Source organism: Gordonia sp. CPCC 205515, from assembly GCF_048537925.1.
Lineage (GTDB): Bacteria > Actinomycetota > Actinomycetes > Mycobacteriales > Mycobacteriaceae > Gordonia.
On the sequence record NZ_JBCLVJ010000021.1, the window covers coordinates 1 to 55,442 of the forward strand.

A 55,442-nucleotide genomic window follows, 5' to 3' on the forward strand; every position below is an offset into this window, starting at 1 on the left:
ACCCCCACAGTGATCGCGGCCAGTGGGCTCCCTCGCGGGACGCGAGGGGGTCCCGGCGGGCGACACCCGGAGGACGCTTGCCGTGTCGGTCATCCGGTGACCACACAGAAATTTCCGCCGGGCGTGCGCAGAGACGTCATGCGCACACCCGGCGGTGGCAGAAAGGTTCAGATGTCGATCAGAACGGCAGCGGTGCGACCGGGATATCCAGTGCGGCACCAACTTCCGGGGTGAAGAGCTGACCGTCGTGGGTCGACAAGCCGGCGGCCAGGGTGGCGTCGGCGCGGCAGGCCTGCTCCCAGCCCTGGTCGGCGAGACGGAGCACGTAGGGGAGGGTGGCGCCGGTCAGTGCCATCGTCGAGGTGCGTGCCACAGTGCCCGGCATGTTCGCGACGCAGTAGAAGACGGTGTCGTGCACGGTGAAGGTCGGGTCGTCGTGGGTGGTGGCCCGCGAGTCCTCGAAGCAACCACCCTGGTCGATCGCGATGTCGACCAGCACGGCGCCCGGCTTCATCTGCGAGACAAGGTCATTGGAGACCAGGACCGGGGCTTTGGCGCCCGGCACCAGGACTGCGCCGATGACCAGGTCGGCCTCGCGGACGGCTTCGGCCAGCGCGAGCGAGGTGCTGTAGCGGGTGTGGACGCGGCCGCCGAAGCGTGCGTCGATGGCGCGGAGCTTCGTGATATCGAGGTCGAACACGGTGACCTGAGCGCCCATGCCCATCGCGATCGTCGTTGCGTTGACGCCGCTGACGCCGCCGCCGATCACGACGACGTTGGCCGGCTCGGTGCCGGGGACACCGCCCATGAGGACACCGCGGCCGCCCTCGGACTTCATCAGGTGGTACGCACCGACCTGGGGTGCGAGACGTCCGGCGACCTCGCTCATCGGGGCGAGCAGGGGCAGCGAGCCGTCGGCGGCGCGCACGGTTTCGTAGGCGATCGAGGTGGTCTTCGACTCGAGGAGGGCCTCGGTGCAGGGGCGGCTGGCCGCCAGGTGCAGGTAGGTGAACAGGGTCTGGCCTTCGCGCATCAGCGAGTACTCGGACGCGATGGGCTCCTTGACCTTGAGGATCAGGTCGGCCTGCTCCCAGACCTGCTCGGCGGTGGACAGGATCTGTGCGCCGGCTTCCTTGTAGTCGATGTCGTGGAAGGACGAACCCTCACCCGCGCCAGCCTGGATGACAACCTCGTGGCCGCGATTGTGCAGCTCAGCGACGCCGGCCGGAGTGATGGCGACGCGGTACTCGTGGTTCTTGATCTCGGTGGGGATGCCGATAAGCATGACGGGTGCTCCTGAAGTATTCGGGAATGTGGACTGCGAGGTGATCCGCAACACTGCGATAACTCAAGAGTGAAGGAACATCGAAAAGAGCACAATATCTGTGTCGATAATTCTCTAAGATGGCGCTCGTGATGACGATAATTCGAATGATGCGATCATGATGGCCCCGCAGCCGAAGGATGTTCGAGCTGCCGATCCGCTGCTCGATGAGACCGACCGCACACTCCTGCGTCTCCTGCAGACCGATGCCCGCATGCCCAACAGTGAGCTGGCCGCCCGCGCCGGAATTGCCGCCTCGACCTGCCACGGACGGATCCGCCGCCTCGGCGATCTGGGCGTGATCCGCGGCTACTTCGCCGACGTGGACCCGGCCGCGGTCGGTCGGCCGTTGCGGGCGATGGTGGCGGTGAGCCTGCAGGCCGACGCTCGCGGTCAGATCCGGCAGTTCGTCGGAGAGATCGAACGGCACGATGCGGTGATCGACGTCTTCTTCCTGGCCGGCACCGACGACTACCTGCTGCACGTCGCCACCGCCGACACCGAGGCACTCCGGCAGTTCGTCGAAATCCTCAACGCCCGACCCGAGGTGGCCGGCACCACCACCTCGCTGGTGTTCGAGCATCGGCGCGGCGGTGCGCCGATCTTCTGATCGTCGCAGCCCAATAGACTCGGTGGTCGGACAGACGCGGTACGACGAAGGGACTCGAGGAACGATGTCAGGTGAAATCCGGGTGGGCGTACTCGGCAGCAATGGCAAGGTCGGTCAAGCGATCGTCGCCGCGGTCGACTCGGCCGACGATCTGACCTTCAGCGTCGGCGTCGACAAAGGCGACACGCTGGAGAACTTCGTCTCCGCCGATACCGCTGTTGTGGTGGATTTCACCCACCCCAGTGTGGTGATGGACAACTTGAAGTTCCTGATTCACAACGGGATTCATGCCGTCGTCGGCACCACCGGCTTCACCGAGGAGCGGTTGGCTCAGGTGCGGGAGTGGCTCGCCGACAATCCGGGCGTGGGCGTACTGATCGCGCCCAACTTCGCGATCGGCGCGGTCCTCTCGATGCGGTTCGCCGCCCAGGCCGCGCGGTTCTATGACTCCGTCGAGGTCATCGAACTGCATCACCCGCACAAGGCCGACGCTCCGTCGGGCACGGCGTACCGGACGGCCAAGCTGATCGGGGAGGCGCGCGCCGAGGCCGGCGTCGGACCGAGTCCCGACGCGACCACCGAGGAACTCGAGGGTGCCCGTGGCGCGGTGGTCGACGGCGTACATGTGCACTCCGTCCGGCTCGCCGGGCTCGTCGCGCATCAGGAGGTGCTGCTCGGCACCGAGGGGGAGACCCTGACGATCCGTCACGATTCGCTCGACCGGACCTCGTTCGCTCCCGGCGTGCTGCTCGGAGTCCGCGAGATCGGTAAGCGCGCCGGACTGACCGTCGGCCTGGAAGAACTGATGGATCTGTAGGGCATGGCGAAGAAGGATCACAACAACCGCGACGCGCGCCCGATCGTCTGGGTGATCGGGTTTCTCGTCGTCGCCATGATCGTCTACTTCGCCATCCTCGGATGGCGGGGTATCTCGCTCATCTCCACCGGGACGGTCGCCGGTATCGGTATCGGCATCGGCGTCATCATCCTGCCGTTCATCGGGGCGTGGCTGATCTACGCGACCCTGCGGGCGGGCATCGAACACCAGAAGCTCGCCCGGATCATGGTCGAGGAAGGCCGGGAGCTCGACGTGACGTCGTTGCCTCGGCGCGCCTCGGGACGCATCGAACGCGACGCCGCCGACGACCTGTTCGCCCAGGTCAAGCAGGAGTGGGAAGCCGATCCGAACGACTGGCACAACACCTATCGGATCGCTCGCGCCTACGACTACGCCGGCGACCGCAGCCGCGCCCGGCAGATGATGAAACGTGCAGTGGCGCAATACAACGGGCAGGAAGCATGAGCACCCTGCTGATCATTCACCACACGCCGTCGCCGTTCTGCCAGGCGATGTTCGAGGCGGTCATCTCCGGGGCGACCGATTCGGAGATCGAGGGCGTCGAGGTCGTCCGTAAGGCGGCGCTGTCGGTGACCGCGTCGGATGTGTTGGACGCGGATGGCTACCTGCTGGGGTCGCCGGCCAATCTCGGCTACATCTCGGGCGCGCTCAAGCACGCGTTCGATCAGATTTACTACCCGTGCCTCGACTCCACCAAGGGCCGACCGTTCGGCCTCTACCTGCACGGCAACGAGGGCACCGAAGGTGCCGAGCGGGCCGTGGATGCGATCACCACCGGGCTGGGGTGGACCAAATCCGCCGAGTATGTGGTGGTGTCGGGCAAGCCCGGCAAGGACGACCTCGAGAAATGCTGGGAGTTGGGCGCGACCGTGGCCGCTGGGCTGATGGCCTGATCAGATCCCAGAATCTCTTTCTCGTTCACCGGCCCGGAGAGCGGGCAACTCGTTGTCGTTCAACCCAATTCGACGTTGCCTGACGACCCTGGCCGGCCAGGTCGGCGAGGACCGCGCGGTGCGAGTTGTCCGGTCGTTTCAGCGCCCGCGCGGTCATCCCCAGGACGGGCCCGAGGCGCGTCATGTCCGCGGGTCGGCGGGTGCGGGAGAACACGTCGGTGAAGATGTTCGCGTACGTGGGATCGGCGGCTGCCCGGCGATAGAGCTCGTATTCGATGGGGGTCGGCGGCTGCCCGGCCGCAAGGAGATTGGTCCACTGATAGATCTCCAGGCAGTCGACCTCGCGCTGGTGCGCCCACGTGCGGGTCGCTGCGTCGAGTGCGGCCAGGTCGGTGGGACCGGTGGCGCCGAGAATAGGGGCCACCGCCTCGCCGAGTAGTCGCCCGTAGCGCAGTGCATCCCGAATGCCCTGTGCGGTCACGGGATCCTTGAAATGTCCGGCGTCGCCGGCCAATGCCCACCCGGGTCCCGCCGAGGTCCGGAAATAGGATTCGATATCGGTGCAGGCGCGGACCGTGGACTTGAGTTCGGCGCCATCGAGTCGCTCGGCCAAGCCGGGGAGGGCCGCGATGCCCCGCAGATAGGCGTCTTTCGCCTTGCGGCCCTTGAACTCTGGGGCCAGTGCCACCGGCGGCTGTAACAGGGAGAGGACATCGCCCCGGTCACAGGGAAACGCGGTGCCAAGCAGGCCGCCGACGCGCCACTGGGCGGCGATGTGCCGACGTTCGGGGTGCGGATCGCTCCAATAGGCGAAGAAGCAGGCGCGGCCGCTCGGGGCAGACCGGTACGGGGTGGTGGCGCCGACCTGCGCGGCGATGACGCTCTTACGTCCATCGGCGCCGATGATCAAGGGGGCGTGGGCTTCTCGGAGCGCACCGGACTTCTCGGTGTAGCGGATGCCGGCGACGCGCCCGCGGTGATGGATCACCTCGGTGGCGCGGCAGCCTTCACGGATGTCGGCGCCGGCGGCGCGGGAGGTGGCGACGAAGGCGTCGTCGAGTGCCGTGCGCCGGACACACATCGCATAGTTGAAGCCGTCATACGGCGAGTACCCGATCTGGAAGCCGATACCTTCGAGGTCGGCCTGCGCGATCGGAAGTCGCGGGGCGCCGACGGCTTCGACCCTGCTCAACGCGCCGATCGCGTGGATTTCGGCCATGGTGGCCGGCCAGAGCAGGTGGGTGGAGAGAGTATCGGACGGAAAGGTCGCGGCGTCGAGGCCGAGCACACGCAGCCCGCGTTCGGCGAGCGCGATCGCCGCGGCGTTACCCGCGCAGCGGGTGCCGACGATGACGGCGTCAAAGGTCTCGATCTCGGCTGACATCACACTCCCCGAAGTGTGTCGGCGCTACGGTTGTCCCGACTCTAGCGGGTCGGAACCCGTCCTTTGCCCGAATCAGCCGATGACCTCGTCGTAGCCGTAGGAGATGACGCCGATCGCGTGGGGCCCGGTCGCGGTGCGCACGACCTGCAGTTCCTCGACGAGACCGGAGTGGGCGCCGTGCTTGCCGCGGAGTCGGTGGGTCCACACCTCGCGCCAAATGGCCTGCCGCGCTGCCTGCTTGTCGTTCGCGTCGGCGATGGGGACGTCGATGCGCTGGTCATTGAAGCGGACGGGATGTGTCTGCATGCTCACTCCTTGCGTGACGTACGCCACACATCGTCGCACCTGCGTCATCGGGGGTCGGGTTTATCGGCGGCGTGTCGCCGATAGGGCGAGTCGCTCAGCGCAGGGTGTCGCCGACCGACACGGCAACCTCGGGGATTCCCGAATTCAGGACGCGAGCGGCGTCCCGAGCGATATCGGCGTCGTAAAAGCCCACGATGCGGCGGTGGTCGTCGGTGGCGCGGACCTCGTAGTAGCGCGTCGACTTGCTGTCCTCGACGGCGATGACGCGGTAGGCGTCCATGCGTAGTTCGTCGAGGGCGTGGGTGCGGTGGCCGTCGATGGCGGCGCTGATGGCCGGCGTGGGCAGCTGGGCGAAGTGCGCCAGGTGAACCAGCTCGGACGCCCGTGCCGGGGCGGTTTGGCTTGCGTAGGCGATCTCGGTGATGAGAGCGGTCGCGAGTGCAGTGTCGTTCATGGGGTTACAGCTTTCCTTCGTGCGATTTGTTCAGAATGCGGACACCATTGACCGTGCCTTCACGCTACGCGCCGGGGATGAGAGATGTCTGAGATCCGGGGTACGTCACAGCCGCTTCGAAGCGGTGTCCGGCAACACATTTGGCTGTCGTGGGTGCAGTGGTGCAGAGAAGTTCGCGAAAGCGATTACGAGGCGGTCGGAATGGGTTTCGTTCGCCATCGATGATATCGAATTATGTTACTGCGCATATACTTTCAGCCGGAGATCAAAGCGGGACAAGGGTATCGCCAGCCGCCAGAGCTGGTGGGAATGAAGATCTGCGGCTGCCGGTCACTCGGCATCAGCGTGGACGTAGGCGCAACGCGCCGGGTCAGATAGATGCGGCGTCGATCACCACTGAGCCGGGATGTGAGGAATCAGCTGATGGTGCCGCTGACCGGCCTACTACACTGGTCCCCGTGAGTTCGGCCACCCACGACATTACCTCGACCGCGACCATCCCGACCCCATACGAGGACCTGCTGCGTCTGGTGCTCGAGACCGGCACGCCCAAGGCGGACCGCACCGGGACCGGTACACGGAGCCTGTTCGGACATCAACTCCGATACGACCTGTCCGCGGGGTTCCCACTGGTCACCACAAAAAAGGTGCATCTGAAGTCGATCGTGTACGAACTGCTGTGGTTCCTGCGCGGCGACTCCAATGTGCGCTGGCTGCAGGAACGCGGTGTCAGCATCTGGGATGAGTGGGCCGACGAGCAGGGTGAGCTCGGACCGGTCTACGGCGTCCAGTGGCGCAGCTGGCCGACACCGTCGGGCGACCACATCGACCAGATCTCCGCGGCGTTGGAGATGCTCAAGACCAACCCGGACTCGCGGCGCAACATCGTGTCGGCGTGGAACGTGGGGGAGATCCCACAGATGGCGCTGCCACCGTGCCACGCGTTCTTCCAGTTCTATGTCGCCGACGGCAAGCTGTCCTGCCAGCTCTATCAGCGCAGCGCCGACCTGTTCCTCGGAGTGCCGTTCAACATCGCGTCGTACGCGTTGTTGACGCACATGATGGCGCAGCAGGCGGGGCTGGACGTCGGCGAGTTCGTGTGGACCGGCGGCGACTGCCACATCTACGACAATCACGTCGAGCAGGTGCAGCGCCAGTTGTCGCGTCAACCATATCCGTACCCGAAGCTGGAACTGCGGCACCGGGATTCGATCTTCGACTACGAGTTCGACGACATCGCGGTGGTCGGCTACGAGTCCCATCCGGGCATCAAAGCGCCGGTGGCGGTCTAGGTGGGTCCGATGAGCAACCGAACAGTCATCGTGGTGTGGGCCCAGGATCGGGCGGGCGCGATCGGCCGCGACAACACCATCCCGTGGCGGGTACCCGAGGACATGGCGCGCTTTCGCGAGCTGACCACCGGGCATGCGGTGATCATGGGTCGTAAGACATGGGAGTCATTGCCGCCCAAGTTTCGTCCGCTGCCGGGTCGGCGCAATGTGGTCATCACCCGATCGTCGGGCTTCGTCGCGGAGGGTGCCGAGATCGTCGGCGGGCTGGCCGAGGCGCTCGACCTCGCCGGCGACACCGTGGTGATCATGGGTGGTGGGCAGATCTACAGTGCGGCAATGGAATCGGCCACCCACCTGCGGATCACCGAGATCGACATGCTCGTCGAGGGTGCGGACGCGTTCGCGCCGGAGGTCGACCCGTATGCCTGGGATGCCGCCGAGTCGGGGGAGTGGCTCACCTCGTCGTCGGGGGTCAGATATCGCTTCGTCGACTACGTCAGGCATGCGCTCGTGCGCGGATGAGCCGATCAGACTTGTCGGCCGCACAGGCCCGGCGAATCGCCCTGGGCGCGCAGGGATTCACCGACCGAGTGCCGACCGGGACGCCCACGCTCACACATCTGCGTCGGGTGGTCGGGCGCACCCGACTGCTGCAGATGGACTCGGTCAACATCGCCGCCCGCGCGCACTACATGCCGCTGTTCAGTCGACTCGGCCCCTACGATCCGGAACTCCTCGACCGTGCGGCGTGGCGCCCACGGCGGGGAGATCGGCTCCTCGTCGAATACTGGGCGCACGAGGCCGCGCTCATCCCGATCGATGACTGGCCGCTGTTCGGTTGGCGCCGAGACGAATTCCGTGGTGGACGGTATCGGTACACGCGAGAGGTCATGCGCCGCAACCGATCGCTCGCCACCGACGTCCAGCACGTCATCGTCGAGCACGGCGCGAGCACACCGAGGCAGATCGAAGCGCACCTCGGGATCGAACGCGAACCGGGAACCGTCGGAAGTTGGTGGCAGCGAGGCGAGGTCAAGCATGTGTGCGAGGCGATGTTCGCGGCCGGTGACTTGTCGGCGACTCGCAACGGTAACTTCGTGCGACACTACGACCTGACCGACCGCGTCGTCGGCGCAGACCGGGCCGCGATGCGCATCGACAAGGCCGCTGCCCATCGGGAACTCGCCGCACGGGCCGCATCGGCGCTCGGTGTCGGGACAGTCGCCGACATCGCCGACTACTACCGCTGCAAGACCGCCGACATGCGGCCGGCCGTCGACGATCTCGTCGAGGCCGGTGAACTCACGCCGGTCGCGGTGGCCGGGTGGAAGGATCCGGCCTACCTGCACACCTCGGCCAAGATCCCGCGTCGCATCGACCGGTCGGCGATCCTGTCGCCGTTCGACCCGCTCGTGTTCTTCCGCCCGCGGGCCGAACGGCTCTTCGACTTCCACTACCGCATCGAGATCTACGTGCCCGAACACAAACGCGTGCACGGCTATTACGTGCTGCCGTACCTGCTCGGCGACGACATCGCGGCGCGTGTCGACCTCAAGGCCGACCGCAAGGCCGGCGTCCTGCACGTGCTTGCCGCACACCTCGAACCCGGCCGCGACGCACATCGCGTGGCCGACCGGCTGGCGGCCGACCTGCGGGCGATGGCCGGCTGGCTGGGGCTCGACGGTGTGGCCGTCGCGGAGCGCGGTGATCTGGCAGTAACGCTCGAGGCGGCCGTACGCGTCACTGGTTGACGCGCACCACCATCTTTCCGGTGTTCTGCCCGCGCATCAGACCCAGGAACGCGTCGACGGCGTTGTCGATGCCGTCGACAACGGTCTCGTCATGTACCACATCGCCCTTGGCGATCCACTGCGCCATTTCGGCGGTGAACTCGGGCAGCTGATCGAAGTGGTGGCCGACGGTGAAGCCGCGTAGCGTCAGGCCGCGGGTGATGATGTTGGCCATGTTCGCCGGTCCGGGGGTGCGCTCGGTGCTGTTGTACTGGGCGATCGCACCGCACAGCGCCGCTCGGCCGCCGTCGTTGAACGAATCCAGCGCCGCCTCGAGGTGATCGCCGCCGACGTTGTCGAAGTAGACGTCGATGCCGTCCGGGGCGGCCGCCCGCAGCTGCTTACGCACCGACGGTTCGTCCTTGTAATTGAACGCCGCGTCGTAGCCGTAGCGCTCGGTCAGCAGCGCAACCTTCTCTGCCGAACCCGCCGACCCGACGACGCGCTTGGCGCCCTTGAGGCGGGCGATCTGGCCGGCGGCGGTACCGACCGCGCCCGCTGCACCGGAGATGAACACGGTGTCGCCGGGCTGCATGCCGGCGACGGTGAGCAGACCGACGTAGGCGGTGAGTCCGGTCATACCGAGCATGCCCAGATACACCGATGACGAAAAGCCCTGCGGCGGTTCGGGAAGCTTGCGGAACCCGGCTGCGTCCTCCTGCACCACATCGCGCCAGCCGTACTGATGCGACACCAAAGCGCCGACCGGCAGGTCGTCGACGGTCGATTCGACGACCCGGCCGACCGCGCCGCCGGTCATCGTCTCGTCAAGGCCGAAGGGCGGAATGTAGCTGCGGGTGTCGATCATCCGGCCACGCATATACGGGTCGACGGAGATGAACTCGTTGGCCACCCGTACCTGGCCCGGCGGCAGGTCGTCGTAGTCGACGGTGACGGTGCGGAAATCCGCGTCGGTGGGCCAGCCGACCGGGCGGTTGACGAGCTGGATCTGGGTGCTGTTGTGCGACATGGTAATACCTTTCGATCGAGGAATCAGAGGGCGGTCAGGGACAGGGCGGCCAGTGCCAGGACGGGTGCGGCCGCTTGGATCAACGCGGGTCGACCCTTGGTGCGATCGGCGGCTACCAGCACGACGGCCGCCAGCGCCATCGAGCCGCATCCGGCCACGATCAGCGTGGTGCCGACCGCGGTGTGACCGAGCAGCAGTGTCACGGCGCCGATCGCGGCCATCGCCGCGAGGAAGAGGTTGTAGAACCCCTGGTTGAAGGCCAACTGGCGGGTCGCCGCGGCCTCGGCCTCGGTGGTGCCGAAGACGGCACGGCCACGCGGGGTGGTCCACCACAGTGCTTCGAGCGCGAAGATGTAGACGTGGATCGCGGCGGCAATGCAGGCGAGCACTGCGGCTAGAACTGTCATGGGTGCGCTCCGGTTCCTTTTTGAACTGACCGTTACACAATAGGGGTAGACTGGCCGCCGGAGCAAGTGTGTGGAAAGGAAACGTGATGGGCAGAACACAGGCGTACGACACCGCCGAGGTCGTTGGTGCCGCTCGAAACCTGTTCTGGCAAAAGGGTTTCGATGCGGTATCGGTAAGTGACGTGGAACGGGCGACCGGCTTGTCGCGGTCGAGCGTCTACCACGCTTTCGGCAGCATGCGCGGTCTGTTCGACGCGGTCGCGCAGGAGTACCTGACCACCGTCGTGCGGCCACAACTCGAGCCATTGCGTGCACCCGAGGTGGCGCCGGATGCACTACAGAAACACCTCCGCAGGATGGCCGCCGCCATCGAGCGCCTATCCGACAGCGGCGACCCGACCGGCTGTCTGCTCGTCGCGACCACCGGCACCACCCTCGGCGACGACGCCGCGGTCCGCGAGGTCATCGCCGCCTATCACGCCGAACTACTCGCCGCGGTCAGTGCCGGCGTGGCGGCCCGATACCCGGACGCCGATGCGGCGACCGCCGCCGATCGCGCGACCATCATCACCGGAGCGCTGGTCGCCGCGCAGACGCTCGCGCGGATCAACCCGGCCGAGGCGACGCGACTCCTCGATGTGACCGCAGCCACGCTCGACAAACAGCTCGGCTGAGCACCGCTGCGATAGGGTCACGACGACATTTGATCAAGCGGACATTTGATCGAGCGGACATTCGCGAACGTAAAGGGACTTCGATGACGGTTTCGTACCACGGCCGGGACTACCAGCTGGTGATGTTCGACCTCGACGACACGCTGGCGCCGTCGAAGAGCCCGCTGCCCGACGCGATGGTCGACGTCCTGCAGCGGCTGCTGTCGTCGACGAAGGGCTGCGTCATCTCGGGCGGCAACTTCACGCAGTTCGAGAAGCAGGTCATCGCCCGACTGGGCGTGTTCGACGGCGAGGCCAACCTGCACCTGATGCCGACGTGCGGCACGCAATACGTGCGGTGGTCGGGCAGCGTGTGGGAGACCGTCTACGCGGAGTACCTGAGCGACGACGAGAAGCGGCGCACGCTGGCGACCCTCGAGGCCGGGGCCAAGGAGCTCGGGCTGTGGGAGGCGAAGCCGTGGGGGCAGATTCTCGAGGACCGTGGCAGCCAGATCACCTTCAGTGCGTTGGGGCAGACCGCGCCGGTCGACGCCAAGGCCGCGTGGGATCCGGACGGTGCGAAGAAGGAGCGCTTGCGCGCTTACGCCGCGGACGAACTCCCGGACCTCGAGGTGCGCAGTGGCGGGTCGACGTCGGTCGACGTCACCAAGAAGGGCATCGACAAGGCCTACGGCACCAAGAAGCTGATGGACATCCTCAGTCTCGGCATCGACGACATCCTGTTCTTCGGTGACCGGCTCGACGAGGGCGGCAATGACCGCCCGGTCAAGGACCTCGGCGTCGAGTCGGTCGCCGTCGAGGGGTGGGAGGACACCTGCGCGAAGCTGTCCGCCCTCCTCGACGGCTGACCCGAGACTCACCCGGAAGGGAAGTGCTCAGCGCAGGCCGTTGCCGCTGTCGGTGAGCAGCGACTTCTTCAGGCTCGCGATGTCGGCGTCGGTCAGGCCCAAGCCCTTGTGCACGTAGTTGTCGAAGCTGCCGTACTTCTGGTTGGCGGTGTCGAACGACGCGTTGAGCAGCGAGATGTTCACTCCGTTGAGCGGATCGTTCGGGCTCGCATGCCGATAGACATTGCTGGCCAGATAATCGGCGTTCACCGTCTTGCGATCGACACCGAGGATGGTCAGCAGGGTGGCCGCGGTCCAGCCGGTGCGGTCCTTGCCCGCAGTGCAGTGGAAAAGGGCGGTGTTGCCGGCGGCGGTGGTGTTCTTGATGTTCAGCAGCGTGTTGCGGAACGCCTGGCGGGCCTGCGGGTCGGTGATGAACGCGCGGTAGGCCGACTGCAGATCGATCAGCGTCGTCGGCGGCGTCGCGCCGAGCACGTCGAAGTGGTGCAGCGTCGCACCAGGGACCGGCTTGTCGGGCTGGAGTGAACTTTCCAGCGAGGTCCGCAGGTCGACGATCGAGGTCACCTTCAGCTTCTTCAGCGTCTGCTGGTCGGTGGGGGTGATGCGGGACAGGTTGTCGCTGCGAACCACGTTGTTACGGATCGACTTTCCGTCGGTGGTCCGGTACGCGGAGAAGGTGCGGGTGTTGTCGGTGCCCTGCAGGTCGATGAGCTGGCGGGTCGCGGTCGGCGCCGGGGCGGGAGCGGGAGCCGGGGCGGCGGCGGCGACCGCGGGCGCGACCACGGCCGGGGTCGTCACGATGGCGGCCGCGGCGAGAGCACCCGCAAGGCGTCGGCGGAGGGCTGAATTTTGGATGGTCATCTGACTGACGCTAGCCCACACGGATCGGCATCGAATCGGCCCGGCGGAAATGTTCACCGCGATGCCAGGACTCTGCAACCATTGACCGCGAATGACATAGCCGAGATGGGGGATCTCATGAGGAACGTCGTCAAACCACGCGTGATAGCTGCCGCACTGGCCCTGACCGCGCTGGTCAGCGGATCAATCACCATCGGGGTGGGTTCGGCGCAGGCAGCGCCCGGCGATGCGCTCCCGGCGTGCGCCGGCGTCGGCGCGCCGCGCGTGCTGGCCGATCAGCCGGGCAGCGTCTTCGAAGCCGCCACCTTCGACCGACGGGGGCGGCTGCTGCTCAGCGACTGGATCGGCAACCGTCTCGACGTGATCGACCGCTCCGGTGCGCGTCCACGTCTACTGTCGCCCGTGGACTCGCCCGGCGGACTCGCGCCCGAGCCGAACGGCCGGGTGCTCGTCGGATCGGGCGTCACCGGATCCACCCTCCCGGTGGGCGCCACGCCCGCCCGGCTCGTCGCGGTCGATCCCGCAACCGGGCGCACCACCGTGCGCGCCTCCGGCCTGTCCGGCGCCAACGGCGTCGCCCGCGGACCCGACGGCACCGTGTACGTGTCCAGTGCTGCGGCATCGGGGATCGACCGGATTCGTCCCGACGGACACGTCGACCACGGCTGGTACGGGGCCACCCCGGCCAACGGCCTGGCGGTATCGCCGGACGGAAAAACGTTGTACGCCAACGTCTCCCTGGGTGATACGCGGATCATCGCGATCGACACCCGAACCGCCGTCGGACATACTTACTTCCGGCCACCGGCCGGGCTGGGGTGGGTGTTCTTCGACGACCTCGACATCGATCGGGCCGGCCGTCTCTACCTGCCGACCTACCTCGGCGGGCAGGTGTGGCGGATCGACCGCAACCGCACGGCGTGCGTCCTTGCGACCGAGCTGCTGGTCCCGGCTGGGATCACGGTCGGTGCCGACGGGTCCGGGTTCTCGGCGCGCAACGTCTACGCCACCACGCACGCGGGCCGCGTCGTCGAGATCCCCGGGGCGATTCCGCGTAACTGATCGTCGGCGGCTCTGGCAACGTCGCCGGAAAGAGCGCAGAATTCGCGTCATGGCCGTGGATATGGACCGGTTCACGATGTCGCGCCTCGCGGAACTCCGATGGTGCCCGATGCGACGGCGGGTCCGGGCCAAGGTCGGCAACCGGACCATCGTCGACTCGATCGACGTCGTGCAGGTGTGGGAGCCGTATCGGGTCGTTGGCTGCTACGCGGTGCCGGTCGCCGACATCGATCCGGCGCTCGAAAACTCGACAGCGGTGTCCAAGGCGGCCGAGCACCCGCCGATCCTCACCCCGGACCACCCCTTCGGACTCCACACCGCCTCGGGCACCTCCTGGGACATCCCGGTATCCGGTCAGACCCTGACCGCGGCGGCATTCGTCCCCGACGACCCCGACCTCGCCGGATACGTCGCGTTGGACTGGGCGGCATTCGACGAATGGTGGGACGAAGAGGATCTGGCCGTGTCCCATCCGCACGATCCGTTCAAGCGGATCGACTGCCTGGCGACGTCGCGCCACGTCGTCGTCCGGATCGGTGACACCGTCCTCGCCGAATCCCACCGGCCCACCCTGCTCCTCGAGACCTACCTGCCGCCGCGGCACTACTTCCCCCGCGACGATGTGCGGATGGATCGATTGGTGCCGAGCGAGACCCGGACCGCCTGTGCGTACAAAGGACATGCGACCTACTGGTCGGCACTCGTCGACGGGGAACTCGTCGCCGACGTGGCCTGGACCTATCTCGACCCCCTGCAGGACGGCTTGCCGGTGCGCGACCTGATCTGCTTCTACGACGATCGGGTCGACCTGACGGTGCACGACGCTCGCGGGCGGTGACCCACAGGGCGCTGCGGAGCGGATCGGGTCGCTCATGGACAATCGACCCCGACCACGTCGCAACGACCGGCGGTGGTGAACGCTGCGCGGAGGAGGAGAAACGTGTCCGAGATGGTGCCGCTGAGGGTGCAGATGGTGGCCGCCACCGAGTTCACGCCGCCACCCGACATCGACTGGAGCACTGACGCCGACGGTGGGGAAGCGCTCGTCGAGTTCGCCGGTCGCGCCTGCTATCAGAGCTGGGACAAGCCGAATCCGCGGACCGCGACCAACGCCGGCTACCTGCGGCACATCCTCGAGGTCGGGCACCTGTCGTTGCTCGAACACGCGTCGGTCACCTTCTACATCACCGGCATCTCCCGCTCCTGCACCCACGAGCTGATCCGGCACCGGCACTTCTCCTACTCGCAGCTCTCGCAGCGGTTCGTCCCCGAACACGACTCCAACGTCGTCCCGCCGCCGGCCATCCTCGGCGACCCGGAACTCGAGGCGCTGTTCACCGAGGCCACCGACGCCAGCCGCAAGGCCTACACCGAGTTGCTCGACGCCCTGGAGGCGAAGTTCGCCGACGTCCCCAACGCCATCCTGCGGCGTAAGCAGGCCCGGCAGGCCGCGCGGTCGGTGCTGCCGAATGCGACCGAGACCAAGATTGTCGTCACCGGCAACTATCGGGCCTGGCGGCACTTCGTCGGGATGCGGGCCACCGAGCACGCCGACGTGGAGATCCGGCAGCTCGCGGTGGAGTGTCTGCGGCAGCTGATGCGGGTCGCGCCGACGGTGTTCGGCGACTTCGAGATCGGCACCCTGGCCGACGGCACCGAGGTCGCGACGTCGCCGTTTGTCCTCGAAGGCTGACGGAGGCGCCGACCCGGCGCGTCATCCGCGCCCACGTACGTCGACACGCTCCGCAGGCGGTAGCCTTGAGCACCATGAACGCAGGCGCGGACCAGCTCCACACGCATCCTTTCGGGACCATCGGCGTGGCCATGGTGACCCCGTTCAAGCCCGACGGTTCGATCGATCTGGATAAGGCCGCCGAACTGGCCGAACACCTCGTCGCCAAGGGCTGCGACGGGCTCGTCGTCTCCGGCACCACCGGCGAGTCGCCGACGACCACCGTGACCGAGAAACTCGACCTGCTGCGCGTCGTCCTGGACGCCGTCGGCGACCGCGCGCGCATCACCCAAGGCGCGGGCAGCTACGACACCGCGGAGAGTGTCCGATTCGCCATCGAGTCCGAAAAGGTCGGGGCGCACGGACTGCTCGTGGTCACGCCGTATTACTCGAAGCCGCCGCAGGCCGGGCTGCTCGGGCATTTCCGGGCGGTGGCCGACGCCACCGACCTGCCGGTGCTGCTCTACGACATTCCGCCGCGCTCGGTGGTGCCCATCGCCAACGAGACGATGCTGGCGCTCGCCGAGCACCCGAACATCAAGGGCGTCAAGGACGCCAAGGGCGATCTGCATTCGGCGGCCGGCATCATCGCATCGACAAATCTCGAGTACCTCTCCGGTGAAGACGCACTCAACCTGCCGTGGTTGGCGGTCGGCGCCACCGGCTTCGTCAGCGTGATCGGACACCTCGTCGCAGATCGCCTGCGAGACATGCAGATTGCGGTCGAAAAGGGTGACCTCAAGACAGCCCGCGAGCTGAACCTCTCGATGCTGCCGCTGGTCAACGCGATGGGCCGACTCGGTGGCGTCACCATGGTCAAGGCGTCGCTGCGCATCCTCGGACTCGACGTCGGCGATCCCCGGCTTCCGCAGGTGCCGGCGGACGGACCGCAGATCGAGGCACTGATCGCGGATCTCCGTGCGGCAGGGGTGCTTTCCTGATGACGGGACCGGGACGTCGGCGCCGTACCGCGAGCCGCAAGGCGGGTCCGCCGGAGCCGCCATCGGCGGACACCGGTCGGCCGGCCGAAACCGAACCACGGCACGCCGCCCCGGAGCCGGAGGCGCGGAGCAAGCAGTCCGATGGCCAAAACCGTTCGGGTAGCGGCAAACACGAGCGGCGCGGTGGCGGCAACCGCGACCGTCGGGACAACAAGCGGGACACTCGCGGCGCAGGGGCGTCGGTGACCCCCGCCGTCGACCGACTCGGCACCCCGCGCAAGGCGCCACGCAACGGACTGCGCATCGTCGCGCTCGGCGGCATCGGCGAAATCGGCCGCAACATGACGGTTTTCGAGTACAACAAGCGACTCCTCATCGTCGACTGCGGTGTCCTCTTCCCCGAGGACGCACAGCCGGGCGTCGACCTGATCCTGCCGGACTTCACCTATATCGAAGACCGTATGGATGACATCGACGCGATCGTCCTCACCCACGGTCATGAGGACCACATCGGGGCGCTGCCGTTCCTGCTGCGGCTGCGCAGCGACATCCCCGTCGTCGGCTCCAAGTTCACCCTTGCCCTCGTCGACGCCAAGTGTCGTGAACATCGGTTGCGGCCCAAGCTGATTCAGGTCACCGAAGGGGAGCGCACCCAGCACGGCCCGTTCGACTGCGAGTACTTCGCGGTCAACCACTCGATCCCGGATGCGATCGCGGTGGCCATCCGCACAGGTGCTGGGGTGGCGCTGCACACCGGTGACATCAAGCTCGACCAGCTTCCGCTCGACGGGCGGCTCACCGACCTCGCCGGTTTCAGCCGGCTCGGCGACGACGGCGTGGACCTGTTCCTCGTCGACTCCACCAACGCCGAGGTGCCCGGCTTCGTCACACCCGAACGCGAGATCGGCTCCGTCCTCGACCAGGTGATCGGCCGCGCGAAGCAGCGGGTGATCGTCGCATCGTTCGCCAGCCACGTGCACCGCATCCAGCAGATCGTCGACGTCGCGCACGCACACAACCGGCGTGTCACGTTCGTCGGACGGTCGATGGTGCGCAACATGCAGATCGCGCAGGACCTCGGCTACCTGACGATTCCGGCGGGCGTCGAGGTCGACCTGGACACCGCGGCCACCCTGCCCGACAACCGCCTTGTCCTCATCTCGACCGGCTCACAGGGCGAACCGCTCTCGGCGCTGTCGCGGATGGCGCGCGGCGAACACCGGCAGATCAACATCCGCGCCGACGACCTCGTCGTCCTCGCATCCTCACTCATCCCGGGCAACGAGAACTCGGTGTTCGCGGTGGTCAACGGACTCGCGCGGCGCGGTGCGACGGTCATCACCCAGCAGAGCGCCAAGGTGCACGTCTCCGGGCACGCGTCGGCGGGGGAGTTGCTCTACCTCTACAACGCGGTCCGGCCCACCAACGTCATGCCGGTGCACGGCGAATGGCGGCATCTGCGGGCCAACGCCAAGTTGGCGGTGGCAACCGGCGTGCCCGAGGAGCGGGTGGTGCTGGCCGAGGACGGCGTGGTGGTCGACCTGGTCGACGGTCGCGCCGAGATCGTCGGTCGAGTACCGGTCGGTTACGTCTACGTCGACGGACTGTCGGTCGGCGACGTCGGCGAGTCGACACTCTCGGAACGACTGGTGCTCGGTGAGGGCGGATTCATCGCCATCACCGTCGCGGTGGACCCGGAAACCGGGCGCGCCATCAGCACCCCGGAGATCTCCGGGCGCGGCTTCTCCGACGACCCCGACGCCCTCAAGGCGGCGGCCGACATCGTCGCCAAGGCGCTCGACGGCCTCGCCGCCGAGGGTGTCACCGACATTCACCGGATCGCGCAGACCATTCGCCGGGCGGTCGGCAAGTGGGTCGCCGACACCTACCGTCGCCGCCCGATGATCGTGCCGACGGTGCTTGCCGTCGAATCCTGACGTCGTCGGAGGACGGCGCTACTGTGTGAGTGGTGACACTCGCCCAAGATGAACGCGCCGCCCTCGTCGCCACGCTGCGGGATGTCGGTCCCGACGCACCCACGCTGTGCGACGGCTGGACCACCAAAGATCTGGTGGCCCACCTCGTGGTTCGGGAACGCCGCCCCGACACCGGTCCCGGCATCATGATCAAGCAGTTCGCCGGTCACACCGAGAAGGTGCGGGCCGACGCGGCCGACCAGCCGTGGAGCTCGTTGCTCGATCAACTCGCCTCCGGTCCACCGATCTGGTCGCCGTTCAAGTTCGTCGATCGGTTCGCGAACCTCGCGGAGATGTTCGTGCACCACGAGGATGTGCTGCGGGGCGCGGCCGCCCCGGACTCCGACTGGACCCCGCGCACGCTGCCGGACGACATGCAGCAGGCACTGCTGACACCGGCCAAGACGATGGGCAAGATGGCGCTGCGCCAGGCACCGGCGGCGACCACTTTGGAAACCGCCGACGGCCAGGTTGTCGCCTCGGGCGGCAAGGGTGCGCCGGTCACCGTCGTCGGCACACCTGGTGAGCTGGTCCTCTTCGCGTTCGGACGGGCGCCGATCAGCGTCACCTACACCGGGGCCGACGACGCGGTGGCCGCGGTCGCATCGGCGAAGCGGGGATTCTGACGTTTCCCCCGATCCCTGAGCTTGTCGAAGGGTTACGAATTCGCTACACAACCGCGTTACCCCTGTTGCCCCTGTTTCTGATGTGACGGGAGCCGACTAGGCTGTCGGGCATGGCTTCGAAATCGACCACGGGTGCGCGGAAGACATCTGCCCGGCAGACTCCCGCGCGCGCGACCGCCGGAAAGACGAAGTCGAGTAGCCGGGGGGCCAACAGCACCAGTACCAGCAAGCGCGCGTCGTCGGCGTCGCGCTCGACCTCGGGTACCCGCACCAGCTCGTCGACCCGGAAATCGGGCGCAACACGCAAATCGGGTGCCACCAACACACGGGGCACCCGCACCCAAGACGCCTCGGCCGACATCCACCGCAAATCGGTGGCCGCCTCCGGTGCCTCTGCGGTCGGACGCGGACTCGGCGCCGGCTGGGGGCTGATGGCGCGCGGCGTCGGCAGCCTCGCCCGCGCCGGCGGGGGACACCCCCGGCCCGAGAGATTCCGCGACGACGAACCACTCGACGACGGCTTCGACATCGACGGACCGCTGCTCGACGACCCACTCGGCGAGGACGACGAACCCGACGTCCGGCCTCGCGCGCGGTCGGGCACCCGTGACGTGTCTGGGCGTGACCTGTCTGGGCACACCCACCGCCGCGACGGCACCGCGCTGGCGCTGCTCGCGATCGCCCTACTCGTCGCCGCGAGCGTCTGGTTCGGCGCCGGCGGACCGGCCGGTGCGTTCATCGACGCGTTGGTCCGCGCGATCGTCGGATCGATTGCGGTGATCGTGCCGCTCGCCCTGCTGGCGTGGGCGATCATGCTGATGCGCCGCCCACCGAATCCGGAACATCGCGGCCGCTACCTCGGTGCGGGCCTGCTGGTGGTGCTGCCGATCCTCGGTCTCATCCACCTCGTGGCCGGCGCACCGATCGACTTTCCCGGCCGCTCGCACGCCGCAGGCTTCGTCGGCTTCGCCGTCGGAACGCCGCTCACCGCCGGCGTCTCCGCATGGATCTCCGTGCCGATTCTGTTGCTGTGCATCGCGTTTGGTGTCCTGATCATCAGCGGCAAGACGGTGCGCGAGGTGGCCGATCTGGTGTCGGGGTACCTCGGACTCGGTGTCGGGTCGCGTCGATCCGACGACAACGCTGCACCGTGGGACGACGAGGACGATTACTACGACGACGAGTACGACGATGCCGAGCCGCTCGACGACGAGCAGGTGACCGAGGTCATCGCCGACCGCAGCGGGTACTCGCCCGACCCGTTCGACAACTACCCGCCCGACGCTCCGCCCGCACGGCGATCCCGTCGGTCGCGCCGGCCGGTCGATCCCGATGTCGACGCCGCTGACTTCGCCGCCGCGGACACCGTGTCCTTCGACGACGAGGTCACCGAACCGCTGGGCGAGCCCGAACCCGAGGCCGCGCCGACGCCCGCCCGCGCGCGCAAGACGCCGAAGCGATCCGCTCCCGAACCCGCCGCACCCGCCGAGACGGTCGACGTCGCCGCGGCACCGCCGATGCCGTTCCCGGCCACACCGAGCGCCGAGGGTGACTACCAGTTGCCGCCGTCGTCGCTGTTGGTCGACGGCGAACCGCCCAAGCAGGGTGGACGATCCAATGACGAGATGATCGAGCGGATCGGGGAGGTCCTCGAGCAGTTCAAGATCGATGCGGCGGTCACCGGCTACACCCGCGGCCCGACCGTCACCCGCTATGAGGTCGAACTCGGTCCCGGCGTCAAGGTCGAGAAGATCACCGCGCTGCAGCGCAACATCGCCTACGCGGTGGCCACCGACAACGTGCGCCTGCTCGCGCCGATCCCCGGCAAGTCGGCGGTCGGTATCGAGGTCCCCAACAGCGATCGCGAGATGGTCCGGCTGGCCGACGTGCTCAACGCACCGAAGACCCGCAAGGACACCCATCCGCTGGTCATCGGCCTCGGTAAAGACATCGAGGGCGAGTTCGTCAGCGCCAACCTGGCCAAGATGCCGCACCTGCTGGTGGCCGGTTCGACCGGCTCGGGTAAGTCGAGCTTCGTCAACTCGATGCTGGTGTCGTTGCTGACCCGCGCGACCCCCGACGAGGTCCGGATGATCCTCATCGACCCCAAGATGGTGGAACTGACACCGTACGAGGGCATCCCGCACCTGATCACCCCGATCATCACGCAGCCGAAGAAGGCGGCCGCGGCGTTGGCGTGGCTGGTCGAGGAGATGGAACAGCGCTACCAGGACATGAAGGCGTCCCGGGTGCGGCACATCGACGACTTCAACAGCAAGGTGCGCTCGGGCGAGATCACCACCCCCCTGGGCAGCGAACGGGTCTACACGCCGTACCCGTACATCCTCGCCATCGTCGACGAGCTCGCCGACCTCATGATGACCGCGCCCCGCGACGTCGAGGACGCGATCGTGCGCATCACGCAGAAGGCGCGTGCCGCCGGGATCCACCTGGTGCTCGCCACTCAGCGGCCGTCGGTCGACGTGGTCACCGGTCTGATCAAGACCAACGTGCCGTCGCGGCTGGCGTTCGCGACGTCGTCGCTGACCGACTCGCGCGTCATCCTCGATCAGCCCGGCGCGGAGAAGCTGATCGGCATGGGCGACGGCTTGTTCCTGCCGATGGGCGCGAGCAAACCGATCCGCATGCAGGGCGCCTACATCACCGACGAGGAGATCCAGGCGGTCGTCGACTTCACCCGAGTGCAGGGCGAACCCGAGTACACCGAGGGTGTCACCGCCGCGAAGGCCGGCGACAAGAAGGAGATCGACGGCGACATCGGCAACGACCTCGACGATCTGCTGCAGGCCATCGAGCTCGTCGTGTCCAGCCAGTTCGGGTCGACGTCGATGCTGCAGCGCAAGCTGCGCGTCGGATTCGCCAAGGCCGGCCGCCTGATGGACCTGATGGAGACGCGTGGCGTCGTCGGACCCTCGGAGGGATCCAAGGCGCGTGAGGTGCTGGTCAAGCCCGACGATCTGGCCGGGGTGATCGCGTCGATCACCGGTGGCGGGGACGAGGGTGGCAGCGAATAGCGTTGCTGCTCACTGTAATCCGTGTTCTTCCAACCACAGGCGGGCGCGCCGGGCGGATGCGCGGGACAGCCACGCGTCGCTGATCACCTCGGCGAGCTCGGCATGCGAGAGCTCGCCGACCCGTGAGGTGCGGAGCAGGACGGAGAGGTGGCCGTCGAAGTGGCCGGTGGTGAAGAACGGTGAGTTCTCGTCGCCGATGAGCGCAAGTTTGTCGTCCGCCGACGGCACCCAGAAGACCACCACGTCGTCGTAGCGTTCGCCGGTGTCCGGGTCGACGGCATCCGGTCGCGGCGTGCGGAAGAACACAAACGACTTCCCGCCGACCTGGTAGATCGGCCGGGAACGGTCGTCGTTCCAGATCGTGACATGCGGCATGGCCAGCGCAAGGTCGTGAATATCGGCGACGGTGGCGGGCCGGTCTGATCTCGTCCGCCGAGTCATGGGTGCCAGAGTAGGCGTCGATAGGTTAGGCTGTCACAAGATCGAAGAGGGGAGTATCCCCACCTCGTGGTGTGTCCGTCAATACGGTCGCCCCGACCCAGCGGTGCCGATCATCGCTGGACGGCCGGCCCGGATGCACCGGTCGGTTTCGGAAATATCCACCGGAACCGGCGGGAGAGACCTCTGGCATCGCAACCTTGTGCTGCTTGCTGGAGGAACTCGTCATCATGCATGTCTCACCCACCATCTGGATCATCACCTGTCTGGTGATCCTGGGTCTCTTCGTCTTCGACTTCTTCGCCCATGTGCGGGTGCCGCACGCGCCATCGCTGAAGGAATCGGGCACCTGGTCTGCGATCTACATCAGCATCGCGGTGGTGTTCGGCCTCTTCGTCTGGTGGAAATGGGGAAACACCTACGGCGGTGAATACTTCGCCGGCTACGTCACCGAGAAAGCCCTCTCGGTGGACAACCTGTTCGTCTTCGTCATCATCATGTCGAAGTTCGCCGTGCCCAAGGAGTATCAGCAGAAGGTGCTGCTGCTGGGCATCGTGATGGCGCTGGTCCTGCGTGGTCTGTTCATCGCCGTCGGCGCCGCCGCGATCAACGCCTACAGCTGGGTGTTCTACCTGTTCGGCGCGTTCCTCATCTTCACCGCGATCAAGCTGCTGCGCGAGAGCGACGACCCCGTCGAACACGAGGAAGAGCGCGAGACGCGACTGGAACGCTTCGTCAAGAAGTACCTGCGCACCAGCGACACCTACGACGGCGACAAGCTGTTCACCAAGGCCAACGGTAAGCGACTCGCGACCCCGATGCTGATGGTGCTCATCGTCATCGGCTTCACCGATGTGCTGTTCGCGCTCGACTCCATCCCGGCGATCTACGGCTTGACCCAGGAGCCCTACCTGGTGTTCACCGCCAACGCGTTCGCGCTGATGGGCCTGCGACAGCTGTACTTCCTGCTCGGTGGCCTGCTCGACCGCCTGGTCTACCTGTCCTACGGACTCTCGTTCATCCTCGCGTTCATCGGCGTGAAGCTGGTGCTGCACGCGCTGCACGAGAACACCCTGCCGTTCATCAACGGTGGCGAGCACGTCGCGGTGCCGGAGATCTCGACGGTGGTGTCGCTGGGCGTGATCATCGGCACCTTGGTGATCACCACCGTCGCGAGCCTGATGAGTTCGAGGAAGCCGAAAACGCCGGAGATCAGCGAGAACTGACCACCGCTCGTTGAGCAGCGACGAGGTACGAGGAGCGTGTCGAAACGGTCGTTCGGCTCAGTTGCCGAACGGTCCGTACACCTCGGTCCATTCGACGATCCGCACCTGATCGACCGCCTCGTGGGCGATGAACGGGTCGTTGTTCTGGAACGCCTCGGCGCCGTCGAGGCTGTCGGCACGGATGAGGATGAGTGCCCCGGATCCGTCCGGGTAGGGGCCGGTCGCCACGACGTTGCCGGCGTTGAACTCCTCGAGCAGCCACTCGCGGTGCAGCGGTCGGTACTCATCGCGGATCGCGGCCTTGGCCGGGCCATAGCCGTAGTGCACTGCGAAGATTGCCATCGTCGGCTCCTGTTCGGGGTGGATGTCAGAGGTTGGCGAGCATGCGGGTGTTGCCGAGAGTATTGGGTTTGACGTAGCTCAGGTCGAGGAACTCGGCGACACCGGTGTCGTACGAGCGGCACATCTCCTCGAAGACCTCGCGGGTCACCGGGGTGCCCTCGATCTCGACGAATCCGTGCCGGCCGAAGAAGGCGGTCTCGAAGGTGAGGACGAAGACCCGGGACAACTGGAGCTCGCGCGCCACGTCCATCAGGCGGGCCACCAACCGGTGCCCGATCCCGCGTCCGCCGGAGTTCTTGTCCACGGCCACGGTGCGGACCTCACCGAGATCGGCCCACAGCACGTGCAGGGCGCCGCAGCCGACGACAGTCCCTTCGACGTCGGCCACCCAGAACTCCTGGACCGACTCGTACAGGGTGACGAGGTTCTTCTCCAGCAGGATGCGGCCGGCGTACTGGTCGATGAGGTCCTTGATGCGCGGGACGTCGGACGTGCGCGCCCGGCGGATCACCAGATCCGGTTGGTGCGGGTCCTCCGGAGTCGGTTCGGGCGCGTCGGTGGCCATGGGTGATCACAGTAGTCGCGCATCGAAAGCCGCCGCACGCCGGTTTCGGTGGTGCCGCGATCCGATCGCCGAACCCGGCAGATAGGCTGGGGACGTGCGTGGACAGGGGCGCCGGACCGCGGTCCGGAGTGAATGGATCGGTGTGGCATGACCGATCGTATGCGCCGCGCCGTCGAAGATCGGGGACTCGCGAACGCGGGCCGCGCGCCCGATCACATCACCGATCCGGTGCATCACGTGCCGGTGGTCAATATCGCCAACGCGCTCACCGTCTTCCGGATCGTGCTGGTTCCGGTGTTCATCGTCGTGTTGTTCGCCGCAGGTGGCCACGACACCGGCTGGCGGATCGCGGCGGCCGCAGTGTTCGCCGTCGCGGCCATCACTGATCGCTATGACGGGAAGATCGCGCGACAGCGGGGTCTGATCACCGACTTCGGCAAGATGGCCGATCCGATCGCCGACAAGGCATTGATGGGTGCCGCCCTGGTCGGGCTGTCCATTCTCGGCGACCTCTCCTGGTGGGTCACCGCGATCATCCTGGTCCGTGAGCTCGGTGTCACCGCGCTGCGGTTCTGGGTGCTGCGGCACGGGGTGATCCCGGCCAGCCGCGGCGGCAAACTCAAGACCCTGTTGCAGGCGATTGCGATCGGCCTGTATCTGCTGCCGTTGGCCGGTGCCTGGCACGTGGCGGCCGTCGTGGTCATGGCGGCGGCGGTGGTGGTCACCGTGATCACCGGGTTCGACTACATCTGGCAGGCGGTCGCGCTGCGCAGCCGTTCGACGGGTGCCGCGCCCGACTCGTCATCCGACGCCGGACGCCGCTGACCCCAGCTGTTCGAAGGTGTTCGCCCTCGGCGCAACGTGCTCGACGCGGGGTGTCCGGTGGGGCGGGCGCAACCATTGTGGACTACTGTCGTCGGCACGGGTTTTCGCACATCGACGGTCGGTGTACGCGGGTCCCGGGAACTCGTCGCGCTGCGCGTACGTTGTCCCGACGATCAAGCGTTGTGACCGACCGTCGGCACGAAGCAGTGAGGAGGACGCTCGATGGCAGTGCTACTGCGCGAGGCGCTGGGCGAGAGTCTGCGCCGGGTCCGCACCGACCAGGGCCGGACACTGCGCGAGGTGTCCACCGTTGCCCGCGTGAGTCTGGGTTACCTGTCCGAGGTCGAACGCGGACAGAAGGAGGCGTCGTCGGAGCTGCTCGCAGCGATCTGCGATGCGCTCGACGTGGAGATCGCCGATCTGCTGCTCGACATCGGGCACTCGATGCGTCCGCACGTGGACGACGACGCGGTTGTCGCCGGGGCTGCGGTCGGCGACGCCGACATGGCGGTCCTCGACACCAAGGTGGTCATTCCTGCGCCGGCTGCGCTCGCGGCCGCGTGATTCCTGCCGTCGACCGTCGGTGACACCCGCTAGATTGGTGTCACACACCGCTGGACCTACCGGATATGGGAGCTGACGAGAAGCTATGGCGAATCCGTTCGTGAAGATGTGGCGCTACCTGATGGCGCTCGGCAACGCGAAAATCGACGAGAACGCGGACCCGAAGGTTCAGATTCAGCAGGCGATCGAGGATGCCCAGCGTCAGCATCAGGCGCTGTCCCAGCAGGCGGCATCGGTCATCGGCAATCAGCGCCAGCTGGAGATGAAGCTCAACCGGCAGCTCGAGGAGATCGAGAAGCTGCAGGCCAACACGCGTCAGGCGCTGACGCTGGCCGATCAGGCATCGGCCGCCGGTGACGTCAAGAAGGCCCAGGAATACACCAACGCCGCCGAGGCCTTCGCCGCGCAGTTGGTGACCGCCGAGCAGAGCGTCGAAGACCTCAAGGCATTGCACGACCAGTCGTTGCAGGCGGCCGAGCAGGCCAAACAGGCCGTCGAGCGCAACGCGATGATGCTGCAGCAGAAGCTGGCCGAGCGGTCCAAGCTGCTCACGCAGCTCGAGCAGGCCAAGATGCAGGAGCAGGTCAGCGCGTCGCTCAATCAGATGAGCGAACTCGCGGTCCCCGGCAACACCCCGAACCTCGACCAGGTGCGCGACAAGATCGAGCGTCGCTACGCGAACGCCATCGGGCAGGCCGAGCTGGCACAGAACTCGGTGCAGGGTCGCATGCAGGAGGTCGAGCAGGCCGGTGTGCAGATGGCCGGCCACGCCCGCCTCGAGCAGATCCGCGCCAGCATGAACGGTGGGGCACTGCCCACCGGCGGCGCCACCAACACCACGCCCGCGCAGCCCTCGACCACGCCGGTGCAGCCGACCGTCGAGCCGCCGCAGACCGGGAACTGATCCATCCCACAACCATCGACCGCACGGGTCGCGCTTGTCGCGGGACCCGATGCGGGACATGCCTTTCCGGCGTTCGCGCTGGCCGAGCGGCTCGCCGCGGCGGGCCGGCCGATCGTCGTCTTCACCGGACCGCGGTGGCGTGACGCACGCGTTGTCGACGGCGTGGAGATCGCCGAACTCCCCGGACTGGCCGTCCAGCATGGCGACGACGACGGGGACGCCGGAGCGAAACTGAGCCACCGCGCCGCACGGATCGCGGTGGAGCTCGCACCGGTACTCGGGGCGCGGGGCATCGAGCTGGTCATCTCCGACGTCATCACCGTCGGCGGGGGATGGGCGGCCGAGCTGACCGGTATCCCGTGGCTCGAGCTCTCCCCACATCCGCTCTACCGGCCGTCGCGCGGTCTGCCGCCGATCGGCTCCGGGCTCGAACCCGGCGTCGGCTGGCGTGGACGGTTGCGCGACACCCTGATGCGCGCCGCGACCGCCCGTTCGGTGCGCGGTGGCGAGCGGCAGCGTTCGCATGCCCGGGCCGGAATCGGACTGCGCGGACCGGGTGGGCCGGCCGCACGCCTGATCGCAACCCTGCCGGCGCTGGAGGTCTCTCGCCCGGACTGGCCCGCCGACACCCATGTCGTCGGACCATTGCTGTGGGAGCCGACCGACGAAGTGTTCGACCGGCCGCCGGGTATCGAACCGCTGGTGCTCGTCGCGCCGTCCACCGCGGACACCGGCGTCGACCTGACCCGCACCGCACTTGCCGCATTGACCGACGATGAGCTGGGAATGCCTGTGCGCGTTGTAGTTTCGGCACTGCAGCCGCCGGAGGGGGTGTCGTCGTCTGAGCGGGTTGTGGTGGGTACCGGGCGCCAGGACGAGGTTCTCGCGCACGCCCGGGCCGTGGTGTGCGGCGGTGGCCACGGCATGCTCGCCAAGGCGCTGGCGGCCGGGGTGCCGGTGGTGACCGTGCCCGGCGGTGGCGATCAATGGGAGCTCGCGAACCGGGTGCGACGACAGGGTGGCGGACTGCTGGTGCGGCCACTGGAGGTGTCGGCGCTGGCCGACGCGGTCCGGCAGGTGCTGGTGGACCCGGTGTTCACCGAGGCCGCCGAGCGAGCCGCGGCGACCCGCAGTGATGTGCTCGACCCGGTGCCGATCGTCGAGAAGTACCTCCCGCGCTGACACCAGTACGCTGGCGGTCGTGCGTCTGACCGAATTCACCGAACTCCTCACCACCCAGTTCGGGGTGTCCTCGGCCGATTCCATGCTGCGCGATCACGTGCTGGTGGAACTCGGTGGCCGCACCGGTGCGCAGGCCATCGAGGCGGGCATCGACCCTCGCGACGTCTGGGTCGCCATCTGCCGGGACTTCGACGTCCCCCGCAATCTCTGGTGACCTGAGAGATCCGGGCGGCACGCCCGCGTGTCACACTTGCCATCGAACACATGTTCGTCCATTGTGGTGATGGAACGGAACCGCGCACGCATCGGGCGCGTCCAAGTCAGTAGAGAACACCGACGCCAGAGCCCAGCCGACGAGATTTGTCAGACCCCACCGCTAACGTCCACACCACGTCAGCAGAACACAATCCAACCGACCGGAGCACCGGCGGAGAGTTCGGAGGAGAACCCCATGGCAGCAGCGCCCCAGGATCGTGAGAAGGCTCTCGATCTCGCCCTCGCCCAGATCGACAAGAACTTCGGTAAGGGCTCGGTCATGCGTCTCGGCGAGGAGACCCGTCAGCCGATCGAGGTCATCCCGACCGGTTCGATCGCCCTCGACGTCGCCCTCGGCATCGGTGGACTCCCGCGCGGCCGGGTCGTCGAGATCTACGGCCCGGAATCATCGGGTAAGACCACCGTCGCGCTCCACGCGGTGGCCAACGCGCAGGCGCAGGGCGGCATCGCGGCGTTCATCGACGCCGAGCACGCGCTCGACCCGGACTATGCCGCCCGCCTCGGGGTGGACACCGACGCCCTGCTGGTGTCGCAGCCGGACACCGGTGAGCAGGCCCTCGAGATCGCCGACATGCTGATCCGGTCCGGCGCACTGGACATCCTGGTGATCGACTCGGTGGCCGCACTCGTGCCCAAGGCCGAGATCGAGGGCGAGATGGGCGACAGCCACGTCGGCCTGCAGGCCCGCCTGATGAGCCAGGCGCTGCGCAAGATGACCGGCGCGATGAACAACTCCAAGACCACCGCGATCTTCATCAATCAGCTGCGCGAGAAGATCGGCGTGATGTTCGGCTCCCCGGAGACCACCACCGGTGGTAAGGCGCTCAAGTTCTATTCGTCTGTGCGCCTTGATGTCCGCCGCATCGAGACCCTGAAGGACGGCACCGACGCGGTGGGTAACCGCACCCGCGTCAAGGTCGTCAAGAACAAGGTGGCGCCGCCGTTCAAGCAGGCCGAGTTCGACATCCTCTATGGCCAGGGCATCTCCAAGGAGGGCTCGCTGATCGACATGGGTGTCGCCGAGGGCTTCATCCGCAAGTCCGGGTCGTGGTTCACCTACGAGGGTGATCAGCTCGGCCAGGGCAAGGAGAACGCGCGGAAGTTCTTGCTGGAGAACACCGATATCCGCGACGAGGTCGAGAAGAAGATCAAGGAGAAGCTGGGTATCGGCGCCGTCGTCGACGCCGACGACGTGGCTCCCGCCCCGGTCGAATTCTGACGTGAGCACGACGCAGGACCCCGAGGAGCGTACCGGCCCCAGTGCTTGGGACGCCGCACTGCGACTCCTCGGGGTCCGCGCGCGTTCCCGGCACGAGATGGCGCAACGGTTGGCGGGCAAGGGTTTCGACGCCGACACCGTCGACGACGTACTGGCGCGACTGGACAAGCACAAGCTGATCGACGACACCGAGTTCGCGGGCGAGTGGGTGCGTGCGCGACAGGCGAACTCCGGGCGCGGCCGGGTTGCGCTCCGTCAGGAGCTGCGCGCCAAGGGTGTGGACACCGCCATCATCGAGTCGGCGCTCGATGAGGTCGACCCCGACGACGAGCGTGCTGTGGCGCAGCGTCTGGTGGCCAAGAAACTCACGCCGTCCCAGCTAGCGCAGCTACACGACGATCCATCCATGCGAGACAAGCTGTTCCGTCGCCTCGTCGGGATGCTGCTGAGGCGCGGGTATCCGCAGGCGATGGCCATCGACGTCGTCAACGAGGCGCTTGACCCTTCGAGGCTCGGCTAGCGCCTCGCACCTCAGGGATCGGGGGCTCGGCTAGCGCCTCGCACCTCAGGGATCGGGGGCTCGGCTAGCGTCCGGGCATGTTCTCCATCGCGGCCAGGTCGGTCTCCTCGGCGTCGGCCACCGTGGATTTGCGCCGTCCCTGCCGGAGTCGACGTTCGAGATAGGTGGCGAACCAGGAGAGTGCCAGGTTGATGATGATCATCACGATCGCGACCACCACCAGCGCGGGCAAATAGTTGCCGTAGTACGACGCCGACTGGATACCCGAACGGACCACCTCGACGTAGCCGATGGCATAACCCAGGGCGCTGTCCTTCAACGCCACCACCATCTGCGCGACGAGGGCCGGCAGCATCGCGGTCACCGCCTGCGGCAGCAGGATGGAGGTCATCATCTGGCTCTTGCCCAGGCCGAGCGCCATCGACGCCTCGGTCTGTCCCTTCGGCAGCGAATTGATGCCGGCGCGCAGGATTTCCGCGATCACCGACCCGTTGTAGAGGGTCAGACCGGTGACCACCGCGGCGAACGCCAGCTGGGAGGACGGGACGACGGCGTACTCGGCGAACAGGTAGTAGGTGAAGATCATCAGGATCAGCACCGGGATCGCGCGGAACACCTCCACCAGGAACCCGGCGATCGCCCGGACCCACCGATGGTCGGAGAGCCGGCCGATACCCAGCACGGCACCCAGGATGAGCGCGAGCACGATCGAGAGGGCGGCCGCCTTGAGCGTGCCCCACAGGCCGGGCAGCACGTAGGTGGTCCAGGTCGTCGACTTGACGAACGGATTCCACTTCTCCGAGGTCAGCTGATCATTGCCGGCCAGCACGAACAGAATCCACGCGCCGACGGCGATCAGCAGCGCGATGAACACGGCCGCGATGATCGCGTTGCGTCGTCGGGCGGTGGGGCCCGGTGCGTCGTAGAGGACAGTTGCATTGGTGCTCATCGCTTCACCGCCAGTCGCTTCGCGAGATAGCCGAAGAAGAAGCCCTCGGCCAACGTGATGATCATGAATCCGATCGCGATGATCAAGAACACCGCGACGATCTGATCGGCGTGATTCTCGATCTCCTCCTTCATCAGCAGGGAGGCCTCGGCCACGCCGATGACCGACGCGATCGTCGTGTTCTTGGTGAGCGCGATCAGCACGCTGCCCAGCGGCGCGATCACCGCCCGCAACGCCTGGGGGAGCACGATGATCCCGAAGACCTGGGTGAAACCGAGGCCCAGGGATCGGGCGGCCTCGGCCTGCCCGAGCGGCACGGTGTTGAACCCGGACCGCAGGGTTTCACAGACGAAAGTGGCCGTGTAGAGCACGAACGCCAGCACCGCGAGCCAGAAGTTGTTGTTCTTGATGAAGTTCTCGTTGTCCGGCGCGAGGGCGAGTCCCAGATTCTGATAGAGCCCGACCGAGCAGAACAAAATGATCAGCGTCAACGGGGTGTTGCGCACGATGTTGACGTAGACGTTGCCGAAGCCACGCATCACCGGCACCGGAGACACCCGCATCGCCGCCAGGATGGTGCCCCAGATCAGCGCACCGACCGCGGAGAAGAACGTCAGCTTGATGGTCATCCAGAACGCGGGCCACAACTGTGGCGCCATGTCCGACCAGAGATCACCCATGATCAGACCCCCCTCAGCTCAGTTCCGGCGGACACGGTGTCGGTTCGGAATCCAGGAACGTCAGGTTCCCGGGGTCCGGCGTGAACTTGTACTTCGAGTCCGGGGCGTCGGCCCTCGCGATCATCGAGTCGACCTCCTCATCGCCGAGTGCGTCGCGTAGCGCGGTGTCCCACGCCGATGGACCACCACCGGCCGGGGGCGCCAACATGGCCTGCAGTGCCTTGTTGACCTGTGCGACGGTGTCGGGGAACCCCTTGGCCAGGCCGATGCCGTAGTACTCGGTGGAGAACGGCGTGCCGGCCTTCTTCAACGCATCCTTCACGCACGCGTCCTTCGGGTAGCTCATGCCCACGAGTTTGAATTCGCCGGGGAAGAACGCCGAATATCCGGCCAGGATGACCTCGTCGGTGGTCAGCGCATCGACCTTGCCGCGACGCAATGCCTCCACGCACGACGAGTACGAGTCATATTCCTGCAGTTGGACTTTCGGCAGCTGGGCTTTCACGTTCTGGGCGGGGGTCGAGCCGGTCACCGAACAGAGCTTCTTGCCCTTGTCCAAGTCGGTCAGCTCGCTGATCGAGTCGTCGTTCTTGCGGACCAGCAGGCCCTGATAGTTGATGAGGTAGGGACCGGCGAAGTCGACCTTCTTGGCACGCGCCGATGTGATCGAGTAGGTGGCGGCGATCATGTCGACCTCGCCGTTGTCGATCAGCGTCTCGCGCTGCGCGGACGGCGTCTCCCGCCATTGGATCTCCGGGTGCTTGACGCCGAGTTCGTCGGCTATGTGGTTGACCACATACGTGGAGACCGACGGATCGAAACCGGTCACCGTCCTGTCCGGGTTGCGGATACCGAGGCCGGGCTGGTCGTACTTGGTGCCGAGGATGACCGAGCCACTGCGGATCGAGTCGACCAGATTACGCGGCTCGCTGTTGCCGCACGCCGACAGCAGGCCGGCGAGCAGCAGTACCGCGGCGAGCAGGACGCCGGCTGTCTTGGTGGTTCGACGCATGATCAGTGGCCCAGGATCTTGCCGAGGAAGTCGCGGGCACGCTCGGACTGCGGATTGTCGAAGAAGCTGTCCGGATCGGTGTCCTCGACGATCGCGCCGTCGGCCATGAAGATCACCCGGTCGGCGGCCTTGCGGGCGAAGCCCATCTCGTGGGTGACCACGAGCATCGTCATGCCCTCCTTGGCCAGCGAGACCATGACGTCGAGGACCTCGTTGACCATTTCCGGGTCCAGTGCCGAGGTCGGTTCGTCGAAGAGCATGATCTGCGGGTTCATCGCCAGCGAGCGGGCGATGGCCACGCGCTGTTGCTGTCCGCCGGACAACTGTGCGGGATACTTGTCCTTCTGGGCGGCGATGCCGACCCGATCGAGCAATTCCAGCGCGCGTTTGTTCGCGTCGGCCTTCTTCTGCTTGCGCACCTTGATCGGGGCGAGCGACACGTTTTCCAGGATCGTCTTGTGGGCGAACAGGTTGAACGACTGAAACACCATGCCGACGTCGGCGCGGAGCTTCGTCAGATCCTTGCCCTCGTCGGGGAGCAGAATGCCCTCAACGTAGATCTCGCCGCTGTCGATCGGCTCGAGTCGGTTGATGGTGCGGCACAGGGTGGACTTACCGGAACCGGATGGCCCGAGCACGACCACCACCTGGCCGGTCGGCACCTCCAAGTTGATGTCGCGGAGCACGTGCAGGTCACCAAAGTGTTTCTGCACGTCGCGCATGGCGATCATCGGTCCTGACCCGGCGGCGGGCCCTTCGCTCGGCGAAACGGTCATAAGCGTAAACATTAGGGGCGAACGTGACCGGCGTCGCGCTGTTTGGCCTCGCGGAATCTGCCCGGTTCCAGGCATCGGGGCGATTTGCGCTGGCCAGTACCCTGGATCCAGTGAGTATCGAGTTGTCGCAGCGGCGTGTCGCGCCGTCGGAGGTCACCGCCGAGCCGGGCATGAGTGGTCGCAGTTACCAGGTCCGCACCTACGGCTGCCAGATGAATGTGCACGATTCCGAGCGGATCGCCGGTCTGCTCGAGGACGCCGGGTACACCCGGGCCGACGACGACGCCGACCCCGATCTGGTGGTGTTCAACACCTGCGCCATCCGGGAGAACGCGGACAACAAGCTGTACGGCAACCTCTCGCACCTCGCGCCGGTCAAGTCGTCGCGGCCCGGCATGCAGATCGCCGTCGGCGGATGTCTGGCACAGAAGGACAAGGACACCGTGCTGCGCAAGGCGCCGTGGGTCGACGTCGTCTTCGGCACCCACAACATCGGTTCGCTGCCCGCGTTGCTCGACCGCGCCCGCCACAACGAGGCCGCGCAGGTCGAGATCCTCGATGCCCTCGACCGTTTCCCGTCGACGCTGCCCGCCCGCCGCGACTCCGCCTACTCCGGCTGGGTGTCGGTATCGGTCGGCTGCAACAACACGTGCACGTTCTGCATCGTGCCGTCGTTGCGTGGCAAAGAGGTCGACCGTCGACCCGGGGATGTGCTCGCCGAGGTGCAGGCGCTCGTGGACCAAGGCGTGCTCGAGGTGACCCTGCTGGGGCAGAACGTCAACGCCTACGGCATGTCCTTCGCCGATCCGGAGCAGCCGCGAAATCGCGGGGCGTTCGCCGAACTGCTGCGCGCCTGCGGGCAGATCGACGGCCTGGAGCGGGTGCGTTTCACCTCGCCGCATCCGGCCGAGTTCACCGACGACGTCATCGAGGCGATGGCGCAGACCCCGAACATCTGTCCGCAGCTGCACATGCCGCTGCAGTCGGGATCGGATCGGGTGCTGCGCGCCATGCGCCGCAGCTATCGCACCACCAAGTTCCTCGGCATCCTCGACAAGGTGCGTGCCGCCATGCCACACGCCGCGATCACCACCGACATCATCGTCGGATTCCCCGGCGAGACCGAAGAGGATTTCCAAGCGACCCTGGATGTGGTTGCCGCCGCACGCTTCTCGAGTGCCTTCACCTTCCAGTACTCGCCGCGTCCGGGGACCCCGGCCGCGACCATGGACGACCAGGTGCCGCCCGAGGTGGTCAGCGAACGCTACCAACGACTCATCGCACTGCAGGAGCAGATCTGCCTCACCGAGAACCAGGCGTTGATCGGCACCGAGGTCGAACTGCTCGTCGTCGCCGACGAGGGTCGCAAATCCGCGCACACCCAGCGTATGACCGGTCGCGCGCGGGACGGGCGACTCGTGCACTTCGCCACCGGCGACCGAGCCGGTTCCTCAGCCGAGGCGATCCGGCCCGGCGACGTGATCACCACGCGGGTCACCGAAGCCGCGCCGCATCACCTCATCGCCGATGCCGGGGTGGCCACCCACCGACGTACCCGCGCCGGTGACGCCCATGAAGCCAGCCGCATGCCGACGACCCCGCCCGTCGGGGTCGGCCTTGGTATGCCGACGATCGGTGCCGCGCCGGTCGAACCGGCCGCTGCGAATGCCTGTGCAGGAGGATGTAACTGATGACCGACGACGACCGTCCCGCCGATTCCCGCGACGACGAACTGGCCCAGGCCGCGCAACGCGCCCGGGACCGGGTGAGTGCCGGCCGATTGGCCGAATATGAGAGCGATCTGCGCAAGGCCGAACGCAAGGTGGCCGGGGAGATCGATCCCGGCATGCGTGCTCTCGTGGTGGCCGGGGCGGTACTGCTCGCGATGCTGTCGCTGGTGCTGCCGCACACCGGGGCGGCCAGCGGCATCGAGGTGCTCACGTCCGCGCCCGACGCCGACGCCGCACGCATCACCATCACCTCGAAGGTGTTCGTCTACCTGCTGCTCATCTTCGACATCGGGTTCTCGGTGCTGGCACTGCTCACCCGACGATGGACGATCGCCTGGATCGCGCTGTGCGGCAGTGCCGTATCGGTGGTGGCCGGGGTACTGGCGTGGTGGTCGCGCAATACCCCGGGCGTCGGCGGTGTGGAACCGCCGAGCGGCGTGGGTATCGGACTGATCCTCGGCCTGGTCGCCGCGGTCGTCCTCACGTTCCACTGGGCGCGGGTGGTGTGGGCGCGCAGCACCTACCACCTCGCGCTGGAGGAGGAGCGGCGCAAGGAGGCCGCGGCCCGCGAAGAACTCGCGCGGTCGTTGCAGCGGAAACCGGACTCCAACAACACCTGAGCCACCTTCCCGCCGACAGCAACCACTTTCCCGCCGACAGCAACTACCGACTGTTGCTGTCGGCGGAAAAGTGGTTGCTGTCGGCGTAATTCTCGCGTGCGTGAATTGGTTGGTAGTTGTGCGCGTATGGTCAAGTTCCTACTTGTCTCCCGCGTGATCCTGGTGATCGACATCACAACGTCGATCAGGAGGATCAACGATGACCGCAGTGACCGAGTCGCGCGCCGACGCGCGCTTGCCCGACGGGGCGGCGACATCGCTCTTCGTCGCCGGGGAGTGGCGAGAGGCCCAGGGCAGCAATACCTTTCGTGACCTGAATCCGGCCACCGAAGAGCTGCTCGCCACGGTGTCCGCGGCATCGGCCGCCGACGTCGACGACGCGGTCCGCGCCGCCCGAGCTCAACTCGACGGTGAATGGGCCGCCATGTCCGGCCCGGCCCGCGGGCGGGTGCTCAACGCCATCGCCGACCTCATCGACCGCGACGCGGAACTCCTCGCGACGCTCGAGGCGCTCGACGTCGGCAAACCGGTCGGGCAACCCGCGATGCTCGACGTGCCCAACGCCGCGGCCACCTTCCGGCACTTCGCCGGCTGGGCCGACAAGATCACCGGCCGATCCATTCCGACCGCAGGCTACTTCGGTCGGCCGACCCACTCCTACACGGTCCGCGAGCCCGTCGGCGTGATCGCCGCGATCGTCCCGTGGAACACACCGCTGATGATCGCCGCCTGGAAACTGGCGCCCGCGCTGGCCACCGGCAACACCGTCGTCGTCAAGCCGCCGGAGGATGCACCGCTGTCGATCCTGCATCTGGCGCGGCTCATCGAAGAGGCAGGTGTGCCCGCCGGGGTGGTCAGCGTGCTGCCCGGCCTCGGCGAGGTGACCGGCGAGGCGCTGATCACCCACGACGACGTCGACAAGATCAGCTTCACCGGCAGCCCGCGCGTCGGCAGGCACATCGGTGTGGTCGCCGCGGAACGGTTCCGTCGGGTCACCCTGGAGTTGGGTGGCAAGTCGCCGCAGATCATCCTGCCCGACGCCGACCTCGAGGCGGCCGTCAACGGCACCGCGATGGGGTTGTTCTTCAACCAGGGCGAGGTGTGCGCCGCCGGCACCCGGGTGCTGGTGCATCGGTCGCTGTACACCCAGGTCGTCGACGGCCTCGCACAGGCCGCGGCCGCACAGGTCCTCGGTGACCCGCTGGACCCGGCCACCACGATGGGTGCGCTGGTCAACGCCCGCCAGCGGGATTCGGTGCTCGGCTACATCGAGGCCGGCAAGCGGGACGGTGCCAGCGTCGCCGCCGGTGGTGCGGCCCGCGACGGTGCCGGCTATTTCGTGCAGCCGACGATCTTCGCCGACGCGACCAACGACATGACGATCGCGCGGGAGGAGATCTTCGGGCCGGTCGGTACGGTCATCGCCTACGACGACGTCGACGACGCGATCCGGATGGCCAATGACTCGGCCTACGGACTGGCGGCGAGCATCTGGACGCGCGATGTCGCGTATGCGCATTCGCTCGCCGGTCAGGTGCGCGCCGGAGCTGTCTGGGTCAACGGGTGGGCCGCCATCGATCCGGCGCTGCCGTGGGGCGGCATGAAGACCAGCGGCATCGGTCGCGAACTCGGATGGTCGGGAATCGAGGCCAATACCGAGGAAAAAGTGGTTACCGTCGTCTTGTGACGGTGATCACTCCAGTCGTACATCAACCACCCGTCACCACACTGAGGAGAAACTCGAATGAAGACGCAAGCTGCTGTCCTGTGGGAACCCAACACGCCCTGGAAGATCGAGGAACTCGAACTCGACGCGCCGAAGTACGGCGAGGTGAAGGTAGAGCTCGCCGCGTCGGGCATGTGCCATTCCGACGAACACATCCGTGACGGCAGTATCCCGGTCGCCTACCCGTTCATCGGCGGCCACGAGGGTGCCGGGGTGGTCACCGAGGTCGGTCCCGGCGTCAATGATCTCGAGGTCGGCGATCACGTCGCACTCGGATTCATCCCGGCGTGCGGCAAGTGTCCGTCGTGTGCGCGCGGTATGTCGAGCATCTGCGACCTGGGCGCCGATCTGATGGTCGGTCTGCAGATCTCCGACGGTACGTCCCGCCACCACGTCAATGGCCAGGACGCCGCCCTGATGTGTCTGCTCGGCACCTTCTCGCCGGTGACCGTCGTCAACCAGGCGTCGTGCGTGAAGCTCACCGACGACATCCCACTGGACAAGGCCGCGCTCGTCGGCTGCGGTGTCACCACCGGCTGGGGATCGGCGGTGTACGCCGCGGGTGTGCAGGCCGGCGAGACCGTCGTGGTGCTCGGCATGGGCGGTGTGGGCTGCGGTGCCGTGCAGGGTGCGGCGCTGGCCGGTGCCCGGCACGTGATCCTGGTCGACCCGTCGGAGTTCAAGCGGGAACAGGGCAAGATCTTCGGTGCCACCCATGCGGTCGCCTCGATCGAGGAAGCGCTGCCGCTGCTCAACGACCTCACCTGGGGTCGGCTGGCCGACAAGGTGCTCATCACCGTCGCCGTCGCCAGTGGCGCGCTGGTCGCGCCTGCCATGAGCCTCGTCGCCAAAGGTGGTGTCTGTGTGCAGGTTTCGGTCGGCGCCATCACCGAGACCGAGGTGTCGATGAGCCTGTTCGACCTGACCGCCCTCCGTAAGACCTTCAAGGGCGCGTGGTTCGGCAACGCCAACATCCGCTACGACATCCCGCACCTGCTCCGGCTGTACATGGAGGGTGATCTCAAGCTCGACGAGATGATCACGCGCACCTACAGTCTCGATCAGGTCAACGACGGCTACGACGCCATGCTCCGCGCGGAGAACGTGCGTGGTGTGATCATGTACTGAGTGGGAGTTCTTTCCTTGCGTGACAGGTGATCTCGATGCGCTCGGCTCCTTCGTCGCCGGGCTTACTCGATCAGCGGGGAAATGCGCTCGGCTCCTTCGTCGCCGGGCTTACTCTCTCCTTCCCGCTGATCGAGTAAGCACGCGAGCTTGCGAGCGAGCGCATCGAGATCACTTGGCTGATTGCCGGAAATCCCTGGGGGACAGACCGTATGCGGCATGGAACACCCGGGAGAAGTGCGAGCCGTCGACGAATCCGTGGGCGGCGGCGATGGCGGCGACGGATCGATGGGTGAGGAGTGGGTCGGCGAGATCACGCCGGCTGCGTTCGAGGCGGCGACGCCGGATGTACGCGGCCGGCGTTTCGTCGTTGGCGGCGAACAGCTTCTGCAGATAGCGCAGCGACACCCGTAGGTGGGCGGCGACCGACGCCGGGGAGAGGTTCGGTTCGGCCAGGTGGGCTTCGATGTGGTCGCGCGCGGCGAGGTAAACGGCGTCGCCGGAAGCCGGCGGGTCGGCAGACCCGTTGGTGCGCAACGACGCTGCGACCAGATCGAGGAATGCGGCCTCGAGCAGTGCGGCCGCCTGTGCCAGTCCGGCCATCGGCTCGGACGGATGCAGGGCCAGCATGGCTGGTCGCAGGATGCTCCCGATGCCGTCGGCGCCGGAGATGGTGCGGGCGGTGCCGTCGATGCATTCGCGGTCGCCGATCGGTAGCCGCCGGCGGTCGACGACCGCCACCAGCATGTCGAACTGGTCGGGCAGCATCAGACGGTAGGGGACGCTGGTGTCGTACACCGTGACGTCCCCCGGTGCCAGACTCGCGGTCCGATCATGTTGGTGCACAACCGAGTTGCCGGACACCGACAACGCCACCTTGAGGACGCCGGGATCGGCGCGCCGGATGGTTCGGGTGGATCTGCGGATCTCCGCGCCGGTCCCACGCACCCGGATCATCCGCAGCCCGCCGATCTCGGCGCCCTCGAGTCCGCCGCGGAAGCGTCCCACGGGCACCTGCGGCGACGCGGTGAGCGGCACGAACGCCGACGACACGGCCGCCGACCACTCGTCGAATCCGAGTGTGTCGCCGGCCGTGTCGGTCACGGTCATGGCCTCAGGCCTTGGGCCGGTTGTCCACCAGTCGCTTCGCCTTGCCGGTCGATCGTTGCAGGGTGCCGGGTTCGGCGATCATGACCTCCACCGAGACACCGATGCGGTCCTTGATCAGTTTCTGCAGATTCGCGGTCGCTGCGGTGTGCTCGTCGGACGAGACCTCGAGGCGAGGCTCGACACGCACGGTCAGCGTGTCCATCCGGCCCGGGCGGTCCAGCACGCACTGGAACTGCGGTGCGAGGGCGGGCTGGGTGAGGATGAGTTCCTCGATCTGGGTCGGGAACAGGTTGACGCCGCGCAGGATGATCATGTCGTCGGTGCGGCCGGTGACCTTCTGCATCCGTCGCATGGTGCGGGCGGTGCCGGGCAGCAGACGGGTGAGATCGCGGGTGCGGTATCGGATGATCGGCATGGCTTCCTTGGTGAGCGAGGTGAACACGAGTTCGCCCTCCTCGCCGTCGGGCAACACCTCGCCGGTCATCGGATCGATGACCTCCGGGTAGAAGTGATCCTCCCAGATATGCAGTCCGTCTTTGGTTTCCACGCATTCCTGCGCGACACCGGGGCCCATCACCTCGGAGAGTCCGTAGATGTCGACGGCATCCATGTCGAGGGTCTGCTCGAGTTCGCGGCGCATCTGCTCGGTCCACGGTTCGGCACCGAAAACGCCGGTGCGCAAGGACGTCTTGGCCGGGTCCAGACCCTTGGCGATCATCGCGTCGACGATGGTCAGCATGTAGGACGGGGTCACCATGATGGCGTCCGGCTTGAAGTCCTCGATGAGCTGGATCTGCCGTTCGGTCATTCCGCCCGACATCGGGATCACGGTGCAGCCCAGTCGTTCTGCGCCATAGTGCGCGCCGAGGCCGCCGGTGAACAGGCCGTAGCCGTAGGCGACGTGCACCTTGTCCGACGGTTTGACGCCCGCCGCGCGCAGGCTGCGGGCCACCAGATCGGCCCAGTTGTCCAGGTCGCCCGCGGTGTAGCCGACGACGGTGGGGCGGCCGGTGGTGCCCGACGACGCGTGCAGTCGGGAGATCCGGTCCTGCGGCACCGCGAACATGCCGAACGGATAGTTGTTGCGCAGATCGGCTTTCGCGGTGAACGGGAAGAGCGCGAGATCCTTCAGTTCCTTCAGGTCGGCGGGATGGACACCCTTGTCGTCGAAGGCTTGTCGATAGTGCGGCACGTTGTCGTAGGCGTGCTGCAGCGACCACTTGAGGCGATCGAGTTGCAGGGCGCCGATCTCGTCGCGGCTCGCGTGCTCGATGCCGGCGGCGGATTGCGGGGCGGGTGCGGAAGCGGTGGCGGTCATGGTGTCGGACTCCGTTTTCTCGACCGGGTTCGGGCTGGTGGGTGTGGTGGTGGGGTCATGCATCGAAGTCGACGGTCACGTCGTCGCTGACCGGAAAGGTCTGGCAGGTCAGGACGAATCCGTCGGCGACCTCGGAATCCTCGAGGGCGTAGTTGCGGCGCATGTCGACCTCGCCGCAGGTGACCTTGGCGCGGCAGGTGCCGCACACGCCGCCCTTGCAGGCGAATGGCAGGTCGGCGCGGATCTTTTCGGCGGCGTCGAGGATCGTCTCGTCCTGCGGCAGCGCCGCGGTGGTGGCGCGGCCGTCGAGGATGACGGTCACCGCGCTGGTGGCCTCGTCGGCACCGGGCGCGCCGGTCGGTCGGGGCCGCGGGGCCGGCGGCTCGTCGCCGACGAAGAACAGTTCGCGGTGTACGCGCGCGGGTTCGAGTCCGTGCTCGACGAGCGTGGTGCGCACCTGCTCGACCATCTCGAGTGGGCCGCACAGCCAGGCGTGGTCGATCGAGGTGGCGGGGATCAGGTCGTCGAGGATGGCGGCCATATGGTCGGTGTCGACGCGGCCGGTGAACATCTCGACGTCGCGGGGCTCCCGAGACAGCAGGTGCATCACCGAAAGTCGTTCGTGGTGGGCATCTTTGAGGTCCGCGATCTCCTCGGCGAACATCACCGAACCGGTGGTCCGGTTGCCGTAGACCAGCGTCACACGGGATTTCGGGTTCTCCAGGACCGACGCCGCGATGGAGAGCACCGGGGTGATGCCCGACCCGGCGGCGACCAGCAGGTGGTGGCCCGGTTCGCTGGGGTCGGCGACGAAACTGCCGGAGGGAGTGGCGACGTCGATCTCGTCGCCGGCGCCGACCTCACGGACCAGCCACTCGGAAAACAGGCCGCCGGGGACCTCGCGGACGCCGACACGGGGGGCGGCGCCGACCCGATTGCAGATGGAGTAGGAGCGGCGGTGCTCGACGCCATCGATGGTGCGGCGCAACACCAGCGACTGCCCGGCGGAGAAGGCGAAGTCCGCGATGAGCGTGTCGGGGATCGAGAAGGTGACCGCGACGGCGTCGTCGCAGAGCTGCTCGACGTCGGCGACGCGCAGGCGGTGGAACGGGGAGGCTGGGGCTTCAGAGGCCGAGGCTTCAGAGACTGGGGTGGTCACGTCAGATCTCCTTGATGTGTTCGAAGGGCTCACGGCAGTCGCGGCACTGATAGGCCGCCTTGCACAGCGTGGCGCCGAACTCGGAGATCTGGGTGATCTGTGCCGAACCGCAACGCGGGCACTGGAGTTGGCGAGGGCGGGGGATCAGGGTGAGGGGGATGGGGCCTGCCGGCATGCTCGGTGCGCTCCCCGGTGTCGAATATCCCTGCGCGGCAAGGGCGGCGCGGCCGGCATCGGAGATCCAATCGGTGGACCAGGCGGGCTGCAACCGGGTCTCGATGCGGACGTCGGCGGCACCGTGGTCGGCCAGGGTGCGTTCGATGTCGTCGCGGATGGTCTTCATCGCGGGACACCCGGCATACGTCGGTGTGATGGTGACGACGACGGACGTCCCCTCGACCGCCACGTCGCGGACCACACCGAGATCGGTGAGTGACAGGAACGGCATCTCCGGGTCCGGCACCGAGCCGACGATCCGGGTGGCCTCGGCCTGATCGATCATCGCGGCGGTCACCATGTTCCCTCCGGATGCGCGCGGGCGACCGACTGCATCTCGCCGAGGAGATGGCCGAGCGCTTCGGTGTGCACGCCGCCGCGTCCCATCTGACCGCCCAGCGCACCGGCCTGGTGGGTGTCGGGACGCTCCAGGCGCCCGGCACGGAGTACCTGGTCGAGGACCTGGTCGAACTCGGCGCGGGTCCGCGCCGGGTCGACGCCGACGCCTGCGGCCGCGAGGGCGGTGTCGGTCTCGGTGGAGACGAACAGTTCGTCGACGAATGGCCAGACGTCGGTGAGTCCGGCGATCATCCGGCGGCGCGACTCGTCGGTGCCGTCGCCGAGGGTCACCACCCAGCGTGCGGCGTAGTCGCGGTGGTAGGTCAGTTCCTTGATGCCCTTGGCCGCAACAGCCGCCAGCACCGGATCGCGGGAGGTGCGCAGGTGCGAGAAGATGGCCAGCCGCCAGGTCACGAAGATCAGCAGCCGGGCCATGGTGCGTGCGAAGTCGCCGTTCTCCAGTTCCGCCAGACGCACGTTGGTGAAGGCGCGGTCGTCGCGGAAGAAGGCGAGCGCGTCCTCCGGCGGCACCGGTGAGGTCTCCGAGATCGTCGGCGTCACCGTCGGATCCGCATCGGCGGCGCGGGCCAGGAGTAGCCGGGCCTGTCCGAGGAGATCGAGTCCGGTGTTGGCCATCGCCAACTCTTCCTCGAGTTCCGGTGCGCGCGAGTTCCATTCGGAGATCCGCTGGGCGACGACGAGGGCGTCGTCACCGAGGGCGAGGCAATAGCGGGCGAGTGCGGCGCGGTCGACGTCGTCGGGCACGGTGGTGTCGACGCCGGCCAGCGGGTCGTCGAAGCTGGTGCCGAAGGCCCACTGTCCGTGGCTGTCGTGGTCGAGCAGGCCGGTGAATGCATTGTCGTGTTCGGTGGAGTCGTGATTCATCGTGTCTGCCCTCCTCACATATGGGGAACGTTGTCGGGGATCTCGTAGAACGTCGGGTGGCGATAGACCTTGTCGCCGCTGGGCGCGAAGAACGGGTCCTTCTCCGACGGGCTCGACGCGTGGATGTCGGCCGAGGCGACAACCCAGATGCTGACGCCCTCGTTGCGGCGGGTGTACAGGTCGCGGGCGCGGTGCAGGGCCATGTCGCGGTCGGCGGCGTGCAGCGAACCGACGTGCACATGGTTCAGGCCACGCTTGCCGCGGATGAACACCTCCCACAGCGGCCAGGTGACATCGGTGGTGGGACTGGGATTGTCGGGGCTGGTCGACATCAGGCGATCTCCTCGCGGTGACGGTTGGCAAAGGCGGTGGCGGCGGCGCGGACCCAGGCGCCGTCCTCGTGGGCGGCGCGGCGGTGGGCGAGTCGGCGGGTGTTCTCCGGGCCGTTGCCGGAGACGACGGCCATGAACTCGTCCCAGTCGGGGGAGCCGAAGTCGTAGTGGCCGGTCTCGGAGTTCCATTGCAACTCGGGATCGGGGAAGGTGACGCCGAGGGCATCGGCCTGCGGGACGCTCATGTCGACGTACTTCTGTCGCAGTTCGTCATTGGTGTGCCGCTTGATCCGCCACTGCATGGACTGCTCGGTGTTGGGTGACTGGTCGTCGGGCGGGCCGAACATCATCAGCGACGGCCACCACCAGCGGTTCACGGCGTCGGCCACCATCGCACGCTGGTCGTCGGTGCCGCGCATCATCGTCATCAACAGTTCGTAGCCTTGGCGCTGATGGAACGACTCCTCCTTGCAGACCCGGATCATCGCGCGCCCGTAGGGCCCGTAGGAGCTACGGCACAGCGGCACCTGATTGCAGATGGCGGCGCCGTCGACCAGCCAGCCGATCACCCCGACGTCGGCGAAGGTCATCGTCGGATAGTTGAAGATGGACGAGTACTTCTGCCGGCCGGAGATCAGCTTCTCGGTCAGGTCCGTGCGGTCGGCGCCGAGGGTCTCGGCGGCCGAGTAGAGGTAGAGGCCGTGCCCGGCCTCGTCCTGGATCTTGGCCATCAGGATCGACTTGCGGCGCAGCGACGGGGCACGGGTGAGCCAGTTGCCCTCCGGCTGCATGCCGATGATCTCCGAGTGGGCGTGCTGGGCGATCTGACGGATGAGGCTGGCGCGATACTTCTCGGGCATCCAGTCGCGCGGTTCGATGCGCTGATCGTGGTCGATGGTGGTCTGAAAATCCGCGGCGAGTGCGGATTCGGTGGCTGGGCTGGCCATACGACTTCCTTCCATAACCGAATATTCGGTCGGTAATTGGATTATGCCCGTGTCGGCGATCACACGCAAGGGGCTACCTCGTGGTGATCACCGAACGGCTGGTGACACGGTCAGGAACCGGTGAAGACCGGCTTGGACTTGGCCAGGAACGCCTCGACGGCGGCGCTGTGGTCGCGGGTGGCACCGAGCGATTCCTGGGCTGCGCGTTCGCCCTCGAGTGCGTCGTCGAGGGTGGCGGAGGGGAGGTGGAGCAGTGCCTTGACCTCGCGGTAGGCCGCGGTCGGACCCGTGGCGAGACGGGTGGCCAGGGCGGTCGCCTGCTCCCGGAGTTCCGCGTCGGGCACCACGCGGTGGACGAGGCCCCAGGTCAGGGCGTCGGCGGCGCCGAAGCGGTCGCCGAGCATGAGCAGTCCGGCCGCGCGTGACGGGCCGACCGCTTTGGCCAGCGTGTAGGACAGGCCGCTGTCGGCGGCCAGGCCGATGCCGGTGAACGCGGTGGCGTAGGTCGACGAGTCGCCGGCCACCCGGATGTCGGCGACCAGGGCGATGCCCAGCCCCGCGCCCACGCACGCACCGTTGATGCCGGCGATCACCGGGACGCGTAGGCCGGCGAGCGCCCGAATCAGCGGGTTGTAGTCGGCGCCGACGGTGGCCATCGCGGTGGATGGGTCGGCGCGCAGTCCCTCGACGTGTTCGCCGAGATCCTGGCCGACGCAGAAGTTCTTGCCGTCGGCCACGAGCAGCACCGCGCGCACCGACTCGTCGTCGGCGACGGCCCGCACGTGGGACAGGAGTTCGTGTTTGAGGGCGCGGTCCAGCGCGTTGGCGGCCGTCGCGCGCGTCAGTGAGATGGTGGCGAGGCCGTCGGTGATCTCGAGGGTTGCTGCGGTGGGCTGATCAGTGGTCATCGGGATGCCTTTCCGTCGGTCCAAGAGTAGAAGCCCTGCCCGGTCTTGCGGCCGAGTTCGCCGCGGGCGACCTTGTCGCGCAACAGCTGGGGCGGTGTGAAGCGATCGCCGAGGGTGGCGGCGAGGTGTTCGGCGACGGCCAGCCGGATGTCGAGGCCCACCAGGTCGGTCGAGCGCAGTGGGCCCATCGGATGGCGGTAGCCGAGTTCCATGGCGCGGTCGATGGATTCGGCGTCGGCGACACCCTCCTCCAGCATCCGGATCGCCTCGAGGCCCAGATGGACGCCGAGGCGGCTGGTGGCGAAGCCGGGGGAGTCGTTGACCACGATCGCGGTCTTGCCCAGCGCGTCCACCCAGGCCGTGGCCTGCGCGATGGTGGTCTCGGCGGTCTGCTTGCCGCGGACCAACTCGACCAGACTCGACGCGGGCACCGGGTTGAAGAAGTGCATACCCAGGAACCGAGCCGGTTCCGGTGTGGCGGTCGACAATTCGCCGATGGGCAGGGAGCTGGTGTTGCTGGCGATGACTGTATCGGACTTGACCCGACCGCCGACATCGGTCAGGACCGCCAACTTGAGGGCCGTGTCCTCCGGGACGGCCTCCACGACGAGGGTGCTATCCGCCGGGATCGCGCCGGGCGCGTCCACCGTGGACACGCGGGCGGCGACGACATCGGGGTCGTCGTCGAGTTTCCCGCGTTCGGCGGCCCGCTGCAGTCCGGTGCGGACGCGATCGAGGGCGCCTACCGGATCCCGGGTCTCGGCGATCACCACCGACGACCCGAGGGCGGCAAACGACTGGGCGATACCGGCACCCATCCGTCCGCCGCCGATCACCGCGACGGACTCGGGGATGTTCGCTGCTGGATTGCTCACTTCTTCCTCTCCAAGAATGCGGTCATGCGGTCCTGTTTGTCGGATGTCTCGAACAATACGGCTTGGATGATGTCTTCGGACACGATCTGACGAGACTGACTTGCCAAGGCCGACTTGGTCATTCGCAGCGCCAAGGGCGACGAGGCGGCGATGCGGTCGAGAAGGGCATGGGCGGCCGGCAGGAGGTCGTCGGCGGCGACCACTTCGGCGACCAGGCCGTGACGGTGGGCGTCGTCGGCGGTGAGGATGCGGGCGCCGAGCAGAATCTGGCGTGCCACCGATCCGCCGACCAGATCGGGCAGGCGGTAGGTGGCGCCGGCGGCAGCGAGAATGCCGAGACCGGGCTCCGGGTTGCCGAACCGGGCCGTGGGAGTGGCGATCCGGATGTCGCAGGCATAGGCGAGTTCGGCGCCGCCGCCGAGCGCATACCCGTTGACCGCCGCCACCGTCGGCAACGGCAGTGCCGCGATCCGGTCGAACAGGGTGCGGTTGATCCCGGCCAGTGCGTCGTCGCGGCGGCGGTCACGGAGCTGGCCGATGTCGGCGCCGCCGGCGAAATGGTCACCGGCACCGTGGATGAGCAGCGGTCGCGGATCGGCCTCGATCAGCGAACACACGTCGTGGAGTTCCGCGATCATCTCGGCGGTGATGGCGTTCCGGGACGCCGGGCGATCCAGGGTGAGCACCACCCGGTCGGTGAGTTCGTTGATCGTGATCGACGACGATTTCGTCAGCATGCAGCCTCCAATTACCGAACATTCAGTCGGTAACTGTAGCCGAGTCGGGACCTTTTGCCTAGTCGGTGCGTGCCGCGATCTGACAAGATTGACCCATGACGACTGCCCGCCGTGTCCGCCGCACCGGTCAGCCCGGCCGACCGGGCTACGATCTCGACTCCCTGCTGTCGGTGGCGGTCAAGGTGTTCAACGAGCGTGGGTACGACGGCACCAGCATGGAGGTGCTCGCCGAACGCCTCGGCCTGTCCAAGAGCTCGATCTACCACCACGTCTCGGGCAAGAGTGAACTCCTCGAGCTGGCGCTCGGACGTGCCCTCAATGCGCTGTTCGCCATCACCACCGAGTCGAAGACCACCACCGGTCCTGCCATCGACCGGTTGGAGCACCTGGTCAGGCGCAGTATTGAGGTGCTGGTTGCGGAGTTGCCGTACGTCACTCTGCTACTGCGGGTGCGCGGCAACTCCAAGGTGGAGCGCGACGCGCTGGCCCGGCGGCGAGAGTTCGACGAGTTCGTCTCCGGGCTCGTCGGCGAGGCCGCCGATGAAGGTGACCTCACCCCGGGGATCGATCCGCACCTGACCGCGCGCCTGCTGTTCGGCACGGTCAACTCGATCATCGAGTGGTATCGGCCGCGTGGCGGCAACAGTGCCGAGGAACTCGCCGACGCGGTCATCGCGCTGACCTTCTCCGGCATGCGCGCCTGAGGCGTCTCCGTCTCGTCCGTTGACGGGCACCCTTGACATCCACGGAGTGTCCGGCCATCGTAATTACTGACCGAATGGTTGGTTTGGACGGAGATGATGTGAGTTCACTGTTGCAGAGCTATGTCGCGGGCCGCTGGGTCAGCGCGACCGACGATGGGACGGCGCTGCGCAGCGCCGTCGACGGAACCGAGGTGGCACGGATCTCGGCCACCGGGATCGACCGGGCCGCCATGGTCACCCACGCCCGCGAGGTCGGCGGTCCGGCGTTGGCGCAGCTGACTTTTCACGAGCGTGCGCTGGCGCTCAAGGCGTTGGCGCTGGCCCTGATGGAACACAAGGACGAGTTCTACGCGCTCTCGACCGCCACTGGTGCCACCGCGCGCGATTCGGCGATCGACATCGACGGCGGATTCGGCACCCTGCTCAGCTACGCGAGCAAGGCGCGTCGCGAATTGCCCAACGACACCGTGCATCTCGACGGCGACGTCGAGCAGTTGGGTAAGCGGGGGACCTTCGTCGCGCGACACATCCACACCAGTCGCCGCGGTGTCGCGGTGCAGATCAACGCCTTCAACTTCCCGGTGTGGGGTTTCCTGGAGAAGCTCGCCCCCGCCTTCATCGCCGGTGTGCCTTCGATCGTCAAACCTGCCAGCGCCACCGCGTACCTCACCGAGCAGGTGTTCCGGCGGATCGTCGAATCGGGCGTCTTGCCCGAGGGGTCGGTCCAATTGCTGTGCGGCAGTGCGGGAGATCTCCTCGATCAGCTCGACGGCCAGGACTCGGTGGCGTTCACCGGCTCCGCCGACACCGCGGCCCGGCTGCGCGCCCATCCGGTGGTCGTCGGTCGGTCCGTGCACTTCACCGCGGAAGCCGACTCGTTGAACGCGTCGGTCCTCGGTCCGGATGCCGCGCCCGGCACCGACGAATTCGATTTGTACGTCAAGCAATTGGTAGGCGAGATGACCGCCAAGGCGGGCCAGAAGTGCACCGCGATCCGGCGGGCACTGGTGCCGGCGGCGCTGATGGACGACGTCGTGGAGGCCGTGTCGGCGCGGTTGGCGAAGGTCGTCGTCGGCGACCCGAATGCCGACGGTGTCACCATGGGTGCGCTCGCGAGCATCGAGCAGCGCGACGAGGTGCGCCGCGCGGTGCGTGGCCTGGCCAAGTCGTCGACGATCGTGTTCGGCGACCCCGAGGCGAACCCCGGACCCGCCGACGGTGCGTTCCTCGGCCCGATCCTGCTGCGCTGCGACGACCGTGACGCCGCCGAACCGCACGAGATCGAGGCCTTCGGCCCCGTCGCGACCGTCATCGGGTACACCGACACCGCCGACGCGATCGACCTCGTCGCCCGCGGAGACGGCAGCCTGGTGGCATCGGTGGTCACCGCCGACACGGCCTTTGCCCGGGAACTGGTACTCGGCGTCGCCCCGTATCACGGACGCATCCTGGTGCTCAATCGCGACGACGCGAAAGAGTCCACCGGACACGGCTCACCGCTGCCGGTGCTCGTGCACGGCGGCCCCGGTCGCGCCGGTGGCGGGGAGGAACTCGGCGGCATCCGCGGCGTCCTGCACCACATGCAGCGCACCGCGGTACAGGGCACCCCGGAGGTGCTGTCGGTGGTCGGCAACACGTGGATCAACGGCGCCCCGCGCACCGTCGACGCGGTGCACCCGTTCCGGAAAGACCTGGGGCAGTTGCGCCTCGGCGACACCATCATCGCCGGGCCGCGGCAGGTCACCCGCGCCGACATCGCACACTTCGCCGAGTTCACCGGCGACACCTTCTACGCCCACACCGACGAAGCCGCGGCGAGCGCCAACCCGCTGTTCGGTGGCATCGTCGCGCACGGCTACCTCGTGGTTTCGCTGGCGGCAGGACTGTTCGTCGACCCGGCGCCGGGACCGGTGCTGGCCAACTTCGGTGTCGACAACCTGCGCTTCCTCACCCCGGTCAAAGCCGACGACACCCTGACGGTGACGTTGACCGCGAAACAGATCACCCCGCGCAGTTCCGCCGACTACGGTGAGGTTCGCTGGGATGCCCTCGTGGTGAACCAGGACGAGCAACCCGTCGCCACCTATGACGTGTTGACGCTCGTCGCGAAACCCGACAGTAGTGAAGAGGAGAATGCCTGATGACTACCCGAGTGATGGTCTGCTACGGACAGCCCGACGATCCTGCCGCCTTCGATAAGCACTACGAGTCGGTGCACATCCCGCTGGCCTCGAAGATCCCCGGCCTGCTCGACTACACCTGGGGCAAGTGCTCTGGCATGGGTGGCGATTCACCGTATTACGGTGTGGCGCAATTGGAATTCGAGTCGCCCGAGGCGATGGCGGCCGGCCTCGGATCGCCGGAGATGGAGGCCGCCGGCGCCGACGTCCCGAACTTCGCCAGCGGCGGTGCCACCCTGTTCATCGCCGAGCAGACCTCGGTGCTCGTCCGTGACGGCGGCTCATGAGCCCTGCGGTCGACAACGTCGCACCGGCCGGTGACTGCCGCATCGCCCGCGAGATGCTCGCGGGCGATGCGGCGGCCACCGCGCTCGGCATCGAACTACTGGAACTCGCACCCGGCCGCGCGGTGGTGGGCATGACCGTCACCGAAACGATGGTCAACGGCCACGACATCACCCACGGCGGATACGTCTTCCTGTTGGCGGACACCGCTTTTGCCGCGGCCTGCAACAGCCGCGACGACGCGGCGGTCGCGGCCCGCGCCGACATCCGGTTCATCGCAGCGACCCGACTCGGGGACCGGCTCATCGCGACCGCCTACGAACGAGAACGCTACGGCCGCAACGGCATCACCGATGTCACGGTGAGGCGCGCCGCCGACGACACGGTGATCGCGGAGTTCAGGGGTGACAGCAGGACCATCCCGCCGCGTCAGTAGGCGTCAGCGGTCGGTGATCGCCGACGCCGCGGCGTCGGCCCATTCCTTCCACTGCGCCGCCTGCTCCCGGAGCTTGGCGGCATCCTTGGCCTTGCCGCGTTCCTCGGCCTTACGGGCTTGATCCTCGAATTGCGCTGCCCGGTCTGCGAATTGGGCGGCACGAGCCTGCGCTTCGGGATCGCTGTTGCGCCACTGGGCGTCCTCGGCGTCGCGAATCCGCTTCTCCAAGGCGCGGGCCCGGCCCTCGAGTGATCCCATCTGGTCGCGCGGCACCTTACCGATCTCGTCCCACTTGTCGCGGAACGACCGGAACTCGCGGCGTGCGCCCTCGAGATCGCTTGCCGGATCGATGGATTTCTCGGCCTCGTCGAGAAGGGCGGTCTTGGCGGTCGCGTTGGCCGCGAACTCGTTGTCGCGCTCGGAACTCGCCGCGTTGCGCGCGGCGAAGAACACATCCTGGGCGGCCTTGAACCGTTGCCACAGTGCGTCATCGGCGTCGCGGGGGGCGCGGCCTGCCGCCTTCCACTCGGTGAGCAACTCGCGGAACTTCGCCGATGTGGGGCCCCAGTCGGTGGAATCGGAGAGTTCTTCGGCGCGCGTGATCAGCTCTTCCTTGCGCGCCTTCGCGCCGGCCCGTTCGCGGTCGAGTTCGGCGAAGTGCGCTCCGCGACGACGGTTGAACGCGTCGCGGGCCTTCGCATACCGCTTCCACAGCACATCGTCGGTCTTGCGGTCGACGCCCTTGATGGTCTTCCACTCGTCGAGGATGGCGCGCAGCCGATCCCCGGCGACCTTCCACTGCGTCGACTCGGTGCCGATCTGTTCGGCCTCGGTGGCGAGTTCCTCTTTGCGGGCGATGGCCGCCCGGCGGGTCTCCTCGCGTTCGGCCTTAATCGAATCGGCCACATCGTCGGCGCTGCCCACGATCACCGTCAGACGCGCCTCGAGTGCGGACACATCGCCGATGACCGCGGCGTTGGGCAGGTCGTCGAGGAGATGTTTGGCCGCCGCCTGCGCCTTACGCGGATCGCCCGAGCGAGCGGCGAGGCGCTCCTCGAGGATCTCCACCTCGGTGGCGAGGTCGTCGAACTTGCGGGCGAAGTGTTGCAGGCCGTCGTCGATCGTGCCGGCCTGCCAGGACCCGATCTGTCGTTCGCCGTCAGAGGTCTTGAGCCACACGACGCCCTCGACGTCGATGCGGCCGAACTTGTGTGGGTCGCCGTGCGGAACCAGAGTGGGAGTCGGTGCCACGTCGTCGGGACGGGGTCGGGGACCCGGCCGCGGGCCCGGTTTGGGGCCGGGGCGGGGAGCCGGACGCGGTGCCGGAGTGGCCGCGGCCGAGTCGTCGGTGGCGGCCTCGGGGGTGGCGGTCTCCGGGGTGACGGTCTCTGGGGTGGTCGGATCGATCGGATTCGTCATGTGCAGGTGCCCTCTCCCGCAGGTTCTGCCGCGCGTCACGGCTGCCGGTCACTCGGTCCCGGTGGTCACTTCCGCGTCGGTACGGCACCGGTCTCACCATTCAAGCAGGTCAGGGTCCGCCGTGGGGCCGCTGCGACGACATTGCATCTGTGCCTGCCGGTCTCGGTGTCGGACCCGTCGGCTAGCGTCGGGGTCGTGTTGGCCTCCGTGGTGTTCGTCCCGAGTGCTCCGTTGCTGGTGCCGGCGCTCTGCGGGCCGATGGCCCACGACGCCGAACCGATCCGGACGGCCACGCTCGCCGCGGCCGCGGAACTGGCGTCGGCGGCGCGCAGTTGGGTGGCGATCGGTGCAGGCGACGGGTCGGCGACGTCGTTCGATGCCGGGTCGGTGGGCACGTTTGCGGGTTACGGGGTGGATGTGCCGGTGACGCTGTCGGCGGGGTCCCCGATCCCTGCGGTGCGAGGCGCTAGCCGAGCCGCCCCGATCCCTGAGGTGCGAGGCGCTAGCCGAGCCACGAAGGGCCGCGCACCCTTACCACTCTCCATGCTCATCGCGGGGTGGCTGCGCGAGCAGGTGGCGGTGGAGTCGGTGCGCCCGATCGTGGTGAACCCCGACGCGACCGCCGAGGACTGTGCGCGCATCGGGGTGACGCTGGCGACCGAACTCGATGCCGACCCGGACCCGGTCGGGGTGCTGGTCGTCGGCGACGGGGCGATCTCGCTGACGGCGAAGTCCCCGGGCGGCGGTCTGCGGCCCACCGCGGTGGAATTGCAGGCGCGCCTGGACGCAGCGATCGGCGACGCAGATCTCGGTGCTCTCGCCGAACTGGACGTGGCCGAGTGCGCGACCGAGGGTGTCGGCGGTCGGGCGGCGTGGCAGGTGGCCGCCGCCCTGTGCGCAGGACGCGACGTGAAGTCCGAAAAGCTTTGTACCGAAGCACCTTTCGGTGTCGGCTACATCGTTGCGCGGTGGACGCCGCAGTGAGTGCGCACCCGCCGGTCGCGGTTGTCGGTCCCACTGCGAGTGGCAAATCCGATCTCGCGCTCGATCTCGCCGAGCACCTCGACGGCGACATCATCAACCTCGACGCGATGCAGCAATACCGCGGCATGGACATCGGTACCGCGAAGCTTCCCGTCGATGAGCGCCGCGGTATCCCGCACCATCAGATCGACGTCCTCGACGTCACCGAGACGGCCACCGTCGCGCGCTATCAGCAAGCCGCGAGCGGCGACGTCGAACGACTGCTCGCGGCCGGCCGCACACCGGTGCTGGTCGGCGGATCGATGATGTACATCCAGGGGTTGCTCGACGACTGGCGCTTCCCGGCCACCGATCCCGCGGTGCGGGCGCGCTATGAGGCGCTTCTCGACGAGATCGGGGTGGCCGCCCTGCACCGTCGGCTCGCCGAGGTCGACGCGGCGGCCGCGGCGTCGATCCTCGACACCGACGGTCGGCGGATCGTGCGGGCGTTGGAGGTCATCGAACTCACCGGGCAACCGTTCGCGGCGTCGGCGCCGGTCATCGGTGAACCGCGGTGGGGGACCCGCATCATCGCGCTCGACCGCGACACCACCGAACTCGATGACCGCATCCGCCGCCGCACCCGCCTGATGTTCGAGCAGGGACTTGTCGACGAGGTGCACGGGCTGATCGGGCACGGGCTGCGCGCGGGGGTCACTGCTCGGCGCGCCATCGGATATGCGCAGGTCCTCAGCGCGCTGGACGGGGAGTACGACGTCGCGCAGGCGGAGGAACTCACTTTCATCGGCACCCGCCGTTACGTCCGCAGGCAACGGTCCTGGTTCCGCCGCGACCACCGCATCGTGTGGCTCGACGCCGCCGATCGGCACCTGCTCGACGACGCCCGCCGCGTCGTCGAATCCTGAAGACCGCACCCCGTACGCTGGTCGCGTGGACAGCAGCCTGCGCTTCGTCAAGGGTCACGGGACCCAGAACGACTTCGTCATCCTCGCCGACCCGGCCGCCGAACTGGATCTGACCGAGTCGTTCGTGGCCGCGTTGTGCGATAGGCAACGCGGCGTCGGCGCCGACGGACTGCTGCGGGTGGTGCGCTCGTCGGCGCTCGTCGAACGTGGTGTCCTGGACGTGCTGCCCGACGGGGTGGCCCCCGACGACTGGTTCATGGACTACCGCAACGCCGACGGGTCGATCGCCGAGATGTGCGGCAACGGCGTCCGGGTCTTCGCGCACTACCTGCGCGCCACCGACCTCGTCGCCACCGACGAGTTCACCGTCGGCTCCCGGGCGGGGGCGCGCCCGGTGATCGTGCACTCGGCCGACGACGTGGACGCCGACGTGACCGTGCAGATGGGTCGGGTGCGCATCGACGGTGAATCGACCGTGCGCATCGGCGACGACCTCTACCGCGGACAGATGATCGACGTCGGCAACCCGCACCTGGCCTGCGTCGTCCCCGATCTCACCGCCGACGATCTGGCCGCCGTCGACTTCATGCTCGGCGTCGAGCTCGACGCCGAGGCCTTCCCGGCCGGTGCGAATGTCGAGATCGTCACCGCAGGCGGCCCGGCCGACGAGCAGGGGCGCCTACCGGCGGCGATGCGGGTATTCGAGCGCGGTGTGGGGGAGACCCGCAGCTGCGGGACCGGCCTCGTCGCGGCCGGTGCGGCGATCCTCGTGGCCACCGGCCAGCAGACCGGAACACTGCAGATCACCGTGCCCGGCGGGCAGGTGGAGGTCGGTATCACCGCCGACGGCGCGACCCTGCGCGGGCCGTCGAAGCTCGTCGCCGACGGCATCTTCCGGCCGGGCTGGGACGAGCCGGCCAAATAACCATGTGCTTTGCGGTCACCGAACGTGCCATCATGGATCACGTATGACCGAATCA

The 55,442-nt window shown here is 67.5% G+C and carries 60 protein-coding genes; 35 read left to right on the forward strand and 25 right to left on the reverse strand.

Going from position 1 to position 55,442, the window contains the following annotated elements:
- Positions 1–178 precede the first annotated feature (178 nt).
- On the reverse strand, positions 179–1,285 hold the full coding sequence (gene ald, locus AAFP30_RS26090) for an alanine dehydrogenase (RefSeq protein WP_419232964.1): 1,107 nt from the start codon (positions 1,283–1,285) through the stop codon (positions 179–181).
- Positions 1,286–1,445: 160 nt separating this feature from the next.
- Here ald and AAFP30_RS26095 point away from each other — a divergent pair, with 160 nt between their 5' ends.
- From AAFP30_RS26095 to AAFP30_RS26110, 4 genes are all read left to right on the forward strand, one after another.
- Positions 1,446–1,934, forward strand: coding sequence for an Lrp/AsnC family transcriptional regulator (locus AAFP30_RS26095; RefSeq protein ID WP_419233074.1), 489 nt, complete (start codon positions 1,446–1,448; stop codon positions 1,932–1,934).
- Between the two features lie 64 nt (positions 1,935–1,998).
- Entirely contained in the window at positions 1,999–2,751 is a 753-nt protein-coding gene (gene dapB / locus AAFP30_RS26100; protein ID WP_419232965.1) for a 4-hydroxy-tetrahydrodipicolinate reductase, read from the forward strand.
- A 3-nt stretch (positions 2,752–2,754) separates the two neighbouring features.
- On the forward strand, positions 2,755–3,237 hold the full coding sequence (locus AAFP30_RS26105) for a hypothetical protein (RefSeq protein WP_419232966.1): 483 nt from the start codon (positions 2,755–2,757) through the stop codon (positions 3,235–3,237).
- On the forward strand, positions 3,234–3,686 hold the full coding sequence (locus tag AAFP30_RS26110) for a flavodoxin family protein (RefSeq protein WP_419232967.1): 453 nt from the start codon (positions 3,234–3,236) through the stop codon (positions 3,684–3,686). Before AAFP30_RS26105 ends, AAFP30_RS26110 begins: the two co-directional genes overlap by 4 nt.
- Before the next feature lie 25 nt (positions 3,687–3,711).
- Here the strand turns inward: AAFP30_RS26110 and AAFP30_RS26115 are convergent, their stop codons facing one another.
- From AAFP30_RS26115 to AAFP30_RS26125, 3 genes are all read right to left on the reverse strand, one after another.
- Positions 3,712–5,070 (reverse strand): NAD(P)/FAD-dependent oxidoreductase, encoded by a 1,359-nt coding sequence (locus AAFP30_RS26115; RefSeq protein WP_419232968.1) that lies wholly within the window; start codon positions 5,068–5,070, stop codon positions 3,712–3,714.
- 72 nt (positions 5,071–5,142) lie between these two features.
- The gene (locus AAFP30_RS26120; protein WP_419232969.1) at positions 5,143–5,376 is read right to left on the reverse strand and encodes a hypothetical protein; all 234 of its coding nucleotides are present in this window, start codon (positions 5,374–5,376) and stop codon (positions 5,143–5,145) included.
- 94 nt (positions 5,377–5,470) lie between these two features.
- Positions 5,471–5,830 (reverse strand): hypothetical protein, encoded by a 360-nt coding sequence (locus AAFP30_RS26125; RefSeq protein ID WP_419232970.1) that lies wholly within the window; start codon positions 5,828–5,830, stop codon positions 5,471–5,473.
- A gap of 458 nt (positions 5,831–6,288) precedes the next feature.
- Between AAFP30_RS26125 and AAFP30_RS26130 the strand changes: the two genes are divergently transcribed.
- The 3 genes from AAFP30_RS26130 to AAFP30_RS26140 are packed head-to-tail and all read left to right on the forward strand — an operon-like array spanning position 6,289 to position 8,873.
- Positions 6,289–7,122, forward strand: coding sequence for a thymidylate synthase (locus tag AAFP30_RS26130; RefSeq protein ID WP_419232971.1), 834 nt, complete (start codon positions 6,289–6,291; stop codon positions 7,120–7,122).
- 9 nt (positions 7,123–7,131) lie between these two features.
- Positions 7,132–7,644 carry a dihydrofolate reductase gene (locus AAFP30_RS26135; RefSeq protein ID WP_419232972.1) on the forward strand — a complete coding sequence of 171 codons (513 nt, stop codon included), beginning with the start codon at positions 7,132–7,134 and terminating at the stop codon, positions 7,642–7,644.
- On the forward strand, positions 7,641–8,873 hold the full coding sequence (locus AAFP30_RS26140) for a winged helix-turn-helix domain-containing protein (RefSeq protein ID WP_419232973.1): 1,233 nt from the start codon (positions 7,641–7,643) through the stop codon (positions 8,871–8,873). Before AAFP30_RS26135 ends, AAFP30_RS26140 begins: the two co-directional genes overlap by 4 nt.
- On the opposite strand, the gene AAFP30_RS26145 is transcribed toward AAFP30_RS26140, so the two are convergent.
- A complete protein-coding gene (locus AAFP30_RS26145; protein WP_419232974.1) occupies positions 8,863–9,882 on the reverse strand; it encodes an NADP-dependent oxidoreductase in 1,020 nt (339 codons plus the stop codon). The two genes, AAFP30_RS26140 and AAFP30_RS26145, sit on opposite strands and share 11 nt — an antisense overlap.
- Positions 9,883–9,905: 23 nt before the next feature.
- Positions 9,906–10,289, reverse strand: coding sequence for a DUF1304 domain-containing protein (locus tag AAFP30_RS26150; RefSeq protein WP_419232975.1), 384 nt, complete (start codon positions 10,287–10,289; stop codon positions 9,906–9,908).
- An 86-nt stretch (positions 10,290–10,375) separates the two neighbouring features.
- Here AAFP30_RS26150 and AAFP30_RS26155 point away from each other — a divergent pair, with 86 nt between their 5' ends.
- On the forward strand, positions 10,376–10,963 hold the full coding sequence (locus AAFP30_RS26155) for a TetR/AcrR family transcriptional regulator (protein ID WP_419232976.1): 588 nt from the start codon (positions 10,376–10,378) through the stop codon (positions 10,961–10,963).
- A gap of 83 nt (positions 10,964–11,046) precedes the next feature.
- The gene (locus AAFP30_RS26160) at positions 11,047–11,811 is read left to right on the forward strand and encodes an HAD-IIB family hydrolase (RefSeq protein WP_419232977.1); all 765 of its coding nucleotides are present in this window, start codon (positions 11,047–11,049) and stop codon (positions 11,809–11,811) included.
- Positions 11,812–11,838: 27 nt separating this feature from the next.
- On the opposite strand, the gene AAFP30_RS26165 is transcribed toward AAFP30_RS26160, so the two are convergent.
- A complete protein-coding gene (locus AAFP30_RS26165) occupies positions 11,839–12,672 on the reverse strand; it encodes a tyrosine-protein phosphatase (RefSeq protein WP_419232978.1) in 834 nt (277 codons plus the stop codon).
- A gap of 117 nt (positions 12,673–12,789) precedes the next feature.
- Between AAFP30_RS26165 and AAFP30_RS26170 the strand changes: the two genes are divergently transcribed.
- The 7 genes from AAFP30_RS26170 (at position 12,790) to AAFP30_RS26200 (ending at position 22,044) form a co-directional block, all read left to right on the forward strand.
- Positions 12,790–13,734: an SMP-30/gluconolactonase/LRE family protein gene (locus tag AAFP30_RS26170; RefSeq protein ID WP_419232979.1), complete on the forward strand. Its 945-nt coding sequence runs from the start codon at positions 12,790–12,792 to the stop codon at positions 13,732–13,734.
- 49 nt (positions 13,735–13,783) lie between these two features.
- Complete coding sequence (locus AAFP30_RS26175; protein ID WP_419232980.1) at positions 13,784–14,572, forward strand: DUF427 domain-containing protein; 789 nt, start codon at positions 13,784–13,786, stop codon at positions 14,570–14,572.
- Positions 14,573–14,674: 102 nt separating this feature from the next.
- Positions 14,675–15,427: an FAD-dependent thymidylate synthase gene (gene thyX, locus AAFP30_RS26180; RefSeq protein WP_419232981.1), complete on the forward strand. Its 753-nt coding sequence runs from the start codon at positions 14,675–14,677 to the stop codon at positions 15,425–15,427.
- Between the two features lie 74 nt (positions 15,428–15,501).
- Entirely contained in the window at positions 15,502–16,407 is a 906-nt protein-coding gene (gene dapA / locus AAFP30_RS26185) for a 4-hydroxy-tetrahydrodipicolinate synthase (RefSeq protein WP_419232982.1), read from the forward strand.
- A complete protein-coding gene (locus tag AAFP30_RS26190) occupies positions 16,407–18,344 on the forward strand; it encodes a ribonuclease J (protein ID WP_419232983.1) in 1,938 nt (645 codons plus the stop codon). The genes dapA and AAFP30_RS26190 overlap by 1 nt, the downstream gene beginning before the upstream one ends.
- Positions 18,345–18,376: 32 nt before the next feature.
- On the forward strand, positions 18,377–19,009 hold the full coding sequence (locus tag AAFP30_RS26195) for a TIGR03085 family metal-binding protein (protein WP_419232984.1): 633 nt from the start codon (positions 18,377–18,379) through the stop codon (positions 19,007–19,009).
- A gap of 110 nt (positions 19,010–19,119) precedes the next feature.
- Positions 19,120–22,044, forward strand: coding sequence for a DNA translocase FtsK 4TM domain-containing protein (locus tag AAFP30_RS26200; protein ID WP_419232985.1), 2,925 nt, complete (start codon positions 19,120–19,122; stop codon positions 22,042–22,044).
- 9 nt (positions 22,045–22,053) lie between these two features.
- On the opposite strand, the gene AAFP30_RS26205 is transcribed toward AAFP30_RS26200, so the two are convergent.
- On the reverse strand, positions 22,054–22,485 hold the full coding sequence (locus tag AAFP30_RS26205) for an MmcQ/YjbR family DNA-binding protein (RefSeq protein WP_419232986.1): 432 nt from the start codon (positions 22,483–22,485) through the stop codon (positions 22,054–22,056).
- A 227-nt stretch (positions 22,486–22,712) separates the two neighbouring features.
- Here AAFP30_RS26205 and AAFP30_RS26210 point away from each other — a divergent pair, with 227 nt between their 5' ends.
- Entirely contained in the window at positions 22,713–23,708 is a 996-nt protein-coding gene (locus AAFP30_RS26210; RefSeq protein ID WP_419232987.1) for a TerC family protein, read from the forward strand.
- A gap of 57 nt (positions 23,709–23,765) precedes the next feature.
- Here the strand turns inward: AAFP30_RS26210 and AAFP30_RS26215 are convergent, their stop codons facing one another.
- Together AAFP30_RS26215 and AAFP30_RS26220 are read right to left on the reverse strand one after the other, a co-directional pair.
- Positions 23,766–24,050: a YciI family protein gene (locus AAFP30_RS26215; protein WP_419232988.1), complete on the reverse strand. Its 285-nt coding sequence runs from the start codon at positions 24,048–24,050 to the stop codon at positions 23,766–23,768.
- A 25-nt stretch (positions 24,051–24,075) separates the two neighbouring features.
- Positions 24,076–24,615 (reverse strand): amino-acid N-acetyltransferase, encoded by a 540-nt coding sequence (locus AAFP30_RS26220; protein WP_419232989.1) that lies wholly within the window; start codon positions 24,613–24,615, stop codon positions 24,076–24,078.
- A 147-nt stretch (positions 24,616–24,762) separates the two neighbouring features.
- Here AAFP30_RS26220 and pgsA point away from each other — a divergent pair, with 147 nt between their 5' ends.
- The 7 genes from pgsA (at position 24,763) to AAFP30_RS26255 (ending at position 30,105) form a co-directional block, all read left to right on the forward strand.
- A complete protein-coding gene (gene pgsA / locus AAFP30_RS26225; protein ID WP_419232990.1) occupies positions 24,763–25,440 on the forward strand; it encodes a CDP-diacylglycerol--glycerol-3-phosphate 3-phosphatidyltransferase in 678 nt (225 codons plus the stop codon).
- A 222-nt stretch (positions 25,441–25,662) separates the two neighbouring features.
- The gene (locus tag AAFP30_RS26230) at positions 25,663–26,004 is read left to right on the forward strand and encodes a helix-turn-helix domain-containing protein (protein WP_419232991.1); all 342 of its coding nucleotides are present in this window, start codon (positions 25,663–25,665) and stop codon (positions 26,002–26,004) included.
- Between the two features lie 85 nt (positions 26,005–26,089).
- Positions 26,090–26,908, forward strand: coding sequence for a PspA/IM30 family protein (locus AAFP30_RS26235; RefSeq protein ID WP_419232992.1), 819 nt, complete (start codon positions 26,090–26,092; stop codon positions 26,906–26,908).
- A 3-nt stretch (positions 26,909–26,911) separates the two neighbouring features.
- Positions 26,912–28,090, forward strand: a complete 1,179-nt coding sequence (locus AAFP30_RS26240; RefSeq protein WP_419233076.1) for a glycosyltransferase — start codon at positions 26,912–26,914, stop codon at positions 28,088–28,090.
- A 19-nt stretch (positions 28,091–28,109) separates the two neighbouring features.
- The gene (locus AAFP30_RS26245) at positions 28,110–28,304 is read left to right on the forward strand and encodes a DUF3046 domain-containing protein (RefSeq protein ID WP_419232993.1); all 195 of its coding nucleotides are present in this window, start codon (positions 28,110–28,112) and stop codon (positions 28,302–28,304) included.
- Positions 28,305–28,541: 237 nt separating this feature from the next.
- Positions 28,542–29,585 (forward strand): recombinase RecA, encoded by a 1,044-nt coding sequence (gene recA / locus AAFP30_RS26250; RefSeq protein WP_419232994.1) that lies wholly within the window; start codon positions 28,542–28,544, stop codon positions 29,583–29,585.
- Position 29,586: 1 nt separating this feature from the next.
- Positions 29,587–30,105: a regulatory protein RecX gene (locus AAFP30_RS26255; protein WP_419232995.1), complete on the forward strand. Its 519-nt coding sequence runs from the start codon at positions 29,587–29,589 to the stop codon at positions 30,103–30,105.
- A 64-nt stretch (positions 30,106–30,169) separates the two neighbouring features.
- Here the strand turns inward: AAFP30_RS26255 and AAFP30_RS26260 are convergent, their stop codons facing one another.
- From AAFP30_RS26260 to AAFP30_RS26275, 4 genes are read right to left on the reverse strand one after another with little or no spacing between them, the layout of a single operon-like run.
- Complete coding sequence (locus AAFP30_RS26260) at positions 30,170–31,054, reverse strand: amino acid ABC transporter permease (RefSeq protein ID WP_419232996.1); 885 nt, start codon at positions 31,052–31,054, stop codon at positions 30,170–30,172.
- Positions 31,051–31,734: an amino acid ABC transporter permease gene (locus AAFP30_RS26265; RefSeq protein ID WP_419232997.1), complete on the reverse strand. Its 684-nt coding sequence runs from the start codon at positions 31,732–31,734 to the stop codon at positions 31,051–31,053. Before AAFP30_RS26265 ends, AAFP30_RS26260 begins: the two co-directional genes overlap by 4 nt.
- Positions 31,735–31,747: 13 nt before the next feature.
- Positions 31,748–32,746, reverse strand: a complete 999-nt coding sequence (locus AAFP30_RS26270) for a glutamate ABC transporter substrate-binding protein (protein ID WP_419232998.1) — start codon at positions 32,744–32,746, stop codon at positions 31,748–31,750.
- Positions 32,747–32,748: 2 nt separating this feature from the next.
- Complete coding sequence (locus tag AAFP30_RS26275; RefSeq protein WP_419233077.1) at positions 32,749–33,477, reverse strand: amino acid ABC transporter ATP-binding protein; 729 nt, start codon at positions 33,475–33,477, stop codon at positions 32,749–32,751.
- A 215-nt stretch (positions 33,478–33,692) separates the two neighbouring features.
- Between AAFP30_RS26275 and miaB the strand changes: the two genes are divergently transcribed.
- From miaB to AAFP30_RS26295, 4 genes are all read left to right on the forward strand, one after another.
- Positions 33,693–35,213: a tRNA (N6-isopentenyl adenosine(37)-C2)-methylthiotransferase MiaB gene (gene miaB, locus AAFP30_RS26280; protein WP_419233078.1), complete on the forward strand. Its 1,521-nt coding sequence runs from the start codon at positions 33,693–33,695 to the stop codon at positions 35,211–35,213.
- Positions 35,213–35,872: a hypothetical protein gene (locus AAFP30_RS26285; RefSeq protein WP_419232999.1), complete on the forward strand. Its 660-nt coding sequence runs from the start codon at positions 35,213–35,215 to the stop codon at positions 35,870–35,872. Before miaB ends, AAFP30_RS26285 begins: the two co-directional genes overlap by 1 nt.
- A 199-nt stretch (positions 35,873–36,071) precedes the next feature.
- Positions 36,072–37,559, forward strand: a complete 1,488-nt coding sequence (gene styD / locus AAFP30_RS26290; RefSeq protein WP_419233000.1) for a phenylacetaldehyde dehydrogenase StyD — start codon at positions 36,072–36,074, stop codon at positions 37,557–37,559.
- A gap of 57 nt (positions 37,560–37,616) precedes the next feature.
- A complete protein-coding gene (locus tag AAFP30_RS26295) occupies positions 37,617–38,726 on the forward strand; it encodes an NDMA-dependent alcohol dehydrogenase (protein ID WP_419233002.1) in 1,110 nt (369 codons plus the stop codon).
- 168 nt (positions 38,727–38,894) lie between these two features.
- Here the strand turns inward: AAFP30_RS26295 and AAFP30_RS26300 are convergent, their stop codons facing one another.
- From AAFP30_RS26300 to AAFP30_RS26345, 10 genes are all read right to left on the reverse strand, one after another.
- Entirely contained in the window at positions 38,895–39,833 is a 939-nt protein-coding gene (locus AAFP30_RS26300) for a helix-turn-helix domain-containing protein (protein ID WP_419233003.1), read from the reverse strand.
- A gap of 4 nt (positions 39,834–39,837) precedes the next feature.
- Complete coding sequence (gene paaK / locus AAFP30_RS26305; RefSeq protein ID WP_419233079.1) at positions 39,838–41,151, reverse strand: phenylacetate--CoA ligase PaaK; 1,314 nt, start codon at positions 41,149–41,151, stop codon at positions 39,838–39,840.
- Between the two features lie 55 nt (positions 41,152–41,206).
- A complete protein-coding gene (gene paaE / locus AAFP30_RS26310) occupies positions 41,207–42,310 on the reverse strand; it encodes a 1,2-phenylacetyl-CoA epoxidase subunit PaaE (protein WP_419233004.1) in 1,104 nt (367 codons plus the stop codon).
- A gap of 1 nt (position 42,311) precedes the next feature.
- Entirely contained in the window at positions 42,312–42,827 is a 516-nt protein-coding gene (paaD, locus tag AAFP30_RS26315; RefSeq protein ID WP_419233005.1) for a 1,2-phenylacetyl-CoA epoxidase subunit PaaD, read from the reverse strand.
- Positions 42,821–43,750 (reverse strand): 1,2-phenylacetyl-CoA epoxidase subunit PaaC, encoded by a 930-nt coding sequence (paaC, locus tag AAFP30_RS26320; protein ID WP_419233006.1) that lies wholly within the window; start codon positions 43,748–43,750, stop codon positions 42,821–42,823. Before paaC ends, paaD begins: the two co-directional genes overlap by 7 nt.
- Before the next feature lie 14 nt (positions 43,751–43,764).
- A complete protein-coding gene (gene paaB / locus AAFP30_RS26325; protein WP_419233007.1) occupies positions 43,765–44,082 on the reverse strand; it encodes a 1,2-phenylacetyl-CoA epoxidase subunit PaaB in 318 nt (105 codons plus the stop codon).
- A complete protein-coding gene (gene paaA / locus AAFP30_RS26330) occupies positions 44,082–45,029 on the reverse strand; it encodes a 1,2-phenylacetyl-CoA epoxidase subunit PaaA (RefSeq protein ID WP_419233008.1) in 948 nt (315 codons plus the stop codon). Before paaA ends, paaB begins: the two co-directional genes overlap by 1 nt.
- A 110-nt stretch (positions 45,030–45,139) precedes the next feature.
- On the reverse strand, positions 45,140–45,937 hold the full coding sequence (locus tag AAFP30_RS26335; RefSeq protein WP_419233009.1) for an enoyl-CoA hydratase/isomerase family protein: 798 nt from the start codon (positions 45,935–45,937) through the stop codon (positions 45,140–45,142).
- The gene (locus AAFP30_RS26340; RefSeq protein ID WP_419233010.1) at positions 45,934–46,812 is read right to left on the reverse strand and encodes a 3-hydroxyacyl-CoA dehydrogenase family protein; all 879 of its coding nucleotides are present in this window, start codon (positions 46,810–46,812) and stop codon (positions 45,934–45,936) included. Before AAFP30_RS26340 ends, AAFP30_RS26335 begins: the two co-directional genes overlap by 4 nt.
- Positions 46,809–47,549 carry an enoyl-CoA hydratase/isomerase family protein gene (locus AAFP30_RS26345; protein WP_419233011.1) on the reverse strand — a complete coding sequence of 247 codons (741 nt, stop codon included), beginning with the start codon at positions 47,547–47,549 and terminating at the stop codon, positions 46,809–46,811. The genes AAFP30_RS26340 and AAFP30_RS26345 overlap by 4 nt, the downstream gene beginning before the upstream one ends.
- Positions 47,550–47,644: 95 nt before the next feature.
- On the opposite strand from AAFP30_RS26345, the gene AAFP30_RS26350 reads away from it, so the two are divergent.
- The 4 genes from AAFP30_RS26350 (at position 47,645) to paaI (ending at position 51,154) form a co-directional block, all read left to right on the forward strand.
- Entirely contained in the window at positions 47,645–48,253 is a 609-nt protein-coding gene (locus AAFP30_RS26350; protein WP_419233012.1) for a TetR/AcrR family transcriptional regulator, read from the forward strand.
- Positions 48,254–48,351: 98 nt separating this feature from the next.
- A complete protein-coding gene (gene paaZ, locus AAFP30_RS26355; protein ID WP_419233013.1) occupies positions 48,352–50,394 on the forward strand; it encodes a phenylacetic acid degradation bifunctional protein PaaZ in 2,043 nt (680 codons plus the stop codon).
- Entirely contained in the window at positions 50,394–50,720 is a 327-nt protein-coding gene (locus AAFP30_RS26360; RefSeq protein ID WP_419233014.1) for an EthD family reductase, read from the forward strand. The genes paaZ and AAFP30_RS26360 overlap by 1 nt, the downstream gene beginning before the upstream one ends.
- Entirely contained in the window at positions 50,717–51,154 is a 438-nt protein-coding gene (gene paaI / locus AAFP30_RS26365) for a hydroxyphenylacetyl-CoA thioesterase PaaI (RefSeq protein WP_419233015.1), read from the forward strand. Before AAFP30_RS26360 ends, paaI begins: the two co-directional genes overlap by 4 nt.
- Before the next feature lie 3 nt (positions 51,155–51,157).
- Here the strand turns inward: paaI and AAFP30_RS26370 are convergent, their stop codons facing one another.
- Positions 51,158–52,573 (reverse strand): DUF349 domain-containing protein, encoded by a 1,416-nt coding sequence (locus AAFP30_RS26370; protein WP_419233016.1) that lies wholly within the window; start codon positions 52,571–52,573, stop codon positions 51,158–51,160.
- A gap of 195 nt (positions 52,574–52,768) precedes the next feature.
- Between AAFP30_RS26370 and AAFP30_RS26375 the strand changes: the two genes are divergently transcribed.
- The 3 genes from AAFP30_RS26375 to dapF are packed head-to-tail and all read left to right on the forward strand — an operon-like array spanning position 52,769 to position 55,387.
- Entirely contained in the window at positions 52,769–53,557 is a 789-nt protein-coding gene (locus tag AAFP30_RS26375) for a hypothetical protein (protein ID WP_419233017.1), read from the forward strand.
- On the forward strand, positions 53,542–54,462 hold the full coding sequence (miaA, locus tag AAFP30_RS26380; RefSeq protein WP_419233018.1) for a tRNA (adenosine(37)-N6)-dimethylallyltransferase MiaA: 921 nt from the start codon (positions 53,542–53,544) through the stop codon (positions 54,460–54,462). Before AAFP30_RS26375 ends, miaA begins: the two co-directional genes overlap by 16 nt.
- A 25-nt stretch (positions 54,463–54,487) precedes the next feature.
- Positions 54,488–55,387 carry a diaminopimelate epimerase gene (dapF, locus tag AAFP30_RS26385; RefSeq protein WP_419233019.1) on the forward strand — a complete coding sequence of 300 codons (900 nt, stop codon included), beginning with the start codon at positions 54,488–54,490 and terminating at the stop codon, positions 55,385–55,387.
- Positions 55,388–55,442 lie beyond the last annotated feature (55 nt).

Coding starts and splice junctions, on each gene's coding strand:
- AAFP30_RS26345 (WP_419233011.1), bottom strand. CDS start 47,549: ATGCTGACGAAATCGTCGTCGATCACGATCAACGAACTCACCGACCGG.
- AAFP30_RS26360 (WP_419233014.1), top strand. CDS start 50,394: ATGACTACCCGAGTGATGGTCTGCTACGGACAGCCCGACGATCCTGCC.
- paaC (WP_419233006.1), bottom strand. CDS start 43,750: ATGAATCACGACTCCACCGAACACGACAATGCATTCACCGGCCTGCTC.
- AAFP30_RS26275 (WP_419233077.1), bottom strand. CDS start 33,477: ATGATCGCCATGCGCGACGTGCAGAAACACTTTGGTGACCTGCACGTG.
- AAFP30_RS26205 (WP_419232986.1), bottom strand. CDS start 22,485: ATGACTCGGCGGACGAGATCAGACCGGCCCGCCACCGTCGCCGATATT.
- paaK (WP_419233079.1), bottom strand. CDS start 41,151: ATGACCGCCACCGCTTCCGCACCCGCCCCGCAATCCGCCGCCGGCATC.
- paaD (WP_419233005.1), bottom strand. CDS start 42,827: ATGGTGACCGCCGCGATGATCGATCAGGCCGAGGCCACCCGGATCGTC.
- AAFP30_RS26135 (WP_419232972.1), top strand. CDS start 7,132: ATGAGCAACCGAACAGTCATCGTGGTGTGGGCCCAGGATCGGGCGGGC.
- AAFP30_RS26175 (WP_419232980.1), top strand. CDS start 13,784: ATGGCCGTGGATATGGACCGGTTCACGATGTCGCGCCTCGCGGAACTC.
- AAFP30_RS26270 (WP_419232998.1), bottom strand. CDS start 32,746: ATGCGTCGAACCACCAAGACAGCCGGCGTCCTGCTCGCCGCGGTACTG.
- recA (WP_419232994.1), top strand. CDS start 28,542: ATGGCAGCAGCGCCCCAGGATCGTGAGAAGGCTCTCGATCTCGCCCTC.
- dapB (WP_419232965.1), top strand. CDS start 1,999: ATGTCAGGTGAAATCCGGGTGGGCGTACTCGGCAGCAATGGCAAGGTC.
- AAFP30_RS26105 (WP_419232966.1), top strand. CDS start 2,755: ATGGCGAAGAAGGATCACAACAACCGCGACGCGCGCCCGATCGTCTGG.
- AAFP30_RS26110 (WP_419232967.1), top strand. CDS start 3,234: ATGAGCACCCTGCTGATCATTCACCACACGCCGTCGCCGTTCTGCCAG.
- AAFP30_RS26200 (WP_419232985.1), top strand. CDS start 19,120: ATGGCTTCGAAATCGACCACGGGTGCGCGGAAGACATCTGCCCGGCAG.
- AAFP30_RS26285 (WP_419232999.1), top strand. CDS start 35,213: ATGACCGACGACGACCGTCCCGCCGATTCCCGCGACGACGAACTGGCC.
- AAFP30_RS26140 (WP_419232973.1), top strand. CDS start 7,641: ATGAGCCGATCAGACTTGTCGGCCGCACAGGCCCGGCGAATCGCCCTG.
- AAFP30_RS26145 (WP_419232974.1), bottom strand. CDS start 9,882: ATGTCGCACAACAGCACCCAGATCCAGCTCGTCAACCGCCCGGTCGGC.
- AAFP30_RS26220 (WP_419232989.1), bottom strand. CDS start 24,615: ATGGCCACCGACGCGCCCGAACCGACTCCGGAGGACCCGCACCAACCG.
- AAFP30_RS26095 (WP_419233074.1), top strand. CDS start 1,446: ATGGCCCCGCAGCCGAAGGATGTTCGAGCTGCCGATCCGCTGCTCGAT.
- ald (WP_419232964.1), bottom strand. CDS start 1,285: ATGCTTATCGGCATCCCCACCGAGATCAAGAACCACGAGTACCGCGTC.
- paaI (WP_419233015.1), top strand. CDS start 50,717: ATGAGCCCTGCGGTCGACAACGTCGCACCGGCCGGTGACTGCCGCATC.
- AAFP30_RS26260 (WP_419232996.1), bottom strand. CDS start 31,054: ATGAGCACCAATGCAACTGTCCTCTACGACGCACCGGGCCCCACCGCC.
- AAFP30_RS26335 (WP_419233009.1), bottom strand. CDS start 45,937: ATGACCACTGATCAGCCCACCGCAGCAACCCTCGAGATCACCGACGGC.
- AAFP30_RS26120 (WP_419232969.1), bottom strand. CDS start 5,376: ATGCAGACACATCCCGTCCGCTTCAATGACCAGCGCATCGACGTCCCC.
- AAFP30_RS26115 (WP_419232968.1), bottom strand. CDS start 5,070: ATGTCAGCCGAGATCGAGACCTTTGACGCCGTCATCGTCGGCACCCGC.
- AAFP30_RS26190 (WP_419232983.1), top strand. CDS start 16,407: ATGACGGGACCGGGACGTCGGCGCCGTACCGCGAGCCGCAAGGCGGGT.
- AAFP30_RS26295 (WP_419233002.1), top strand. CDS start 37,617: ATGAAGACGCAAGCTGCTGTCCTGTGGGAACCCAACACGCCCTGGAAG.
- dapA (WP_419232982.1), top strand. CDS start 15,502: ATGAACGCAGGCGCGGACCAGCTCCACACGCATCCTTTCGGGACCATC.
- AAFP30_RS26215 (WP_419232988.1), bottom strand. CDS start 24,050: ATGGCAATCTTCGCAGTGCACTACGGCTATGGCCCGGCCAAGGCCGCG.
- AAFP30_RS26230 (WP_419232991.1), top strand. CDS start 25,663: ATGGCAGTGCTACTGCGCGAGGCGCTGGGCGAGAGTCTGCGCCGGGTC.
- AAFP30_RS26370 (WP_419233016.1), bottom strand. CDS start 52,573: ATGACGAATCCGATCGATCCGACCACCCCAGAGACCGTCACCCCGGAG.
- paaB (WP_419233007.1), bottom strand. CDS start 44,082: ATGTCGACCAGCCCCGACAATCCCAGTCCCACCACCGATGTCACCTGG.
- AAFP30_RS26150 (WP_419232975.1), bottom strand. CDS start 10,289: ATGACAGTTCTAGCCGCAGTGCTCGCCTGCATTGCCGCCGCGATCCAC.
- AAFP30_RS26160 (WP_419232977.1), top strand. CDS start 11,047: ATGACGGTTTCGTACCACGGCCGGGACTACCAGCTGGTGATGTTCGAC.
- AAFP30_RS26350 (WP_419233012.1), top strand. CDS start 47,645: ATGACGACTGCCCGCCGTGTCCGCCGCACCGGTCAGCCCGGCCGACCG.
- styD (WP_419233000.1), top strand. CDS start 36,072: ATGACCGCAGTGACCGAGTCGCGCGCCGACGCGCGCTTGCCCGACGGG.
- AAFP30_RS26170 (WP_419232979.1), top strand. CDS start 12,790: ATGAGGAACGTCGTCAAACCACGCGTGATAGCTGCCGCACTGGCCCTG.
- miaB (WP_419233078.1), top strand. CDS start 33,693: ATGAGTGGTCGCAGTTACCAGGTCCGCACCTACGGCTGCCAGATGAAT.
- AAFP30_RS26125 (WP_419232970.1), bottom strand. CDS start 5,830: ATGAACGACACTGCACTCGCGACCGCTCTCATCACCGAGATCGCCTAC.
- AAFP30_RS26300 (WP_419233003.1), bottom strand. CDS start 39,833: ATGACCGTGACCGACACGGCCGGCGACACACTCGGATTCGACGAGTGG.
- paaA (WP_419233008.1), bottom strand. CDS start 45,029: ATGGCCAGCCCAGCCACCGAATCCGCACTCGCCGCGGATTTTCAGACC.
- AAFP30_RS26165 (WP_419232978.1), bottom strand. CDS start 12,672: ATGACCATCCAAAATTCAGCCCTCCGCCGACGCCTTGCGGGTGCTCTC.
- AAFP30_RS26210 (WP_419232987.1), top strand. CDS start 22,713: ATGCATGTCTCACCCACCATCTGGATCATCACCTGTCTGGTGATCCTG.
- pgsA (WP_419232990.1), top strand. CDS start 24,763: ATGACCGATCGTATGCGCCGCGCCGTCGAAGATCGGGGACTCGCGAAC.
- AAFP30_RS26235 (WP_419232992.1), top strand. CDS start 26,090: ATGGCGAATCCGTTCGTGAAGATGTGGCGCTACCTGATGGCGCTCGGC.
- AAFP30_RS26265 (WP_419232997.1), bottom strand. CDS start 31,734: ATGGGTGATCTCTGGTCGGACATGGCGCCACAGTTGTGGCCCGCGTTC.
- AAFP30_RS26155 (WP_419232976.1), top strand. CDS start 10,376: ATGGGCAGAACACAGGCGTACGACACCGCCGAGGTCGTTGGTGCCGCT.